The 51,564-nt window shown below is 58.2% G+C and carries 42 protein-coding genes and 5 pseudogenes; 19 read left to right on the top strand and 28 right to left on the bottom strand.

The window, feature by feature from the left end:
- Positions 1–120 precede the first annotated feature (120 nt).
- From D6B98_RS35980 to D6B98_RS35955, 5 genes are all read right to left on the bottom strand, one after another.
- Entirely contained in the window at positions 121–3,186 is a 3,066-nt protein-coding gene (locus D6B98_RS35980; protein WP_126261727.1) for a TrlF family AAA-like ATPase, read from the bottom strand.
- 808 nt (positions 3,187–3,994) lie between these two features.
- Entirely contained in the window at positions 3,995–5,338 is a 1,344-nt protein-coding gene (locus D6B98_RS35975; RefSeq protein WP_235884830.1) for an alpha/beta hydrolase, read from the bottom strand.
- An 11-nt stretch (positions 5,339–5,349) separates the two neighbouring features.
- On the bottom strand, positions 5,350–6,504 hold the full coding sequence (locus D6B98_RS41090; RefSeq protein WP_235885263.1) for a S1 family peptidase: 1,155 nt from the start codon (positions 6,502–6,504) through the stop codon (positions 5,350–5,352).
- Positions 6,505–6,524: 20 nt separating this feature from the next.
- Positions 6,525–7,100: a matrixin family metalloprotease gene (locus D6B98_RS35960; RefSeq protein ID WP_235884832.1), complete on the bottom strand. Its 576-nt coding sequence runs from the start codon at positions 7,098–7,100 to the stop codon at positions 6,525–6,527.
- 104 nt (positions 7,101–7,204) lie between these two features.
- Positions 7,205–8,287 carry a hypothetical protein gene (locus D6B98_RS35955; RefSeq protein WP_126261724.1) on the bottom strand — a complete coding sequence of 361 codons (1,083 nt, stop codon included), beginning with the start codon at positions 8,285–8,287 and terminating at the stop codon, positions 7,205–7,207.
- A gap of 265 nt (positions 8,288–8,552) precedes the next feature.
- On the opposite strand from D6B98_RS35955, the gene D6B98_RS35950 reads away from it, so the two are divergent.
- The gene (locus tag D6B98_RS35950) at positions 8,553–8,891 is read left to right on the top strand and encodes a hypothetical protein (RefSeq protein ID WP_126261723.1); all 339 of its coding nucleotides are present in this window, start codon (positions 8,553–8,555) and stop codon (positions 8,889–8,891) included.
- Between the two features lie 425 nt (positions 8,892–9,316).
- Here D6B98_RS35950 and D6B98_RS35945 read toward each other — a convergent pair whose 3' ends face one another.
- From D6B98_RS35945 to D6B98_RS35930, 4 genes are read right to left on the bottom strand one after another with little or no spacing between them, the layout of a single operon-like run.
- The gene (locus D6B98_RS35945; RefSeq protein ID WP_126261722.1) at positions 9,317–10,306 is read right to left on the bottom strand and encodes a phospholipase effector Tle1 domain-containing protein; all 990 of its coding nucleotides are present in this window, start codon (positions 10,304–10,306) and stop codon (positions 9,317–9,319) included.
- A gap of 6 nt (positions 10,307–10,312) precedes the next feature.
- On the bottom strand, positions 10,313–10,516 hold the full coding sequence (locus tag D6B98_RS41740; RefSeq protein ID WP_126261721.1) for a DUF2235 domain-containing protein: 204 nt from the start codon (positions 10,514–10,516) through the stop codon (positions 10,313–10,315).
- Between the two features lie 15 nt (positions 10,517–10,531).
- On the bottom strand, positions 10,532–10,894 hold the full coding sequence (locus D6B98_RS35935; protein WP_126261720.1) for a hypothetical protein: 363 nt from the start codon (positions 10,892–10,894) through the stop codon (positions 10,532–10,534).
- The gene (locus D6B98_RS35930) at positions 10,891–11,340 is read right to left on the bottom strand and encodes a hypothetical protein (RefSeq protein ID WP_126261719.1); all 450 of its coding nucleotides are present in this window, start codon (positions 11,338–11,340) and stop codon (positions 10,891–10,893) included. Before D6B98_RS35930 ends, D6B98_RS35935 begins: the two co-directional genes overlap by 4 nt.
- Before the next feature lie 327 nt (positions 11,341–11,667).
- Between D6B98_RS35930 and D6B98_RS35925 the strand changes: the two genes are divergently transcribed.
- The 6 genes from D6B98_RS35925 (at position 11,668) to D6B98_RS35900 (ending at position 16,868) form a co-directional block, all read left to right on the top strand.
- Positions 11,668–11,997 (top strand): helix-turn-helix domain-containing protein, encoded by a 330-nt coding sequence (locus tag D6B98_RS35925; RefSeq protein WP_126261718.1) that lies wholly within the window; start codon positions 11,668–11,670, stop codon positions 11,995–11,997.
- A gap of 75 nt (positions 11,998–12,072) precedes the next feature.
- Positions 12,073–12,705, top strand: coding sequence for an ImmA/IrrE family metallo-endopeptidase (locus D6B98_RS35920; RefSeq protein WP_126261717.1), 633 nt, complete (start codon positions 12,073–12,075; stop codon positions 12,703–12,705).
- Between the two features lie 96 nt (positions 12,706–12,801).
- Positions 12,802–13,653, top strand: a complete 852-nt coding sequence (locus tag D6B98_RS35915) for an E2/UBC family protein (RefSeq protein ID WP_126261716.1) — start codon at positions 12,802–12,804, stop codon at positions 13,651–13,653.
- 23 nt (positions 13,654–13,676) lie between these two features.
- Positions 13,677–15,143, top strand: coding sequence for a ThiF family adenylyltransferase (locus D6B98_RS35910; RefSeq protein ID WP_164719088.1), 1,467 nt, complete (start codon positions 13,677–13,679; stop codon positions 15,141–15,143).
- Between the two features lie 461 nt (positions 15,144–15,604).
- Positions 15,605–16,315: a lipase family protein gene (locus tag D6B98_RS35905; RefSeq protein ID WP_126261714.1), complete on the top strand. Its 711-nt coding sequence runs from the start codon at positions 15,605–15,607 to the stop codon at positions 16,313–16,315.
- A gap of 94 nt (positions 16,316–16,409) precedes the next feature.
- Entirely contained in the window at positions 16,410–16,868 is a 459-nt protein-coding gene (locus D6B98_RS35900; protein ID WP_126261713.1) for a hypothetical protein, read from the top strand.
- A gap of 464 nt (positions 16,869–17,332) precedes the next feature.
- Here D6B98_RS35900 and D6B98_RS35895 read toward each other — a convergent pair whose 3' ends face one another.
- A complete protein-coding gene (locus D6B98_RS35895; protein ID WP_126261712.1) occupies positions 17,333–17,944 on the bottom strand; it encodes a hypothetical protein in 612 nt (203 codons plus the stop codon).
- Between the two features lie 308 nt (positions 17,945–18,252).
- Here D6B98_RS35895 and D6B98_RS35890 point away from each other — a divergent pair, with 308 nt between their 5' ends.
- Positions 18,253–20,514: a T6SS phospholipase effector Tle1-like catalytic domain-containing protein gene (locus D6B98_RS35890; protein WP_126261711.1), complete on the top strand. Its 2,262-nt coding sequence runs from the start codon at positions 18,253–18,255 to the stop codon at positions 20,512–20,514.
- Positions 20,515–20,538: 24 nt separating this feature from the next.
- On the opposite strand, the gene D6B98_RS35885 is transcribed toward D6B98_RS35890, so the two are convergent.
- Positions 20,539–22,188 carry a phospholipase D-like domain-containing protein gene (locus D6B98_RS35885; protein WP_126261710.1) on the bottom strand — a complete coding sequence of 550 codons (1,650 nt, stop codon included), beginning with the start codon at positions 22,186–22,188 and terminating at the stop codon, positions 20,539–20,541.
- A gap of 229 nt (positions 22,189–22,417) precedes the next feature.
- Between D6B98_RS35885 and D6B98_RS35880 the strand changes: the two genes are divergently transcribed.
- Positions 22,418–23,227 carry a S1/P1 nuclease gene (locus D6B98_RS35880; protein ID WP_126261709.1) on the top strand — a complete coding sequence of 270 codons (810 nt, stop codon included), beginning with the start codon at positions 22,418–22,420 and terminating at the stop codon, positions 23,225–23,227.
- Between the two features lie 297 nt (positions 23,228–23,524).
- On the opposite strand, the gene D6B98_RS35875 is transcribed toward D6B98_RS35880, so the two are convergent.
- On the bottom strand, positions 23,525–24,280 hold the full coding sequence (locus tag D6B98_RS35875) for a hypothetical protein (protein ID WP_126261708.1): 756 nt from the start codon (positions 24,278–24,280) through the stop codon (positions 23,525–23,527).
- Between the two features lie 382 nt (positions 24,281–24,662).
- On the opposite strand from D6B98_RS35875, the pseudogene D6B98_RS35870 reads away from it, so the two are divergent.
- The 5 genes and pseudogenes from D6B98_RS35870 to D6B98_RS35850 form a co-directional block, all read left to right on the top strand.
- Positions 24,663–24,809 (top strand): annotated as a pseudogene (locus D6B98_RS35870) (IS5/IS1182 family transposase); the annotation flags it as partial.
- 400 nt (positions 24,810–25,209) lie between these two features.
- Complete coding sequence (locus tag D6B98_RS35865) at positions 25,210–25,410, top strand: hypothetical protein (protein ID WP_126261707.1); 201 nt, start codon at positions 25,210–25,212, stop codon at positions 25,408–25,410.
- Entirely contained in the window at positions 25,407–25,616 is a 210-nt protein-coding gene (locus tag D6B98_RS35860; protein WP_126261706.1) for a response regulator transcription factor KdpE, read from the top strand. The genes D6B98_RS35865 and D6B98_RS35860 overlap by 4 nt, the downstream gene beginning before the upstream one ends.
- Positions 25,616–26,299, top strand: a complete 684-nt coding sequence (locus D6B98_RS35855; protein ID WP_126261705.1) for a DNA methyltransferase — start codon at positions 25,616–25,618, stop codon at positions 26,297–26,299. The genes D6B98_RS35860 and D6B98_RS35855 overlap by 1 nt, the downstream gene beginning before the upstream one ends.
- 116 nt (positions 26,300–26,415) lie before the next feature.
- Entirely contained in the window at positions 26,416–27,762 is a 1,347-nt protein-coding gene (locus tag D6B98_RS35850) for a hypothetical protein (protein ID WP_126261704.1), read from the top strand.
- Here the strand turns inward: D6B98_RS35850 and D6B98_RS35845 are convergent.
- The 4 genes from D6B98_RS35845 to D6B98_RS35830 all read right to left on the bottom strand — a co-directional run bounded on the left by D6B98_RS35845 (position 27,759) and on the right by D6B98_RS35830 (position 30,407).
- The gene (locus D6B98_RS35845) at positions 27,759–28,469 is read right to left on the bottom strand and encodes a type IV secretory system conjugative DNA transfer family protein (protein ID WP_164719087.1); all 711 of its coding nucleotides are present in this window, start codon (positions 28,467–28,469) and stop codon (positions 27,759–27,761) included. The genes D6B98_RS35850 and D6B98_RS35845 overlap by 4 nt on opposite strands.
- Positions 28,435–29,016, bottom strand: a complete 582-nt coding sequence (locus tag D6B98_RS35840) for a type IV secretory system conjugative DNA transfer family protein (protein WP_126261702.1) — start codon at positions 29,014–29,016, stop codon at positions 28,435–28,437. The genes D6B98_RS35845 and D6B98_RS35840 overlap by 35 nt, the downstream gene beginning before the upstream one ends.
- 413 nt (positions 29,017–29,429) lie before the next feature.
- Positions 29,430–29,981, bottom strand: a complete 552-nt coding sequence (locus D6B98_RS35835) for a hypothetical protein (protein ID WP_126261701.1) — start codon at positions 29,979–29,981, stop codon at positions 29,430–29,432.
- 27 nt (positions 29,982–30,008) lie between these two features.
- Complete coding sequence (locus D6B98_RS35830) at positions 30,009–30,407, bottom strand: hypothetical protein (RefSeq protein WP_126261700.1); 399 nt, start codon at positions 30,405–30,407, stop codon at positions 30,009–30,011.
- 204 nt (positions 30,408–30,611) lie between these two features.
- Between D6B98_RS35830 and D6B98_RS41085 the strand changes: the two are divergent.
- A pseudogene (locus D6B98_RS41085) lies at positions 30,612–30,797 on the top strand (DUF3892 domain-containing protein); the annotation flags it as partial.
- Between the two features lie 302 nt (positions 30,798–31,099).
- Positions 31,100–31,492: an avidin/streptavidin family protein gene (locus tag D6B98_RS35820; protein WP_126261699.1), complete on the top strand. Its 393-nt coding sequence runs from the start codon at positions 31,100–31,102 to the stop codon at positions 31,490–31,492.
- A gap of 1,023 nt (positions 31,493–32,515) precedes the next feature.
- On the opposite strand, the gene D6B98_RS35810 is transcribed toward D6B98_RS35820, so the two are convergent.
- The 4 genes from D6B98_RS35810 to D6B98_RS35795 are packed head-to-tail and all read right to left on the bottom strand — an operon-like array spanning position 32,516 to position 36,227.
- Positions 32,516–33,388: an ABC transporter permease gene (locus D6B98_RS35810; protein WP_126261697.1), complete on the bottom strand. Its 873-nt coding sequence runs from the start codon at positions 33,386–33,388 to the stop codon at positions 32,516–32,518.
- Positions 33,381–34,235: an ABC transporter ATP-binding protein gene (locus tag D6B98_RS35805; protein ID WP_126261696.1), complete on the bottom strand. Its 855-nt coding sequence runs from the start codon at positions 34,233–34,235 to the stop codon at positions 33,381–33,383. The genes D6B98_RS35810 and D6B98_RS35805 overlap by 8 nt, the downstream gene beginning before the upstream one ends.
- On the bottom strand, positions 34,232–35,266 hold the full coding sequence (locus D6B98_RS35800; RefSeq protein ID WP_235884834.1) for an ABC transporter substrate-binding protein: 1,035 nt from the start codon (positions 35,264–35,266) through the stop codon (positions 34,232–34,234). The genes D6B98_RS35805 and D6B98_RS35800 overlap by 4 nt, the downstream gene beginning before the upstream one ends.
- Positions 35,267–35,297: 31 nt before the next feature.
- Positions 35,298–36,227: a TauD/TfdA dioxygenase family protein gene (locus D6B98_RS35795; protein WP_126261694.1), complete on the bottom strand. Its 930-nt coding sequence runs from the start codon at positions 36,225–36,227 to the stop codon at positions 35,298–35,300.
- A gap of 260 nt (positions 36,228–36,487) precedes the next feature.
- Between D6B98_RS35795 and D6B98_RS40285 the strand changes: the two genes are divergently transcribed.
- From D6B98_RS40285 to D6B98_RS35780, 3 genes and pseudogenes are all read left to right on the top strand, one after another.
- A complete protein-coding gene (locus D6B98_RS40285; protein WP_164719086.1) occupies positions 36,488–36,628 on the top strand; it encodes a hypothetical protein in 141 nt (46 codons plus the stop codon).
- Between the two features lie 254 nt (positions 36,629–36,882).
- Positions 36,883–37,915: pseudogene (locus D6B98_RS35790) on the top strand (NtaA/DmoA family FMN-dependent monooxygenase); the annotation flags it as partial.
- 989 nt (positions 37,916–38,904) lie between these two features.
- Positions 38,905–39,456, top strand: coding sequence for a hypothetical protein (locus tag D6B98_RS35780; RefSeq protein WP_235884835.1), 552 nt, complete (start codon positions 38,905–38,907; stop codon positions 39,454–39,456).
- A 4-nt stretch (positions 39,457–39,460) separates the two neighbouring features.
- On the opposite strand, the gene D6B98_RS35775 is transcribed toward D6B98_RS35780, so the two are convergent.
- From D6B98_RS35775 to D6B98_RS35740, 8 genes and pseudogenes are all read right to left on the bottom strand, one after another.
- The gene (locus D6B98_RS35775; protein WP_235884836.1) at positions 39,461–41,140 is read right to left on the bottom strand and encodes a phosphoenolpyruvate hydrolase family protein; all 1,680 of its coding nucleotides are present in this window, start codon (positions 41,138–41,140) and stop codon (positions 39,461–39,463) included.
- 132 nt (positions 41,141–41,272) lie between these two features.
- Positions 41,273–42,384 (bottom strand): annotated as a pseudogene (locus D6B98_RS35770) (ABC transporter ATP-binding protein).
- The gene (locus D6B98_RS35765; RefSeq protein ID WP_126261691.1) at positions 42,384–43,211 is read right to left on the bottom strand and encodes an HAD-IIA family hydrolase; all 828 of its coding nucleotides are present in this window, start codon (positions 43,209–43,211) and stop codon (positions 42,384–42,386) included. The pseudogene D6B98_RS35770 and the gene D6B98_RS35765 overlap by 1 nt, the downstream one beginning before the upstream one ends.
- The gene (locus D6B98_RS35760) at positions 43,204–43,974 is read right to left on the bottom strand and encodes an SDR family NAD(P)-dependent oxidoreductase (protein ID WP_126261690.1); all 771 of its coding nucleotides are present in this window, start codon (positions 43,972–43,974) and stop codon (positions 43,204–43,206) included. The genes D6B98_RS35765 and D6B98_RS35760 overlap by 8 nt, the downstream gene beginning before the upstream one ends.
- The gene (locus tag D6B98_RS35755) at positions 43,971–44,894 is read right to left on the bottom strand and encodes a ribokinase (protein ID WP_235884837.1); all 924 of its coding nucleotides are present in this window, start codon (positions 44,892–44,894) and stop codon (positions 43,971–43,973) included. The genes D6B98_RS35760 and D6B98_RS35755 overlap by 4 nt, the downstream gene beginning before the upstream one ends.
- A gap of 14 nt (positions 44,895–44,908) precedes the next feature.
- Entirely contained in the window at positions 44,909–45,769 is an 861-nt protein-coding gene (locus D6B98_RS35750; protein ID WP_126261688.1) for a carbohydrate ABC transporter permease, read from the bottom strand.
- Positions 45,770–45,780: 11 nt separating this feature from the next.
- Complete coding sequence (locus D6B98_RS35745; RefSeq protein WP_126261687.1) at positions 45,781–46,743, bottom strand: carbohydrate ABC transporter permease; 963 nt, start codon at positions 46,741–46,743, stop codon at positions 45,781–45,783.
- Positions 46,744–46,810: 67 nt separating this feature from the next.
- Positions 46,811–48,196, bottom strand: a pseudogene (locus D6B98_RS35740) (ABC transporter substrate-binding protein).
- Positions 48,197–51,564 lie beyond the last annotated feature (3,368 nt).

Raw genomic sequence — 51,564 nt, 5'->3', positions numbered from 1 at the left:
CGCACGGCAGCCTAACCCCGGCAGAGGCTCCACTTATCGACGCGGATATTCTGTTCAGACAACCGGGGCCAGCTCAGGCAGCGTCATCATAAGTCGCTATCGGCGACCTCACGCTAGAGCTCAGTGGTACTTCTGACCTCTATTGTCAAAGGCGATCTTCGTGCCTTCCAGCACATCAACGACAGCCCTGTTGATTATTCCATCCTCGATAGAACCTGATTGATACGAGATGCGGGCGCCATTCTTTCTGTCGAATGTTGCGTGTATGATCTGCTCGGCATCGCACACGACGGCCAAGTTTGGATTATGCGTTACCATGATAATCTGTCGCGATTTCTTTGCTTCGTTGAGAACCGGAACGAGCAAGCTCACAACCGTCTCGTTGTCCAGATTCTCCTCCGGCTGATCGAGGACGATCGGATTTCGTCCCTTGTCGACCAAGAGATAAAAGATCAATAGAAGAGCACCGCGCTGCCCGGGCGACAGCCGTTCGATGTGTGTGTCTTGGAACAGCAGCGTATACTTCGGTTCCAAATACTGAAGTCCGAATACATAGTTGTAGACCTCCGACGGGGCCTTGTCCTTCCTCATCAGTGCCCTGATCCCCGGGACATTGGGCGCCGCCTTATCGGCGCTCTCGGTCAGCAGGGAAGTGACCTCTTCGGCAAAGCCAACCGCATCGGCCGCATCTTCAAAGGCATACTTCTCAAATCTGCTACGGATCGCGACGAAGCTCTCGTCTTCGCCCCGCAGCTCTCCAATGTTTTGCTTGATGGCTCCAAAAAGATTCGTCGCTATGGCGTCAGGCGAGCCGAGCAGCTTGGCTTGAAACTGAAGCTTGTAGTCGTCTCGGATCAGCGAATTATTCTGAATCAACTGCTGCAATGGGGCGAACAATGCCTCCCGCGCTGCGCGCTGTTCTTCGAGTACTGCAAAAATCTGGCTGGTAATCTCCCGGCGCGCCGCCCGCCTTTGTGCCAGTACCGTCGGAAGTTCATTTAACTGAGCGAGCCGTCGTTGCAATCCCTTAAGGCTTTCCGGCTCCGTTTCGGATCCTTCAATTGCCTCCAGGGCGACCTGCCAACTCTTCAAGGCTTCCGTGTACGCTTGGTACTTTTGCTGCGGGTCGTTCAATGTCTGCGAGAGCTGCTTCTGCTCAGCGACCAGAGCCGCTTCCCTCTTAGCGGCGCTGTCGATCCTTTCTGCCATCTCTGCGTCGCTCGCAAGGATCGTTTGCTCAAGCTGAATCAGTACGTGGCGGTTGACTGTCAAGCTAATCATCTTCTCCGCTGTCAGGTCGACTGCGGCGAGGTCATCCGCGATCTCTGATACGAAGGACGCGAATTGCTTCTCAAACAGACTAATACGCTCGCCGATGTTGCGGAGCGATCTCTGCTTTTTGCCGATCAGTCGCTTAGCATCGGCAACCTTCTTGGCCTCAGTCTTGAGCTGCTCCAGCGCCGCGCCGATCTCCGCGAGCCTTGCACTTGCCGCTTGCTGATCGGCAGTAAGAGCCGCCGTAGGTTGTTCGACCTGTGCAGGTCTAACTGTCACGTGTTCCTCGATCTGCTTCGCCTTGAGCCTGACCTGCTCCTCGATATTTTTCTGGACGTTGGGATGGAGTTGATCCTCAGTTTCAACGATCTGCTCGTTGAGCGCCCTCAACGTTTTGCGAAGCTCGCTCGTTTGAGCTCGGAAGACATTCTCCTGTTTCTCAATAAGCTGATCGAAACTGAGAGCCTCCAGACGGACGCTGTTCGGAACGTGTGAAAAAATCACCTCGCGCAGTTCCTTCTCGAACTCGTTTGTCTTGCCTGACACGTGATCATTGCAAAGGGCTTCGAATCGTCCCTGAGGTATGTACCGAACAAGTTCAACCCGTTCGGGCGATGGATCATCGGCAAGGCTCATCACACATGGATCGCCAGCTAGCCAGTATAGCTTGCCGATGAACTGACGCGCCGGTTCACCCGCCTTCCCGCGAAATCGGTCGCGTTTGAGAAACGAGAAGTGAGCATTCTGCTGCGAGTTTCCTAGCAACGCCACGATGTCCGCAAGGGCGCTCTTGCCGCTTCCTTTGTTACCAATGATCGCGATGAGTTCTGGGTTCAGAAGGATTTCGGTTCCGTGCAACCAAGTGTCGGGAAGCGCACTGTCAGGTTTTTTGTAGACGCTAATCCGGTCTATGTAGAATGTTTTGTGGCCATTGATCCGCTCTAGCTTCGGCGGCAGCTCGCCTAAGAACGAGCGTTTCGCAGGTTCTTTCAGCACCTGTAACAGCCCCTTCCAGGTGGGATCGGCCTTGATCCACGTACGCTTGCCGGAGGGAAATTGACCGTATCCGCGCTTGTCGTTGGTCCCGCTACCTCGGAAGCTGTGGGCATCGCTGCCGGAGACCGCGAGTCGAGCAACGCCCTTCAATGCCGCCTGGAAATTATCGAGCCATTTTTTGTTTCCTTCTGTTTCAACACCGCAAAAGGCGGCCCAATAATCCGTGCTTCTCGTTTCAAAAATGGGAGAAGATTCGAACAGACCCAGCGCATACGCGTAGTGATCCGTCCAATTTATTGAATCAAGTCCGTCGTAGGTCGAGAACGGCATGAAGCCAACTGCGCGACCACTGGGAACCTCGCGTATCGCCTCCTTGTACGAGTCGACCTTCAACTCCGCGATCCTGCATCCAGCGGCGAAGGCCTCCTCGTCTTCTGAAACAACCCTGCTCTTGTCAATTCCATGTTTGGCCAGTTTGTCCGCGCCCACATAGCGGGCGTACTCCATCAACGCATCACGAGATAGCGGTTGATTGATGAGTTCAAGCTTGAGCCGCGAGAGAAAGTCTCTGAGGTGCTGATCGCTGATTTCATCGGAGAAGAGGACGTGGGCATTAAGCCGGCCCTGCATTGGCGCTGCCAACCGCAGTTCGATACCAGGAAAGACTGTTTTCAGAAGTGCCGGAGCGCCTTGTTCGCTCTGTCGCGCCTTTAGCGCGAACCGGCCATCGAACGTCCAGTAGTCCATGAGCCCGAACGCCACTGGAGCAGCGTCATTTAGGGCACCGATCATCTCGTCGACGAGGCGACGGTTTCGCACCTTGTCCGTACCGAAGCGCTCGCCGTCCCAATGAAATGAGGCTGGCGAGTGGACATGCAGATCCCACTCGCGCCATTCGGAGCCCCTCGCAAACATACCTGCAATCCTTCCAGTTAGTTTTTCTTGAACGAAACCCAATTAGTTTTAATTCCGATGCGGCGATCACACCTAAATGTCGATGCTCTCGATACGAAGCGCTGACGGCCGGGTCGTCTGCGCGAACAGATTTGTTCAAGCTTGCCGGATTCACGTGCTTCCGATCGGCCATCCGACAAGATTCCTGAGACGGTATGACGCATCCGCCCGCCAGCGTTCGAATACCGACTCGTCGATCGTCTCGTTCACATTCACGGGGCGCCGCCGTCTCGAACGTCCGACTCTTAGCCAATCGTCCGATAATTCGAATAGCTGACGGCCCTCTCTACAATTTTCACGAAACGCTTCATTTCCCCTCCCATACAGCCCGACGTTTATCGAAGCCGACATAGCTCCCAAGAGCCTCTTGGATACGACAACGCAAGCAATGCAGCAGCCGTCGTAGCCCCACCCGTTCCTTATGGCCCCAAGCCCTCAGATTGTTCGATTACAATCGGAGGCCGCAGTGAATCGACAACGCTTCGTTCTTATTCGGCTTCTGGTGTGCTGTACGTGCCGTTTAGAGCAATCAACGCAGCCTTTCGGCGCGATGAAGGCATGATTCGCGGCAAGCAGCCCGACACAGAAAGCCTGCATATCGTAAATTTCGGATGATGAGGGGAGCACAACTCCGGGCAGATGGCGTGACTGTCATATAATCAAACACTCTCGGTTCCGCGCGCTCAACATTTCGTGCTGAGCGCGCTCACACTTGCTGTCTCTTTTCGGCCGCCACAAACGCGTCTGCAAACAGCCGAATAGCCAGGCCTTAGTAGGGATACATCCAATAAGTCGTGTTGGAATCGTCGGGCATCGATCGCAAGGTCGGAGTCCGCTGCGGCGGTTTAAGATGCGCTGAAGAAGAGATAATCCGGCCAATGTCATCGAGAACTGCGCGGCTCGTAGAATACGTACTATGGTTGAGAGCAAACATTTCGCTTCCGACGGCCGAAACATCGATTGTTTCGATACCGGGCACGAGAGTTGGCCCGCTGTTCGTCACGAACCCCATTCGAGACTTGGACTGTGCTTTCTTCAACGAAGCTAGCAGTGCCAGATCCGTCGAAGAGGCATAGAGAGTCACGGCCCCTGCGGCTGCCTTAATTTGATTTGCACGTTGCAGATAAAGATCGCGGTCCACGTCCGGGGCAGCAAAAATCAACTCGGTAATACCAAGCGCCGTCTGGCTTAAGGCAGCTTGCTGCAAGGCGCCAAGGACGACTTCGCTACCGAGGCTATGTGCAATGACGATGATTCTGGAGACCTTGCCCTCCTGCTTGATCAGCTGGAGAAGGTCGAAGAGGCCATCCGGCGCGAACAGAGCACTCTCGCGGTCGTAGTCGTAGTCCTTCCATCCGCCCTTGGACGGCCAGGAATACATCATGACGCGGCCTTTGTAGTTGGCGTCAAAAGCGATTTGGGCTGCCTTGAAAGCCGCGTCATTAAACGCAACGTTATAGCCATGGACAAAGAGCATCAGGCTATCTGCCGGATTAGCTATAGCAGCCGCGAACTCCTCGCGTGAGAGCCGATTCAGCTTCTGAATACGGAAATGTTTACCGTCCTGCTCCGCCTCTTTGATTCCCAACCAGGTCGTTCCAGGTACTTCTACTTCGCCCATCTTGTGAATAACAGGAATGCTGACCGTCACATAGCCCAAGGTGTTGGAAGCGGCCCGGCCATACGAGATCTGGCTCAATTCTAGACCGGGCCCGCCCGTCACAACGCGATTGGTGGCAAAGTAGACCGGTACCAAGCCCTTGATCGCAGACTTGTTGACCACCACCTCGGCTCCGGTGGTGCTCTTGTTGGGAGGTGCCTCCTCGCTTGCCTCACCCGTCGCCGGCCGCCATGGCCGATAGCCATGATAGTGTCGAACATGGTGGTAGTATCCAGGGCCGTAGCGGTAGCCGTATCTCTTCAACGCGCTCCCATGTTTCTTGGGGGCCTTGTGGACATGTGGCTTGAGCGGCTGTGAGGCCGGCCCCTGATGGGCGCAACCGGTCGCGAGCGCGCAGAACAAAACAATGAGCACTGTCCGGAGACGTCGGCAAACCTCTCCGATCCGTTGCAGACGGTTCGAGGCCCGAATTTGCGATGCAAGCATGACCATTCTATAGACACCTACTTCGCAAGGACCTGAGACACATTGACCGTAGCCCCCAACCATCCGCGGTACCTGTCCACGGCGGGCCCGCTGGTGAGCTTATAGGTGAAGCGCGCCTGCGCTCCGCCGTCGTTGATCGCGCAAGCGATATTGCTTGCGCCATTTGCCGTCTCGACATGCCATTTGCATCCTGTGATGCGGTAGCCGGGCTCAGCCGGGAAGTTTTCGGTATAATCCGCCGAATGCTCGGCAAACACGACCGGGTGATCGTCCTTGGTTTTGTTGACCGTATACGAGCGATCGATCTGCTTCGGCTCGACGAGCTGCGATGCTGGCACGTTCACGATGAGGCGACGGTCTTCGGGCACGAGGGTGTGGATTGCTCCAGCTAGAATCTCGGGGATCTTCACGCCAGCGTTGGCCTGGGTCTGCACATGCGTGGAGTTTAGCTTGCTCCAGTTCTCGAATGAGATCGTTGTGTCCACCCATTTCGTCCAGCAAACGGACGGCTGGGGAATGGCGGCGATCATGTTGTAGAGTGGGCTTGCCGTGATCACAGTCGCGGGGATGATGAAGTTGACACCCGAAACCTGGGCCTCATTCCACTTGACGATACCGCCGACCGCGATCCCGAGCAGTGCGCCGAACTCGTTGAAAGCCGGCCCGCCGCTGTTGCCGACGTTCATCACCGTATCGGTCTGCCACCGGCCGTTGGGGCTGGTTTGGTTGCTGATCAGGCCGCTCGATATGCTGAGATCCAGATCGAGTGGGTAGCCGAGCAGATACAGCTGGGTGCCCATCGGGGCCTGCTGGTTATCGTCGATCACAGGCATCGGGCACCGCGAGGCTCCGCCGCTGCTTCCCGCTGGCTGCGCCAATTCGAGGAGTGCCAGGTCCCGGGTATCGTCGCGATGCACGGCAGTGACCTTGATCGGGTTCGCATTGCGCGATCCGAGCCGGGCATCAACCTCGAAGGTCTGGTAATTCTCCTCGCGTCCGATCACATGGCTGTTGGTCAGCACGAGGCTATCGCCGATCAGTAGCCCGGAACCACCACCGACTTCCTGCTTGCCGTTGAACATCACGCCAACGAACTGGACGTGAACCGTCCTGACGTTGTAGCGCGCGGCAATCTGCACCGCCGCGCGGTCCGCTCGCGCCGGCGCGCACATCAACGTAACGACGCCAAATGTCAGGACGGATAGAATGTCCTGACAGCGGCGATATCGAGTGGGCTTAATTGTCCGTTTCCGTTCCATGCTGAATTACAATAGTTCATTATTGAATCGGGATCGTATTTGGTGACTTTGTAATCGCCGACCGAGCCTGACGCTTTTTCTTTGCGGCACTGCTCTGGAGCATCATCACGATTCTGCTCATGCGTGAAGCCGAGCGCGTGTCCGAATTCATGGACCGCGACCGCGCGAATGCAAAATTCGCGTTTGTCTTGGCAGCCTTTGCTCCAATGATTGAAACTGAAATTGAGAGTCATGCCCGAGGATTTGCCGTCCAGGTATTTTCCGACAACGTCCGTGTGAGCACCCTCGTCGGCGATCCGCACATGAATGCCCGACGCGCCGTCGGTACAGGCGGGCCACGTCTTCGAAAACCGGACGCCCCCTTGCGCTGCCGTCTCCCAAGTCTCCGCAACCGCTTTCCGGACGAGGTCGGCATACTTGCTGTCCTGCGCTTTGAGGTTTTCCCAGCAGACCGGGATTTCCTTGATGTCCCATTTCGAACCGCGGATGACCGTGCCGTATAACTCCATTTCGGACACGCCGGAAGGAAGCGCAGGCTGAGCATTCGCGCTCCAAGACAGAGAGAGCGCGAGCAGCAGTACGAGTCTGGGCAACCAAAGGCGAAACACGCTTCTTACTGGGTCGGAGTTGGGCTCGGCGGGAAGACTGGCACCGGCGCCACAATGAAACCATTGGTCCGAGGTCCGCCCCCAGTGCGGCGACCGCCAGCTCCCGCTCCTCCCGGGAGTTCCTGCGATTTCTCTCCCCCTGGCAAAGGGGCTGTATAAATGGGGTTATCTTTTGATCCGAGCGGCGGCGTTTTTGCCGCATAGCCAGCCGAGCCGGACTTGGCTCCATTGGCAAGCACGGCATTCGGACCATTGATATAAATCCCGAGATTGCTGAACTGCTGCGCGGAGGCAGAAGCCTGGACTGCAGCGGGGGTCCAACGCACCGAAGTGAGCGAGTACTTTGCCTCGACGCCGCCGGTCACCTGAACCGAGAACGTGTAGGTCATTTGCGCTGGCTCCGCGCTCTCCGAAGGCATGGCCGGCGTCAGATTGTTGGCCGAGATGAGAACAGCGTTGTCCCGCAACCACGTCGCAAACGGCTTCGAAGCATCGACAATGATGCGCTTATAGGCGACCCGCTCCGGAAATTTATTCTCGGCGAGGGCCTCGAGCTCGGCCAGATCAGTCGGCGTTCCACGATAGCAACCACGTTCATAGGTCCCAGAACCGGCAGTGGCAGGAGTGGTATCGGACGCAAGCTGGGCGTTCTGCTTCATGAGGAATGACCAGATCAGGTCATAAGTGTCCTGGGCCGAAGCGGTGGGGCCTACATGAGTGATATCGCTGCTCGTCGCGCTTAGAATCCGCTTGTAGTCGAATGCTGTCCCTGACCCGAGTCCGCCGGTATCGGTCACTTTCAACTCCAGGAAGAAGGTGCCATACAGGAAGGGGTCGATGTCAAAATGGGCGTACCTGTCGAACGCTTCTTCTGGCCGGGTTTTGTAGATTTTAAGGTATTCCTTCCGCCTCTCGCGCTCGATTTGGTAGAAGGTCACGACCTCACACCTGATTGACTTGAGAAAATACGGCAGCTCGCCGGCCGTGATCACGCCGGTCTGCGGATCATGAATATGGTACAGGCTCGTGCACCCGCCCATGGCAAGGCAAATGCCAGCGCATGCCGCGGCGCGGCTGAATTTCCACATGATCGCCCCCGTCCGCGTCGCTGACCACGCGCGGATCTCCCGCTAGATTGAAAAACAGTCGCATCAGTTCGTCAATAGCATCGTGACCACATTGCAGCTTTTCGTTGCCCCCCGAGTTCTTGGCGCAGATTTTCCGCGAGCCGCGACGCGTCATCGAAAGCCGAGCCGAATCACCGGACAACATCGAGACCAAGAGGTGTGAGCAACGCGTCGAGCCGATTGCAAACAGGCTAACGCGCGCTTATCGAAGAGACATATTGCTTGCGTGATTTGGACCAAGATTTTGCCCGGACCCGTCGACAACCGAACCGAGAGAGAGGCCTTTGCTGCCTGGAAAAAGGCAGCCCAAGAGCTTGCTCACGGGAACGAGGCGATTGCGAATGCAAGTCGCGACGAGCTCAGGAAAGCTCTGGTTGATCTTGACGCGCTGTTTCGCAGTGCTCCCGGCAGCGCCCACAAGGCCTACCGAAATCTGACGGAAAGGCGGATCGAGAAGGCGCGGGAAGCGTTCATCGACTCGATAGGAGACGGCCATCTTTCGTGGTCGCTATCCGATGAAACGCCCGAATTGGCCGCGTTGAGGATGGGCGGCCTCGTACGGTAAATTGACCGGGTGCTTGCCGAGCGGCGCTCTCACTGGCCGATCGCGCCAAGTGAGTGGCACCTCGAGGAGTTCGGATGCTGGTTCATTCCGCGGCAGGGCGTCAGCGCATTGCGACCTGCCCGACGGGGGCAAGCCTATTCAAAGCGAGGAACACTCACCGAATCCTGCCCGCAGCGATACAGGGCTACTCTGTCCATGTGGTGGATACCCGCACATTGGCACATTGCATAGTTCCGCGCCGGCGATTGTTTGTGGGGCTGGACTATCGGACTCAGCTCCGCTGTGGCAGCAATTTTCCTTTATCCTTTGGTTGACCAGAGACGATCCATAAGGCGCCCGCATTCGATCGCCATCCGGAAATGCAGGTAGCAGCCGCGCTGGAATCAAGTGGGAAAAGTACCATTCACGGTAGCCTCCTGCTTCTTTTAGCTGCTGGTTGCGGCCGTGCCACCGCCTCCGCTGCTAGCGACCTCGTAATATGCCTTGGCCTTAAGATGGTTCTGCAAAGCGAGGGGCCTGTACGGTGCAAAGCTCGTAAAATTGCGCACCGCCTTCATTGACAGCCGCTCATAGACGGTTGGGTGAAGCTGCGCCGTGTCGGGCACCTGTCGCACTGCCTTTGACCATTTGAGCGCGGTGCCACCCATACCCACCATGCATTCATCGTGCATCATGCCGTCCGCCGACGGATATAATCTTAACCGGTCACTATCGACCAAGACGCGACCGGCCTCCGGAATCTTCTGGGTGATGAATTCCACCATCCAGGCCAGCGTGACATCTGACAGGCGAGATTCGTTCTCGGGATAGCTTCCACCGATGTCGGCGTGATTGCCGGCAAACCAGATCTGGTCGAACTGCTCGGGCTCACCCTCTCGGTCTGGCCACTTCACAGTACCGCTTCCTCCCCAGGGTACCCGCTTGAAGTCCCTCCGGCCCTCATCGATTGATTGCAGATGCCGTGCGTACTGGATATCCGATGGAAAATGTCGATCGTAAGCCCAGTCTGGAAAGAAGCGTTGCCAACCGATCGCGGCGACAGCGTCCCAAATTCCGATAAAATAGGCGGAAGCCCCTGCACGACGTCCGACCTGTGAGCTGTAGGCATTGCGAAACTGCGCCGCCCGCTTGTCGGCTTCCGCGGCTGCCCTTGGCATTCCAAGCCAGTAGATCGAGGAGACCGCCTCCTTGGTAACTTTCCTCAAGGAAGCCGGATCAAGACTGATCGGCTGACCGTCCCCCTCCTTCGTCGGAATACCGCAGAGCTCGAGCACGTGCGCGAGGCACCTTGCCGTATAGGCGCCGCGGCTGAAGCCGAACAGGTAGATACGATCTTCAGGCTCCCGACGCCGATAATCGCGACATAGCAATCGATGATCTTCTTCGTGATGCCGATCCGAACATCTGCTGGACAGTCTCTTTCAACCTGCCCCAAGCGTTGGTGTGTCCAGGCACAGGCGTCCCAATCCGGGAATGTAGAGTGCTAATTGCCTCTCTGGGTCGATGATCGAATCCGGCCCGGTACGCGTAGCGCGGTATAGCTTATAGACCGTGCGGCTCTCGTCAGGCAGGAGACCGCCTTCGTTGCCCGTGCCGTCCGCGAACACCAAGATGTTCTTAGCCATGTCAGTCTGCCTTTATCATGTGACGAGAGGTTCGAGGGATGCATCAGCGACGGTAATGCCGGTCGCATCGGTGAAGATGGCGGCTACATCCCTGGCTGTCTGACGGTATGCGTCGTAGGTGCTTTGGCCCACGAGCGGGATCGCCTCTGCCAGGCTTATCACCTGGCCCTGCTTAGCGGCGATCGCGGCGGCCTTGAGCTTCTGCTCTTCAGAGCGGAGACTGGCAATGGCCGCATTGAGGTCGGAAATGTTCGTGGGTGTCACCAGCTTGCCGCCGATGTAGACGAGCTGGCTAAGTCCGACGATGCCCAGGATCGTGTCCGGAACGACGAAGGTCGAAAGCTGGTTTACGCCCGCCGCGATCAGCCCACCGATCACGACCAGCCGAATATAAAGCTTTGGTAGCGGTACACATCGAAGGCACCGTCAGTGGAGAAGAAGTCACGCCAGCTCGCATTCGACGGATCGACTGACGTCTTTGCCATCGGAAGCCAATTGCGGCGCAGGAGCCATGCCCGATTGTCTGCCGACAACGTATTCCGTTGGCTGTCAGTGCCCTTTGCTATGGTTGCGCCAATGCCGCTAATGCCCAAGAGCGTCAGGATCGATCCGGACAGATCAACCAACGTTCCGGTCTGAAGGAGAAGCAGCGAAATCAGGGCAGCAACCGCCAGAGAGAAAGCCAGTGTCTGGAAGGTCGACAGACTTCCTTTGCCGTCCGGGCCCGCGGAGACCTGTGCGGGGTTCAACGCGCGCAAGAAAGATCCCAACGTGTGATCCTTCTTGCGGAGTGCAAAGGCTATCCAGAGGTAGAGAACCAGCACCTCGACAAGGACGGTCCCAATACTGAACCAGTAGGGACTGAGGCGGACGCTTACGGATGATACGCGCCAGGGCGACTGACCGACTGGGCTACGCTGGCGCGGCAAGGGAAACCATCCTCCAAGACTTGGAAATGGTCGAAGCCCGTTGAGAGCTGATGACCCGCAACGTGCAGAGCTACCTGGCCCGCGTCGGAAACGATGCGGGGCACTTTCTTCCCGTCTAAAATGTCACTCTGGCGATAGCATCTGCGGCACCGAATGGCATTTCACGAGTGACAATCAGCTAATTAGCTGATAAGCTTCCAGAAAATAGGAGAGGTCTACGGTATGGGTCTGGATATGTCGTCCTTTGGACGTGCAATTGCCTCCGCGCGCAAGGAGAAGGGCATGAGCCAAAAGGAACTCGCCACTAAGATCGTGAAGGAGGACGGCGAGGCAATAACTCCGCAGTACTTGAACGACATCGAGCACGATCGCAGAAGCCCGTCCTCAGACCATTTGGTGAGCGAGTTTGCGAAGGTCCTAAAGATAGACCCGCTGGCTTTGTACGGCGTGATCGGAATGCTGCCCGAGCAGGACAGAAAACTGATAAGAAAATCCACTCCTGACCAGGTCAACCAGGCATTCGTTGCGTTTCGGAGACACCTGAAAGGATAGCGCTTGAGGTACGTCCGCGACACGATGCATGGTTTTCGGGAGAGGCCTCACTACGAGCCTGCCGAACTTGATTCCATGTTCGAAAAGCTCGTGGCGGACCACCTGCGGAGCAAGCACGGCAAGGTCGAGTTTCCTATTTCGACTGACGATATCACGACCTTGATCGAGCGGGACGTTACGGATCTGGACCAGCATGCCGACCTGACCATGTATGGCGCCGGCGTTGAAGGCGTCACTGAGTTTGCCCGCGCCGGAAAGCCAAGGGTCTCGATCTCCAATGACGTCCACAGGTTCGAGAACCGGCTGCGCACCACCCTTACCCATGAATACGGGCATGTGATCCTGCACGCCTACCTTTTCGCGCTCGAGCAGCGCCAGCTAGCCGTGGACGGCAATCGGAAGCCCAATGCCATCTATTGCAAGCGGGATACGATGGTCTCCGCGAGCAAGACTGACTGGATGGAATGGCAGGCCGGCTATGTATCTGGCGCGGCCCTTATGCCAAGGACTTACCTCAAGAGAGTCGTGGGCGACATCCAGCAGCAGCGGAACATTTACGGGCCCTCGTCACCAACCAGCGAGAATGGCGTCGCACTGATCGATGCAGTCGTGAATGGCTTTGCCGTCTCACGCGAGGCGGCCACCGTGCGCCTGAAGATTCTGGGGATTCTCGGCCAGGAACTAGCCTCCGGTAATCTTTTCTCCTGAAATCAATAACTTGGCGCCCAGTTGACTCGGGCGTCGTTCGGCGTAAAATACGCTAATCAGCATATCCGCTGACTAATTGATAAAGGAGACGGCAAGATGAGCGAAGCGAACCAGGAAGGTCATAAGGAGCCCATTGAGGCGGGGCCCAAGGGCCACGAGGCCTGCGGGCACGATGAAGTCAAAGCCCTGCACGATATCGAGGAGGCCAAGGCTGACATCGACAAGGCCAAGGACGAGATCCAGCACGGCATGCAGGACCTGGACGCGGCCGAGCACAAGCTCGAAGCTGCCGAGGAGGAGCTTGAAGAGGCCCACCACCATCCGAAAATCATCCATTTCTCGGTGGACGGTGAGGATTACGAGACAGAGCAACGCAAGTGGACTCCGAACGAGATCATCAAGGAGTTCTCGGGTCTGGATGTCGCGACGCACTATCTCGTCGAGACCGATCCCCACCACCAGGCCAACTTTCAAGGCAAGGGCGACGTCCCGTTCAGATTGCACGATCACGCCAGCTTCCAGGTGATCTCGGTCGGTCCCGCTCCAGTTTCCGATGGGACTGCAAGAACCGGGGTGCCCTGCTTCATCGCGGGTCTGAAATCGCTCGGTTTCAATCCCGCGATTGCACCCGGCAAGACCGAACATGTTTACTTCGACTACGAAATTCCGACCGGCAAATTCGCCGGGCAGCAGATCAAGCTGGGTCTGGTGGTACCGGGGGACTTCCCGATGACATCGCCTAGGGGAGTCCACGTATCCCCCAGGTTTTATCCCAACCAGGGCGGAGGCGAACATCCGAGGGGCGGCATTCACGACAGCGCCGACTTTCAGAACGCGTTGGGTGGTGAATGGCAATACTGGTCTCGCCCTTACAAGAACTGGGGCGCCGCGAAGAAGGCGGTGGCTACCTACATGAGCCACGTCTGGAAACTATGGGACACGCAATGACAAGGGCCGTCCGGAGTGCGGCCATGTCCGAGGCGGTCGACGCGTTAGCGCGACGTCACCTGTTACGCGCCGACCGCCAGGAAGATCTCTGCTTCGCGCTCTGGCACCCGAGCACAGGGCAGACGCGGACGACCGCTCTGGTTGAACGGCTGATCTTACCGCGCGAAGGCGAACGGAACGTCCACGGCAACGCCAGCTTCGAATCCCACTATTTCACCCGAGCCCTTTCGGAAGCCGCGGAGGCTGGCGCAGGTCTCGCGCTCATGCACAGTCACCCGGGCGGCCTGGCATGGCAGGGCATGAGTCCGGATGACATCAACACCGAGCAGGGTCATGCAGCCGCCGTCTACGGCGCCACGAAGTTTCCCTTCGTGGGCTTCACGGTCGCAAGCGATGGAGCCTGGAGCGCCAGATTCTGGGAACGCACGGCACCGCGCCAGTACGCAAGGCAGGACTGCACCACCGTCCGCGTGGTTGGAGAAAAACTTCGCTCAACGTTCATGGAGGCTCTCGCGCCGGTCCCACGCGGGACAGATGCGCAGATACGAACGATCTCTGCGTGGGGCAGGAAGAAGCAGGCCGATCTCGCGCGGCTTCGGGTTGGCATCGTCGGAGCGGGCAGTGTGGGCGCCTTCATCGCCGAGGGCATGGCCCGTACCGGAATTGAAGACGTTACGGTGGTTGATTTCGACAGGATCGAGGCCAAGAATCTGGACCGCCTCCTCTACGCGAAGCGAAGCAATGTCGGGGTGCTGAAGGCGGAAGCATTGGCGGGACACTTAGGCGAATGCGCAACGGCAGCACGATTCAACGCCCTGCCGGTCGTGGCGGCTGTCTATGAGGACGCCGGCTTTCGCGCCGCGCTGGATTGCAATGTCCTGTTCTCCTGCGTCGACCGCCCTTGGGGAAGGCATGTCCTCAATTTGATTGCCTATGCTCACCTGATTCCTGTCATTGATGGCGGAATATCAGTGCGCACGAACCGACAGGAGGAATTGGCCGCCGCTGACTGGCGCGCACATACAGTCACCGTGGGACATCAATGTATGCAGTGCATCGGCCAGTACGATGCTGGGCTTGTTCAGCTGGAACGGGAGGGTTACCTGGACGACCCGACCTACATCCAGGGATTGGACAAGGGCCACCCGCTGAAAGCTCGCGAAAACGTTTTCGCCTTCTCGATGTCCTGCGCGAGTCTTCAGACGCTTCAGATGCTGGCGATGGTTCTCGATCCTCTTGGCCGATCGAACCCCGGTCAGCAGCTCTATCATTTCGTAGGCAGCTTCATGGAGCCGAGCCAACACGGGAAATGCAGCCCCGAATGTCTCTTTGCCGATATCGTCGCACTGGGGGATCACTGCGGGTTTGAGGTGACTGGCGCACCTCCTGCGAACAGAGACCATGTCCCAGAGAAGTTGCCTGAGCGGGTGCCAAGCCCGAGCCTGTTCCAGCGAATCTCTCGCGCAGCCAAACGCCTTTTCATCGGCTGATAAGTTAACCCCAGTCATGCGCTTCGGCCTTCCAGCAAATACAGACACGTTCGAGATACCGGACGATTGGTGGCAATTCGCCGAAATGGAACGCTTCCAGCCCGGTCCGGGAGGCTACTACCCGTACCAGGTGCGAGCCGGGAATGACGTGGACGTGGTACCTCTCGCCGACGTGGCGCCGCCTCAACGCAATCCCGGCGTACCCATGCTTAAGAAGTTCAAGCTGGTCCCGATACTCCTCGCATTCCAATCTCCCGAGTGCGCGCTCCCTCCGGTCGAGGTCTACCACGCCAGGTCGGGCCCATACCGCTTCACGGTCCACAATGGCTTCCATCGGTTCTACGGTTCAGTAGCAGCGGGATACGTGTACTTGCCGGTCCTCGTCCGCGAGCCGCTTGACCTTTGACGAGGCTCGCCGCCATCGTGCCAGCCTCTTGCCAATATCCAGGTGACCATACAAGATGACATTGGATGCCGCATTGGGGGGCACAATGGTTGCACCATCCGCCGATCCTGCTTGGATCATCACTCTCGTTCACGGCACCTGGGGACGCGGGTTCTTCAGTCTGGATAAGCCGACCAAGTCTCCACGTTGGTTTGAGGCGGGTTCGGAATTCCGGCATCACCTAAGCATTGAGTTGGAAACCCTGGGCATTCCTGCCCCGCATTTTGAAGTCTGCAAATGGTCCGGTTCGAACTCGATTGCTGCGAGAGAAAGCGCAGCGCGCCAGCTCGCGGACCAGCTCGAATCGCAACAGCGGTTGAATCCAGGCAGGAGGCAGCTTGTCATCGCACATAGCCACGGCGGTAACGTTGCGGTGCGTGCGACCACGCATCTCAAGAGTACCGATAAGCACATTCTGGTCGCGACGCTTGCGACACCGTTTATCGAGATTTTTCCGCGCTCAAGCATACTTTCGCCGAGTCCAGTTCTGACGTTTGTCTATCTTGCTGCCAATGTAATGCTTGGCGTCTTCCCGTTCCTTTTCCTGACAGGCATCATTAAGCCCCTGACGCAATTCTGGCTGGTGCTTTATGGTCCGCTGGCGCTCATCGCCATTGTCGCCCACTTCTTTTTTAACTCCACTCGCCAGAAGAAAAAGAGAGACAGGCTGGGTAAGCAGCTCGTACAGCACACATCTCACGAGGGACTAACCCCAACACAAGTCTGACCTTCTCATACTGCGAGGCATCGATGACGAGGCCACCCTATCAATCGCTGCTGGCGCATTGGGCCGGAGGCTCGCCTCATTCAATTCGAATCTGATGGAGGCTATCGGTGAAGGCGTACGGTGGATCTTTTTTCTTGTGTGTCTTCCGGTGCTAGGAATCTTCGCCTTTCCGAAGGCGTTGGTGGACAGCTTTATGCACAGCTTCTTCCTGCCCGCATCTTACATATTCTTTGGCGTCATAGCTGTTGTCTCACTAGCCATTCTCCTGTCAAACGCGATAGCGGCCATGTGCCTTGCCGTCTACGGAAAGGAACTGTTCATGAGTTCTGCCAATCCACAGGTAAGCACCAACTCTGCCCCCGATTGTCCAGGGCCGATTGCCATACACACCTTAACCCGCAATGAACTCAGGTCACCCGGTGGATTTCGTCACTTTATTTATAACGAACCCGGTTGCGCGGAATACGTCGTGAGATGGGCAGCCGCACGCATCGCCGGCAAGCACTACGTCGATATTCTCGTGTACGGCGAGGTTCAAGGCCGACACGACTGAAATATCCAGAGGATTCGGCGCTCATAGGTTGCTTGAATGAGTCCAACGAGCAACCGACGAGTTAAGCGGCAAACGACCGAAATTGTTGGTCGGCCGATTATCACTGCAGGCCTGCCTCGATGCACGGCAAGTTTGGGAAACTGGGCCTGAAGTGCGCCATGCGAAGCGTTGATTTCTGACCAAGTGAACCGTCCGCAACCCAAGGCGAACTCAAACACCAATCTTTCTGCAATAGTCGTTATTGGGTTGCTGTTTCCCAATAAGCTTGGCGGGTAGCCAAAACCTGTGCACCTTACCTTGGTGACACCAGAGATCGCCGACTTTGACGGCCTCATTTCTGTCTAGAAGACGATAGCCCGGCAGGAAATCATATCCGACCGTCGCGTACGTTTTGAACTGCTGCCAGAACGTTATTTCATACAGTGCAGACCGCTTGTCTCCGTCGAGCACGGCGCGGCGTATTTCTAGACCCTTCTCGCGTTTGATTCTTTGCCCGCCTTGTCAAGCAACTCCTTGACTACCTTCGCTGCCTCGTCCTCAGCGATGAAGGTTTCAATCTTGTAGGGAGCTTCAATGAACTGCCCATCCTCGCGATAAGCCAGCCCTCGCACTATCTTCTCGGTCATCGCGTCAAAGCTCGCGCGGGGAATATTGATAGCAAGCTGTTCGGTCTTCGGCCGCCCCCAACGTTCGCCGAGCCCTGGCATGATCTGGCCTTCCGGGATTGCCTCCCCCTTGAACATCTCTGCAAGCATCTTCTTGCCTCGGGCCGCTCGCGCGGCCGCGTCCTTCTCATCCCGACCGGCCTTGGGGTCCATTGCCCTCAAAGCGGCGTCGGCCAGGCCTTGCGATGCTTCGTGCTTGGTGTCGAGCGCAAGAGCGACGCGATTCAGCAGATCACCTTCGATCTTGCTGAAGCGCTGGTTGCAGCCGAAGCAGCTTGGAAATGTCCACCTCTCCAGGGTTTCTGGCGTTGCATAAGGATACCAGGCCTTCGGAAACATATGGTCCGACGTAAGTTCAACGCCTTCCTTCACGCAGTGGACGCACTTTCCGATCTCCCTCTTTTTCGCCATGTGCTCTGCCGCTCCTGAATGGGAGCGTCCGTATAGCACACCCGCTGACGTTGTGCTCTGCAATAGCCGCGGAGCGCCGAGGGCCAGCGCCTCCTATTCGTCCAGATCACCAAGTCCATCCGACCAAAGAAAAGCATTCTGGCGCCGTCCTATTTCGTCTCAGGCCCATCTCCAGTTGCGCGTCTGTCCCCAAAGCACTGCGAGAAGGCGGGCTCCGGAATTTGATAGAACGACTATCAGAGGTTGAAATCTTCCCGGCACCTGTTACGCTTACGCATTCACTTTATCTTTTCAGGGAGGGCGCTCGCATGGCCAGCCCCAAGATCATTATCCTGTCCGACGGCACCGGGAATGCCGCCTCAAGCGTCTGGCGCACGAACGTCTGGCGGATGTTCCAGGCGCTCGACCTGCAAGGCAACAGCCAGGCCGCGAAATACGACGATGGCGTGGGCACCTCGTCCTTCGTTCCGCTCGCTGTGCTGGGCGGCGCATTCGGATACGGCCTCAAGCGCAACATCCTCGACGCCTACAAGTTCATCTGCCGCAACTACGATCACCAGAACCACTCAAAGATCTATCTCTTCGGCTTCAGCCGTGGCGCGTTCACCGTGCGTGTCCTCGGCGCGATCATTCTTCAGCAGGGCCTGGTTGTGGCGGATACCGAAGCAGAGCTGCACAACGGCGCGGTCAAGGCTTACAGGGCCTACCGGGCAAAGGGCTACCACTCGATCTTGCGGATCGAGGTGCTCTTCCGCGCCTTGCGCGACTACGTCCTGGTGCCGGTGCTCGACCTTTTGCAAGGCAACAAGCCCTACGCCAAGATCGTCCGCAAGGACATCCCATCCATAGAGTTCGTCGGTGTGTGGGACACGGTCGCGGCCTACGGCCTGCCCATGGACGAGATGACGCGCGGCGTCAGCAACTGGATCTGGCCCCTTGAGCTTCCGAACCGGGTCTTGAGCCAACGCGTCAAATGCGCAAGGCACGCGCTTGCGCTCGACGATGAGCGGACGACCTTCCATCCCGTGCTCTGGACCGAGGAAGGCGAATCCAAGCCAGCGGTCCCCACCACCATTGACGACGAGCGCCTGGTCCAGGTCTGGTTCGTCGGCATGCACGCGAACGTGGGCGGAGGTTATCCCGACGATGCCGTATCGTTCGTACCGCTGTCCTGGCTTGTCGACGAGTCGATCAAGCGTGGTCTCGTTTTCAAGGAGGCCCCCTTCGCAGACCCCGACTCCATTAAGCTGATCAGTTCAGCGCAGGATAAGGACGGCCGCCTCTATGACTCGCGTTCCGGCCTCGGCTCCTACTATCGCTATGGCCCGCGGAAGGTCTCTGACCTGTGCAATGACCCGTATGTCGGCGTCAGCGTCAAGTTGCCGAAGATCCACGAAAGTGTGTTCGACCGTATCGACAGCGGCTGCAATGCCTATGCTCCGATCGGCTTGCCGCCGGAGTACCTCATGGTTTCCCGCAACGGCAAGCTCACGCCGCTCGGGCCGACGACATTCGAGACGCCAGCAGGTGCGACCGCCCGCTTTGCGGCACAGGAAAAGCTCTGGAATTTCGTCTGGATGCGTCGGCTGGCGTATTTCGCCACCCTGGCCGCCACGCTGCATCTTGCGGCGTTCTGGCTTTTCCACGACCGCATCAAGGAGCATGAGTTCGAGTCACCGATCCGGATGGTCTCCGAAGCCGTGCGGTTCATCGAGTCTTTCCTGCCGAAATCATTTCACTGGTGGACGGACTGGTACGCCGCGAACCCCGAATGGTTCGCCGGCGGCGTCGTCGCCGTGATCATCCTTATGGTTCTTGGCGGCAGCCTTAGCAGCAAAATCAAGGACCGGATGCGCCTGCTCTGGCGAGACCGGGCGGCGCCGGTGCCGCTCTCTGGCCTGATGCACGACGCCATCTACGCGTTCAGGACCCACCCGCTCTATCAGTTTGTCATCCGCGCCGCGAAGCGGCACGTCCTGCCCCTGTTTTTGGTGGTGGTGATGGTCTGGTTCGGCGCGACGGTCGCGAGCCATTTCCTGTTCAACGTCGCGGACTCGATGGGTGCATTCTGCATAGGCACGGCAGAGGCCAGGCTTATCCCGGTCAACAAGGGCATCGACCAGGACAGCGCGGACTTCGCGACGTCGGCGATCTGTGCGCCAACAGGCCTGAAGGTCTTTTCCGGCCGCTCGTATGAGATCAGGATCGCGGTCACAGAGCCTTGGACCGACGCCGAGCGGCCGACCACACCAGGTGGCTTCCGGACCTCCACCATAGAGCTTGCCAACCGGTGGAAGTTTCGCGGTGCGATATTCCTCCGTCGCATCCTGTTCAGACCCTGGTACCGCATCATCGCGCGGGTGGGCGAGACCGGCGTGGACGAGTATTTCCTTGACCCCATCCCGCTTCCGAACACGACTCCGCAAACGTACAAGGCAACGTTCAAGGCTGCACGCAGCGGTGAGCTCTTTCTGTACGTCAACGACGCGGTGATCGGCCTGCCATGGCTCAGCGACACGTTTTACCCGAACAACGGAGGCAAAGCCAAGGTGACCGTGAAATTGTTGTGAGGCAATCAGACCCCACAGTGTTGGCTAGTCCGACGTCCGGGCGAAGAACCTTCGACGGATGGAACGTTCGGTGTTGCCAAAGTAGTCGCGCCACCAGTCACCGGTCTCAAGCGGTTTCGGCGGCGTCTTGCGCCACTTGAGCGACTCCCGGAAGGTGTGGTGCGTGTACAGCCGCATGAACTCTCCGAGATAGATGTCGGCCACGCGCGTATTGCCCCGGATCACCAGCATGTTCTCGTCGTTGTCCGTCGTGGAGGCGTCGCTGAAGTTGGCAGAACCCGCGACCACGATGGGATCGTCGGTCAAAGGATCGACGAGCATGAACTTGTTGTGCACGTAGCGAACGTTGGTGTTGAGGCCGGTCAGCCGCTCCTTCACCCAGCCATCGTATTTGTTGGAACGGATGAAATCGCCGATGGCGAACGTGTTCTCCGGCATCGCCCTCAGCGCCTGGATGTCCTTCAGCTCCTTGGTTTTCTCGGGGCCATCCTTCATAGGCCGCGTGGCTTTCTCCAGCAACGCGAGCCTGAACTGAGCATTGTTCTCGCGGTAAACCTCCTTCCAGATCTTGTTCATGCCGAAGGCAAAGGTCATCATGAGCCCTTCCTTTGCCCCTTTTGCCAGTGTGGCATACCACTGAAGCGCCGCCAGGTCGTTTCGGGGACTGAACACAGGCGTCACGCCCTTGGGCAGTTTTCCCTTCGGAAGCGGGGTCATCAACTCGACCTCGTTCCGCTCGGCCGGCGTTTCCGGGTCTTTCGCCAGCAACTCCCAATACTCCAGGAATTTGGCCGCGACGTCCTTGTCCTCGACCAGGTGGCCTACGTTCGAATGGCCGAAGATGCCGCCGTCCGAGAAATTGGTGCCGCCGGTCCACACAGAGACCGGCTTCTTGTTGTGCATCCGCACCATGAACTTGTTGTGCGAGATGTATGACTTGCCCTCGGTGCGCGGGATGCAGAACGAACCTATCCCTGCCGTCTTGATCGCTTGCTGGTTCTTCCTGCCGGGCTTTGCTCCCCGCTTGTCGTAAACCACCTTGACGTCGACCCCGCGCTTCTTCGCGGCCTTAAGAAGCTTGAGGAAGTCGGGGTAGTGGAATTCGTATGCTGCGATGCGAAGTCCGTCGCCCTTCTTGCAGGAATTGACGAACGCCTCAATTGCCTCGTACAGCCCGCGGGACAGCCAAATCCAGGCCTGCCCATTGGGGACGTTCTTGGGACTTTTGTCGCCGAACCTCGCGACATAGGCCTGGGAGCCGGCAACGCCCCGGTTGAAGTAAACGTCCTCGTCGCCGCCCTCGGGGCTTTCGGTGGAGATGTCGACGCTGACCTCCCGGAAGACCTCAAGATCCTTCGGGTCTCCCTTCAGTGCCGACACAGTGTAGGTATAGTCGTGGCCTGGCTCCGCCGTGTAGTCAGCCCACTGGAAGCTCTGAATGGGATGCTGCCGCGTCGAGTAGTGCGCCGGGGCCGGGAAGCCGGGGTCGGTCTCTGCAAACGCCTTCATGCCGGTCATATATCCGGCCTCTTCGGATGTCTGATCTACGCGGTGTATCGCGAAGCCGCGCAGCCCGGTGCACGACTGCTTCGGCAGGTTGATACCCAGCATGACGACGTAGGTGCCCGAAACGGCGTTGACCTTCAGGCCGTTCCTCGTCCTGTTCTCTCTCATGGATGCCCCTGAAATCGCTGAATGAAAATGACCGGGCGGATGACGAGAGTCCGCCCGCAAAAGGGCAGCCTCCCCAGATCTCCTTCCCGATCCCTATTGATGCACACTCTGAGCCGGCGTTCAACTTTACGTTGCTCGGAAGCCTGTCATTTCTCAGCCGCGAGCTTCTTCTCTACCGCAACTTGGGGTGATAAGCTCCAGCCATATTGTCTTGGCGTGAGGTAGCCGCATGCGCCGTTTTTATTTAGCCGCTGTTCTCCTTCTCGCTTTCTGCACCAGCGCCTCGGCATGGGGCGACGAAGGCCACAAGATCGTCTGCGAGATTGCCTACCGGCTCGCTCAGCCGGATACGCGCGCAGCCATACGCAAGCTGATCCAGGCGGACCAAAGGTTCGACACGTTCGCCGACTCCTGCGTGTTTCCCGACCATCCGCGCATTCGCCGATCGGAGCACTTCATCAATCTGCCCCGCGACGCGCGGGGGGTAACAGGGGACACCTGCCCGAACGCTCCGGAATGTGTGCTCACGGCCATCCTCAACGACTCGAAGATTGTGAACTCGAAGCACGCCAAGCGGGCCGACAGGCTTATTGCGCTCAAGTCGCTTGGACACTGGGTTGGCGACATACATCAGCCTCTCCACGTGTCCTTTGAGGACGACCGGGGAGGAAACAATATCAGGGTGAAGGGCGAGTGCTCGGGCAATCTGCACGGCGCCTGGGACAGCTGTCTTGTGAATCATGCAGTCGGGCCCGATGTCGATGAAGCGGCTTCAGACCTCATCGATGCGATCACTCCTGCGATGAAGACCAAGTGGACTTCGTCGGACCCGAGCGATTGGGCCAACGAGTCTTTTGCTATCTCGGAAGCCGCGAAGACGGGCTATTGCGTGATGCACGGCTCCTACTGCGACCAGCCCGAGGGCAGCGTGACCGTCAACACCGAATATCTCGCCGCAAACGAACCTATCGTGAGGGAGCAGCTTCAGAAGGCGGGCGTTCGGCTCGCGAATTTGCTCGACAGTATCTTTGCCGAGTAGGCCCGCTCTTCAATACGGAAGCACCACCAGCGGTATCGCACAATTGCGTGGGCCGTATCGACCATACGCGGCCCGTCGGATGGCTTTTTTCTTTTTTATATAGAACTGGCGTAGATATCTGAGAAATGCATGGGTGCCGGCATTTTCAACCGGCACCCCGCAACACTTGTACTTTTTAGGCCGTGAACCCATAAATCTGCCAGCGCACGGCTTGCCAGAGTCCGCTATGCCTCGATAGCGACTAAATTCTCCAGCGCAGCTAAATGACGCGAAGGGCCAATAGCGGCCCTTTCCTTTTCAGTCCGGTAGAAGAACTGCAGCTTGATCGGTGAGTTCGGTGCTGGGAGCTGGCTTACTCGAGCGTGCGAAAATGATCCGAGACATAATCGGTATTTCGGCTTCGGCTCTACCGTCTTGGCCGATTAGGATCAATCCGGCACCGCCATTCGCCACATTTAGAATAACCGGCTCGCCGCTCCACGTCTTGATCGGATCCATTCCGATGATGAGAAACTCACCAATCGGCTGGTCGAAATATTGAATGCGCAATTGCGGCCCGACTTCGGCTGCTGCAAGTTCAAAGCCCAAGTTTCGAGCGCGCGTGTAAACGTCAGCCAAGGTCGCAGTATCGGACGTGAACCCAAGCTGCGCTGGTGATACGAGTGCAAGCTCGATGTTCGTCTTGCGAGTGGCAATGAGAAACGTCGGCCGAGCGAAAACTTCTGCGGCTTGCCCACCGACACTGCAGCCTATCCGGTCGAGCTCGTTGCGAAGCTTCAGTGAATCAGCAAAAGTGCCTATTGCAACCCTTCTCCACGTCACAACATCGCGCTCGGACTTAATGAGTTGTTGAGACGCTTCGGCAGGGCGCATCTTGAGCTTCAGCTGTCTTTCTAAAACGTCGCGAGCCGCGCACTGAGCTTGCGCCGCACAGGTCGCTAAGTGAGCGATGCCAGCTGCAACTATCAAGACAAGGAGGTAGTGGCTGGCCCGATTCGCGCTAAGATGACGATCAATCGCGTTTAATTGCGCACTGGTTGTCAAAAGAGACATGGGGAAATCCTTTTTCAATCAAGCTTGATAGAAAAAGGCCCGCCTCCGAGTCTGGGGAAGAACGGAGGGAAATGACGTCCAATAAACATTTCCCGGCCGACTTAAAAATGCGTCCGGAGGCGGGGCCTATGGCTGAAGTATTCCCATTTTCAAAACGCAGGCGGCAGTCCGTAAGCCTGATTACCCGCCCGCCATCAAAACCGAAAAAGGCATGATGCGGCTAAAGCATAGCAGCATGGTTGGGTCGGCTCAATAGTGAAGTCTGCTGCGGGTCATTCGCGACTGGGGCGAGCCGGGAACGAGTAAGGTCACCTCCGTTGCGCCGTCGAAAGCGGAAGTCAATTCAGAGCATTAGCGACATGGTGACGGGGGCATTGCCGCACGCAATTTGATCGAACGGTTCTTCAACAAGATCAAGCAATGTCGGCGTATCGCGACCCGATACGACAAACTCGCAGCGAACTATCTTGCGTTCGTCAAACTCGCATCAATCCGAATTTGGCTGAGTGCTAATGAGTCCGCGCCCTAGTCGGGGTTCTCTTCACCTAAAACTCTTCACCCTATTGGCCGATCATTCTGCCGCCAGGTGGGGTAACGCCAGGGCCATCGGAGCAATGCCTTTCGTCAAAGTGTTTTTCCACACTATCGCACTGGACCTCAGCGGCTCCTTCGTAAACGACCACTAATCTGTAATGTGGCGCGGTTCTCCTGCGTCACGCCCACTCTCCCGTTGCGCGTCTGTCCCCAATACACGGCCAGGAGGACGGGGAAACTGGAGCCGAGGCGCGTACGCGCAAGGCATCCAACCGTATCCCTGAAGGGTCCCTCGGCCGGACCCTCCGTTGCGCGCCCGCTATCTCCTCGTCTCCCGAAATTTCCCGTCCGGCCGCGATTGGCGCAGCCGGCAAAACCAAACGGGAGATAACCAAATGAAACGCAATGAAAAGACCCAGCGCCCCCACAGTGTCTTTGTGGTCGAGGGCGAAGGCGACAAGGCCTTCTGGACCAAAATCGGCGCAGCCTGGGCGCACGAAGACGGCAAGGGCTTCAACATCCAGCTCAGCTGCCTGCCCTTGAACGGCCGCCTGGTCATTCGCGAACCGAAAGCCGACGCGGAGGCGGGGCGATGAGCCCCGCCGCCACGCGGCGCTTCCTCGTCAAGTGCTTTGATTACGAGGAATGGGGCGTCATCGTCGAGGCCACGAGCCGCGAGGACGCCATCCGCAAGGGCGAGGCCATCTATCTCACCGACAGTCTCGGCTCGATAGACGGTTTTGAGCTCATCCGCAGTGAATCTCACTGGAGCGCGCAGCCGTTGATCCAGGAGGTGTGCTAATGAGCGTCCTCCCCACTCACCTGATACGCCACACCGTGCTTCACGGTGATTGCGTGGAGGTCATGCAACGCATGACCTCCGGGTCGGTGGATTTCATCCTCACCGACCCGCCGTACTTGTGCCGGTACAAGTCGCGCATAGGCCAGACCATTGCGAATGACGATCGCGATGGATGGGTGGGGCCAGCGTTTGCCGAGATGTACCGACTGCTCAAGCCCGACGCCTTCTGCGTCAGCTTCTACGGCTGGAACGCTGTCGACAAGTTCGTCGCCGCCTGGCGCACGACGGGATTTCATCTGGTTGGCCACATCGTCTTCAGGAAGCGCTACGCTTCGGCCACGGGTTACACCGAAAGCCGACACGAGCAGGCCTACCTGCTCGCCAAGGGGCGGCCGGAGCTGTCTGGCTCACCGGTGCCAGACGTCATGGACTGGGAGTACACCGGCAATCGCCTGCATCCAACTCAAAAGCCCATCAATGTCTTACGCCCGCTTATTGAAGCGTTCTGTCCGCCCGACGGGCAGGTGCTCGACCCGTTCTGCGGGTCGGGATCGACGCTGGTGGCGGCGCGGCTTGCCGGACGTTGTTGCGTCGGTATTGAGCTGGAGACCACGCACTGCCATACGGCTGAGCTGCGGTTGAATTCGCAGCTTCATGCGGGTGCCCGTAAGCTGGCTGGCTAATGCCGCGGGCGCCGGCCTACCGCCGCAGGCGGTAGGCCGAGTTTTTTGCCGAGGCCGGCGCTTGACCACACGCCATGTGCTCGTGGAAAGTGTGCGTGGGCTGATGGGGCTCTGCAATGAAGTTTATTGTCGAATTATCGCATTACGAAAAACAAGCTTTACAAGTGGCCCAACGCAGCGTGCTGGAAGGCTGGGCGACGAGAAAGCTACTTCCCGGAGAATGCGAGACGGGTCGGCTGCCTTCAGAACTGGCAGGACTTCCTCAAGGGCTAATAGGCGACCTGGAATCCTTCAACCCGGCAAGACACCGGGACGCGCTCCGTGACCGCGCACTTAAGGCCTATATCCTTACCGAAGGGCGAAGGAATGCCGCCCTTCGATCGATCTACTATTTTCGCACGAAGTTCGGTGCGGATGAGAAACTTACGTTCAGCAAGGTTGCCGCCGTGATTGACGCCGACTGGCAGCAATGGTGTAGGCCGCAATCGTTTTCCAATACGGAGCCAGGCAAGGTGCTCCGCCGCGAACTTCTGCCAGGCATCGGGGACGATACGACGCGTCTTTGGCTGGCCAGGTTCTGCTGGCTCTTCTTGATAGCACTGGGCCGCCAAATGGCGACATACGACCCGATCGATCTTAACGACAATAGATTGCGGGACACATTGCTGATGACGCTTATCGAATATTGTTCCGCACTTACAGATGACGACCTTGCGCGAACAGTCGACGACATCGGACGCATCGTAGATTGCAGGGAGCCGGCGTCAATTTGGCCATATACCGATATCCTCTACCGCCCGGGTTGGAAGGAAAGAGCGCTGGCCGCGCAGTGGAAGGTTAAAGAACATGCCGCTCGGCAAGCTGCCGTTGCTGCTGAACAGGCCACCCTTGCTGCCGAGAAGGAACGTGCCGCCGCCGCTGAAGCGGCGAAGCTAGTGGCGTACCAAAGGCGGCTGGCCGAGGAGTATTGTAAGTTTGAAATCGAAGAAGAATGTATCGACATACAACCTCGCGACTACCCGAAGTTAGAAAGAGGCGGAGGTGCGAGGTTGCTGACCAATATGCAGGTTGCGTTTAAACAGGCACGAAGGGTCCGAATTCGAATGATATGGAAGGACCGAGAGTTTTCTGCTGTTCGGTCTTTCGCATCCATGAGCGCGAAGCATCTCGCGTGCCTGAAGATTGCTCTCTGGGGTAACAGGGCAGGCATCTCGAGTCCAACCGCAGATTACCTCTTCTGGCTCCTCAATTGTGACGGTCGGGTGCAAGTCAGAGGTAGCGACTGGGCTTGCGATAACTACATGGAATATCAGGAGGGACGCGAAGTCGATTTGGAAAAAGAATGGTCGCACTACCTCGACTTACTGGATAAGTGGATTGATGATGAGGGGCCTAGGGGCGAACTCATCAGATGGTTTGTGGAAGATCGAGACAGCGATAACGGCTGGGCCACGTCTCGCTAATCATTTTCGATGGAAACGCTTTTGCGTTGGTCTGTTAGTCGCCCCTTGAGGCGATGATCTTCATAAGCCTTCATGGCCTGCAGCCGCGCCGGACGGCGTCCGCCCTCCAGGACAATTACTTTATCCACGTATTCAGGCCCCATCAGTTCCTGGGCCGTGGCCAACGGCTTCATTGTGCCCGTCAGCAGGTCGCGTCTCGCTCCTAGCTCCTTCGAAAGTTCGTGTGCTGTTGTAGCAGTCGGCTCCATGAAGCATCGCACAGCCATCAACTCCAGAATTCGCTCCGCGTCGCCGTAAGCTTTCTGCAATTGTGATCTACCCTGCGCGAAGAGCCAAAGTCGCAGGCCGGACTGGCGGCCGAGCGCGAGCATCTGCTCAATCTCCTGCATGTAGCCTAGTTGGGGGAACTCATCGAGGAAGAAGGTAACGGGCGCCAGGTCCCACTGATCGCGAGCCTCACGTATGGAGTAGAAAATGTGGCCAAGCAGGGTTCGAATGAGGGAGCGATACATCACCAGCTCTTCTGTAGTGACGCAGAGGTACAGTGTGCCGTTGTTCCGCCTGAAATTGTCAAAATTAATCGTCGTATCCGAAACCACCGGCTCAAGTTGAGGAGCCCCCCAAACGTCCACATGCCGGAGTACCGTCTCAAACAGGTTCGAGCGGGTCTCTTCATCGGCACCGGCGAGCTGGTTGCCGATGCGCATTAGACTTCTGACGCCGGAACGCTTCAGACTCAATCCGTAGCTTGAGCTGTTCTGGTGACGCCGAGAACCAGTCCACCACCGCTGACATGTCTCGTCTGCCATCAAACCCGCGGAGACAAATGTCATAGAGGGCACCTTGAAGGAGCTGGGCCGCCCGGCCCTCCCAGAAGCTTTTTGCCGATTGGGAATCTGTCGGTACCATGAGCAGTGGCAAAAGGCGCCCAATGGCGGTGTAAGCGGCTATTGGGTCATTGGGGACGGCATCCAGCGGGTTAAAGCTCTCTGATCTTGCCGCGTTGCCGGGCATGAACACCTGTACCGGGCCTACGTTCTGGCTCCGCCAATCGCTGGTCAGATCGGCTATCTCCGGCTTGACATCCAGGACGATGGCGGGCGCTTCCAACTGCAGGAGGTTCCTGACTACATGGGCCTGCGTTTTGCCGCGCCCCGGCCGGGCGATCGTGATCAGGCTTTCTGCGCCATCGAAGATGTATTCCTGACCGGTCTCCTTGAATACGCCGAGCGTCAAAGGCGCCTTGCCCACCATGTCCTCTGCCCCATGTCCCGCGCCGCCGGGCGCGTTCTTCGCGGCTCGCCACTAGCCTCTAGCGGTCGGTCCGCCAGCGTACCCTACCCGGCCGCGCCGCGTCGCGCCATTCCGTCGCGCCGGCGCTTCGGCTTGAGCGTGGCAGCGCCATTCGGCGGTTTGGAAATGTGCTGGGGGAGCCGGGACATCTGCGAAAGTGTCGCGGTCCGTGGGCCCCCGAGGCGCTTGCCAACCGAATAGCCGAGGTTAAACTTTCGGTAGTGCGCACTTATGGGTTTGCAGGCAAACCCGCGCCCATACCCGAGGTGTTGATGGCGATTTACAGCCTGCATCACAGCTCGATTGGCAAGTCCACCCAGGACGAGCCCTACACCGCCGCTGCGCACATCCGGTACATCACCCGCACCCGCGCCCTAGGCCGCATTGACGGGGAGCGCATGCCGACTCAGGCCTTTGCAGGTGTAGAGATAGAGATCGACCCTACTCCAAAACCAGGCCAGATCGTCGCCCATATTCAATGTGACGATGGTCTGATCGGGCTCGAGCAGATGCTTCTTGACTAAGGCGTCCGATTCCGTCGCGCGGTGGGTGACGACGTCTTGCCGCTTAAAAAGATAGGTCTCGTCTCCGTAGTCGATGCCCGCGAAATAGCGCACATCATCGACAAACGGCGCGCGCACGCCAACATCGACCCGCTGGTTGGTGGGCAAGAAGTTCGTGGCCAGGACGATTGGGGAGCCTACAGGATTGCGACCAAATCGAAGTTCTACAGCGAACTCTCCGGGCTTGACACATTGCTTCTGCGGATCGCTCGGCGCGATCTGAGGGGCGTTAGCGCCCGCTGACTGCGCAGGGCTCTGTCCGTCACCCTGTGCCGGCTGAGCCTGCTGCCCTCTCGCCGGCGCAGAGAGAAACAGAACCGTTAGCGCCGCGACGTAAACAGCAAGGATACGGGATTGAGCCATTTATTTTCACCGGCAAGCAAAACATCATCATTTACCGGTGATTGTAGAAGCCGCGCAAGCCAACTTACATGTTTCAGCTTCTTTCTCCCCGACTAAAGCCATCAATTGTCGCCGCTGAATGTCTAGAGCTCTAGCCGCAAGCTCAGGAATTCTGTCGATGGAGTCGAGTAAAGGCCTCACCATAGCTTCGACACTAGCGGGCACGACTGGCGCCGCACATTGCTGATCGCGGTAAGCAATAGCCTCCCGTGCTGCGTAATACCAGTTCGATAGTGATTCGCGGCGACCAGTAGAGATTTTTTGCCGAATATCTGCATCGCGTTGTGTTATCGATGCAAATCGGATCACGCAGTACTGAAAGCATTGCGTGGCACCCCAGCCGCCATCGTTCTCGGTATTGCCGCTGGCACCTGAATTGACGATCAAGGACGTGCGCGACGCATTCGCAGGAGCTCCGGTAAGCCCCTCACGTACCGACACAGGGCTTGATCGCGCCGAATATATTCTTGGTTGGAAGGAAACTAAGACTATGGCGACTTACCGTGTTGATTGTGTTCGCAAGCCGAACCGCATGAGCCAGCATGAACACATCACGGAGGTGGTGGACCCAAGCCCGAAGGAGGACGATGGCGGGACAAGGTGGAGAACGTCGTCCATTCTATCGAGAACAAGTACCATCGGTTCTATACGCAAACCGGCAATTCGACGGCCTGGGTTGCCGTGCGAAAAAGCCCCTCGGGACGTAAATTCATTCAGACTTATGCCGATAGGGTCTGGAACGACAATCTTCTCGCCCTCGACGACTGTTCGGCCTAACTCAGCCGCAGTATAGACACGCAATCGATGCCTTGACGAAAAGTCCGGGCCAAAGTCGCTCTCCAACTCGCGATCAAAACTCATTCGGCGCAAACGTCAACGAGCCGAGTAGCGGGGCAGTCATCGCCAGAAACCATGTGGCAAGTAAGAGTGTGGGACTCAACTGAGCCCTGCGCCGCGATCCAGCGTGAGTTGGGGCATGCGCGCCGCATTCTGTTGTCGAATGCACGATATGAGCCGCGAACGTGACCTCAGGTTGTACCAGACTGCACGGTGTTTCAAGTCTGTTTGGGAGCTTCAATATGAAGAAACTTCTAGGATTTTTGTTGCTCGTTCAATCCGTATTGCTCTCCGCCGAGGCCATGGCGCAAGGGCTTCCTGCCCCCTCTTACTGGAAAAATGAACGCGGCTCTGAACTGTTTGTTTGGTCTACCAATGGCGGGGTACTACAAGGGACCTTCACAAACCATGCCCAAGGTTTCGCCTGCCAGGGCATACCGTATCCTGCATCGGGATCGGTTAGTCCAACCGGCTTGTATTTTGTTGTCACTTTTGCCCAGTGCAATTCCTTCACTCGCTGGGTGGGTACAATCAAGGGATCGCAGATGCCAACGTCATGGACGCTGTTCTACGTTGACAACAAAGGCAAGCCGCGCAAGCTGAAGGGCGCGGATATATTCAGGCGCGTATGGTAGTTTTCCACCCTAAAGCAACGCAGGCGGACGAGAGCTGAACTGCTCTCAGAGGGTCCGCGCTCCGAAGCAGCGCGTCGGGCTCAGTCCGGCGCATGAGCGCCAGTGGCGCGCCGAACGCGGCAAACTTGGGTCTACTCTCATCTCGAAGCAGACGAGCTTGAGCATAAGGTCGATCCGCGCCGACCTATCAGAGCTCAGCGATCGTATTCGGCGGTCCGGCTGCCTTCCGTGAACGCTGGTCTGCTGCAGACCATACATCAGATCACCTGCACAACATTCTTGCTTCCAGCTCTGACATTTCTAGTCGTTCCTGACAGAGCCTCACGAGCGATGTGCTTCAGACGCTCGCGTGCTTTCTCACCTGTATTGGCCGCCTCTAAGATCTTTGCGGCAACGTGAGCGCGAGCGCCGGTCTCATCGCGGGGAAGGCTCGCACAGACCTCATCGAGGACGGATCGTAGAAGCGCAGTTATGGCGGCATCAAGCATTTTCGAGATCTCCCAATGGTGACACAACGATGGACCAGGAGGCTGACGAAAACGCTACAGTCAGATGTCTATTCGAAACTTTGGCACCTTTTCGTTAAACTGAATGAATCAGGTGGACCAGGACAAGGATTGATAAGCCTGTTTGGAGCGAGTTTATTTTCAAAGCCCCCTGGGCAACGCTGCTCGACGTGTGAGATAGGTCCTGCACTTTCTCGGGACATCGTCTTAAGCTCGGAGATTGTCCAACGGCAGGAGGGACAGCCACGATCAGGTAGCCGACTGTACCGCCGATACACAACACCGATCACACGTATATCAGGCACCCCGAACCGCCGGACTGGCGCTCCGCGAAATCCCTGTGGCAAGCATGAATGACATCGGCTGCACGCACCGCTTTTCAGATGCCTGCGGGTCTGCCGTCGAACACCAGCACGACGCGACGGCATCAAGTTCAAATATTCCGGCCGGCGCAGATCTGCCCTCCGCGCTGGCTTGGGGCGATCATGATCGGCCCGAAATCGCGATTGGTGGTGCTTCAGGCTGCTGCCTGTGGCTTCCATCGCATGAGGTGCCGCTCCAGACCTTGAAGCATGGCATTCAACGCGAGGCCGATCACGGTGATGCCCAAGATACCGAAATACATCTGAGGGATCAGGAAGCTGTACTGACTGTTGATGATGAGGTAGCCAAGGCCAGCCTTCGCCCCGACCATCTCGGACGCCACCAAGACCAGCATCGCGGACGCGCTCGCAAGGCGGATGCCGACAAAGATGGTCGGAAGCGCGGCGGGAAGAATAACTTTGCGGAAGAGTTGCTGCGGCGTCGCCCCCATGGTTCGCGCCGATTTGATGAGGAGCGGATCCACCTGCTTTACAGCCGCGACGGTGTTGAGGAGAAGCGGCCAAGCGCAGCTATAGATCACCATGGTGATCTTCGACATCTCGCCGATGCCGAGCAGCAAGATGAACACCGGCAACAGCGCGAGCGGGGCCGTGTTCCGGCAGATCTCGATGAACTGGTTCAGGAGATTGCCGAGGCGCGAATACCAACCGACAGCGAGACCAAGTGGCACGATCAGCACGACTGATATCAGGAAGCCGCTTAAGGCCCGTAGCAGGCTCGCGGAGACATCATCATAGAGCTCTCCAGTTTGCGCTAGCTGCCAACCTGCGGCAATGACCTCCGAGAACGGCGGCAAAAATACTGCGTCGATCAGGCCTAATCTCGGAGCCTCCTCCCATAGCATCAAAAGGCCGATCAACAAGATCGACCGCTGTCCGTAGCCGACTAATGATCGGCTAACCGCAGCAACCCGGCGCAGGAGTAGCGGCGGTGGCGCCCCTGCCCCGGCGCGCTGGCTTTGACGTCCCTGCGTCAGCTCGAGCAACCCCAGCACTTCGCTAGACATAGGCAACCTCCTTCACTTCGCGCATGACACGGTCAGCGCCAGCGCCCGCCTGCTGTGCCTTCTGGACCTCCTCGCGCAGCGAGCTCCACAGTTCATGCCGGATGCGCCCGAACTCCGGCAGAGAACGCACATCCTCGTGCTCACTGCGCAGCCCCTCTGAAACGTCGATAATCCTTTTGATACGCCCCGGACGCGACGTCATCACAGCCACGCGCTGTCCGAGCACAATCGCTTCATCGATCCCATGCGTGATGAACACGATGGTCTTGCCGGTCGCCCGCCAGATCCGTAACAGCTCGCCCTGCAGCGTCTCGCGCGTCTGCGCATCCAATGCAGCAAAGGGCTCATCCATCAGCAGGACCTCGGGATCGTAGGCGAGACTTCGCGCGATGGCGACGCGCTGCTTCATGCCACCGGAGAGCTCGTGGGGGTACCGGTCGGCGAAGCCGGATAGCCCGACCAGGTCGAGGTAATGCAGCGCGCGTTCGCGCCGCTCCTTCGTCTTTAAACCAGCGATGTCGAGCCCAAACTCGACATTCTGTGCGGCCGTACGCCACGGAAACAACGCGTATTGCTGAAACACGATGCCCCGATCGCGCGCAGGCCCCTCGATCACTTTGCCGTCGAGCAGGATCCGTCCGCTGCTCGGCCGGGTGAGGCCGCCGAGCAGGTCCAGCAGGGTCGACTTGCCGCAGCCGCTCGGTCCCACCAGCGCCAGGAATTCGGCGGCACGGACGTCCAGCGTGATGTCATCCAGAGCTGCCAAGCCCTGCGCCGGCCTGCCATCCTTGCCGCGGACAAGGAATTCCTTGCGCACATGCTCGAAGCGGATCTTGGACGTGGTCATCTGGCCTCCGCGGTCTTCCCAGGACGGAAATAGTTGAACGCGTTGGTATAGGTATCTGACGCCTTGATCTGACCCGGCTTGAACAAGCCATCCTCCACAAGCCAGTCGATCCACACCTGGATCTCGGCATCCGAGATCACGCCGCCTTTGGCCGCAACGCCCGTGCTCTTCCAGTATTTGATCGAGGAGCCGTCTTCATTGCGCTTGCGATCTGCGATGATCCGCTCGAACCGCGCCCTCACCTCCTCAGCCGGTGCTGTCTGTGCCCATCCGATGGCGCGGGAGACGCCCTCCACGAGCTTGCGGGATGCTTCGGGATTGTCCTTGATGAACTTCTCCCGCAGCACGTAGGAACCGCCGGTGAATTGGCCGAATAGATCAGTGTCGTTGAAGAGCGCGTGGATTCCGCCGCGCTCCAGAGCTTTGTCGCGCAAGATGCCGCTCAGCGTGCTCACCTCGACCTGTCCCTGACGCAGCGCCTGCTCGCCCGTGACGGGCGGCACCGCGACCAGGGTGACCTGCTTGGCCTCGCTTGCGCTAAGGCCGTTCCGCGCGAGATATTCGCGAAGGACGAACTCCAAGTGGGCGCCCAGCGTATTGACGGCCACCTTCTTGCCAATCAGGTCTCGCGCCGTCTTGATCGGGCTGTCGTCCTTGACGTAGTAGCCTTGGTAAGTGTTGGCGTCCGAGCCGTAGTAGCCGACGACGGCCTTGATCGGTGCCCGCGCCGAGATCAGCTTGAGGATCGCGCCATAGAAGGCGCCCCCGATGTCGATATCGCCGGTCACGACAGCCTGGATATCCTGCGGCCCGCTGATGGTGTTGCCGACCCATTTGAGCTTCAGCGGCGCGAGATAGCCGAGGTCCTCGGCGAGCTCGATGAACGTCACCTGCCCGGCCCAACCCTGGTAGCGGATCTCGGTCTTCTCAAGCGGTGGCTCAGCGAAAGCCGGGGCCATCAGGCCAAGGCTCAATGCACCTGCGAGCAGAAGCCGCGCGGCGTCGTGCCCCGCACGAAGGAATTTGATCATTGCATGCATCCTGGTGGTTGCTCGGATCGGATCAGGCGGCCTTCGCCGCCTGCGGCTTCGATGTCTTGATGCGGGTCACGCTGCGGCGGCCATCGACGCTGAGCGGAACGTCGCCATCGATCGTGGCGCGGCGGACCACCCGGTGCTGATCACCGTAGTCGTTGACCGCATAGTGCTGGGTCGCGCGATTGTCCCAGATCGCGACGTCACCGGCTTTCCAGCTCCATCGCACGGTGTTTTCCGGCGCCGTGATGTGGGACTGGAACAGGTTGAACAACTTCTGCCCGTCATATTTCGGCAGGCCGACGAAACGCTGGACGAAGTTGCCGAGCACCAGCGTCCGCTCGCCGGTCTCCGGATGAACCCGCACCACCGGATGCTCGGTCTCATAGATCGTGCCGGTGAAGACTTCCTCGAAATGCTTCCTGTCCGCCTCACTCGCGCGGGTCCTCACCGCGTAATCATAGGCATTGCTGTGAACCGCCCAAAGCTCCTCAGCGAGCTTGCGCAAGGGGGCCGGTAGATCGAGATACGCCGCCGCGGTGTTCGACCACACTGTGTCGCCGCCGAAGGCCGGAATCACAACGCCTCGCAGCACGGAGATCTTCGGATAAGCATCGACGAACGTCACGTCCGTGTGCCATTGGTCCGCGCGACCGCCGCCGCGCTCCGAATCCAGCTCCAGAATCGATGACGTTCCCTTGGTTGCGCCCACGGTCGGATGCGGCACCAGCTTGCCGAGCCTGACGGCGAAGCGCTCCTGCTCCGCATCATCCAGATGTGCCTGATCGCGGAAGAAGATGACCTTGTGCTCGAGCAGCACCTGATTGATGGCACGAACAACGTCGTCGGGGAGATCCCCTGACAACCTGACGTTCTTGATTTCGGCTCCGAGCCGGGCCGCGCGCTTGACGATGTCCGCACGGGGAATGACGTTGTCGATGATGGTAATATTGCTCATGATTGTGCTCTCGATTGGGATGTCTGAACAAAGCTCCGCCGCGCGCTGGTCGCCCGAGCAACAGCGGAGTTAGGGATGGAGTTATTTTCTGGCTTCGATCCTAGTGGACCGCGATGCGCTCCGGCGGTCGGCGAACAGGCCGCTGTAGCCGATGCGCGGTGATACAGCTCTCCGTCGTCGCGTCTGCACAGCGCAGCGCGTTCAGAGCCGAAGCCGGCTGCAACGCTTTGCGAAGGACGCAGATTTGATCGGATTGCCGCATGATGAACGACCTCGTTTGGACACCGCAGATCGTAAAAGCGATCGCAATCCAGTCAATGAAACGAAATCAGCTTTGTTTTTGCTGCAAGGCAATGATCGCTTCGCCCGTGACCCAACCGCTGAAAGATTTGCAATCGTGACCGCCCGGCCCGCAATTTCGATTGCTTCGCGGACCACAAAATCGGACCGAATGACGCGCGGAAGCACCTCAATCTATGCTGTGTCTCGTGCGCGCGCACGCAGTCGTCTGCGATGGATGGCCATCTCACGCGGTTCGTGCTGGCCCGCCACACAACAAAGCAAATTCATTTCATCGACAGGTTTGTAATCGCCGACGTAGAGTTTTGTTCGGGCGCACGAGACAACGCGGCATCGGATCATTGGCGAGGCAGGCATGAGCAAGCGGCAGCTATCTCTCAATTTTTTCATCTATCCCGACGGCCATCACGAAGCCGCGTGGCGCCATAAGGCTTCGACGACGGATCGCATTCTCGATGTCACCTACTATCAGGAGCTGGCGCAGCGAGCCGAGGCGCACAAATTCGGTGCGGTGTTCTTCGCCGATGCCCCGGCCCTTGCGGACAATGTTCGCTATGCACAATGGTTCCGGCTCGAGCCGATCACGCTTCTGGCGGCAATCGCGTCCGCTACGAAACGAATTGGACTGATCGCGACGGCATCGACGACTTACTCCGAGCCATACAATCTGGCACGTCTGTTTGCCTCACTGGATCACATCAGCGGAGGCCGAGCCGGCTGGAACATCGTCACGACGAGCTCGCCGCAAGCGGCACAGAACTTCGGGCTTCCCGAGCATCCGCCTCATCATGAGCGCTATGAGCGCGCACGCGAGTATCTGGATGTCATCACCAGGCTTTGGGACAGCTGGGAAGACGACGCACTGGTCAACGATCCGGCTTCGGGGATCTTCGCCGATACGGCCAAAATCCACAGCATCGATCACATCGGCAAGCATTTTCGTGTGCGCGGGCCGCTCAACGTCTCCCGGCCCCCACAGGGGCGCCCCGTCTATGTCCAAGCCGGCTCCTCCGAGGATGGACGCGCTTTCGCGGCGCGCTTCGCCGAGGCCATCTTCACGGCACATCAGACGCTGGCGAGCGCGCAACAGTTCTATGCCGACATCAAGCGTCAGGCACGCGCGTTTGATCGCAATCCCGATCAGATCAAGATCCTGCCCGGCATCTCGCCGTTCATCGCCAGTACGCAGCTCGAGGCTGACCGGTTGCCAGGAGGAGTTCAATGCGCTGATCCAGCCCGAATTCTCGCTGACTCAGCTGCGCCAGATGACCGGCCTGGACCTCACCGGCTTCGACCTTGACGGTCCCTTCCCACGCCACCTGATTGACACCAACGGCGCACATGGCGTTGCCAGCCGCTTCAAGCTCGTGATCGGCATCGTCGATCGCATGGCGTCTTAAGGCTCCCTTAAAAGGCTTATTGGCGCCTTATGGCACCGAGAAATATAGCACCCCCTCCCTGCAGTCAACTGCTTGGCGCCTTAAGCTACCGCAAAGCCACATATTGGCGCCTTAAAACGCCAAGCGCTCCCTAGAAAGGCTAAGAGTTTACCGTGTGCACCTTGCGCCTCAACATGGGCCCGCTGATCCGATCCCCGACATGCATCAGATGGGAAACCAATTGACGGCGGCCGCGAGTACATAACAGGAACATCGAAGACTGCCCTTTCAACCGCTCAATGTGGCAAAGCCAGTTCTTTGCTAAAGAGCGGGCGATTTCTGCCCGGCTCAAAAGTGCGGATTGCGTGGATATCCTTATGGACCGGGAACGATATCGGCAATGTCCCCAGGGTTCTCCCCGAGACAGTAAGTCGCCACTCCTCCGCTGACTCGAATACTGCAAAGAAGTTGCGCGATTGAACGATTGCCTCTCCTTGCTCAGCTAGCTGGCGGATCTTTGATGAATTTAGGCTCCGGCATGGTCGCGAGCCGTCCAATTCCGCGACACCAGTTCTCTCGCGCGGCGAAGCGCGGTGCGAGTCAAAAAGAGCCGCTGCCGGAGTTTCCAGCAGCGGCGCCAGTCGGGGAGGAAGCAGACGAGCCGGTCTGCTAGCGGATCCGTAGGGCGCAGATAGCTCGCCCGAATTTTTTACCCGAGACGCTTCATGGCCCTCTTTCACCGCGAGCCGAGCTCGCTCAGTAGCCTGCAGCAAATCGCATCCGGCACTCAGGACCGCGCGAGAGCCCAGTTAAGCAGCCAGGAGGAACGGCGCCAACGACCATTCCTTCCGATAACGATTGACGTCGTGGTCTAGACCTGGATGAAGCGGCGTGTAAGATCGGCGGAAGCATCAATTGGGTAGGGTTGGGTAGAAACCGTGAGAGCCAATGTCTTAGGTCGCCTTGCCGTAAGTCTCTCTTCGTCTCGCGGTGATCAGATGACGATCTATGCGCCGTCACTGCGGACCCTTCCACAAAACGCCATGCTGGTCATGGCCACGCTTCCCGTCATCGACTGGAACGACCGTCTCCTGCGGGACTTGCAAGGGGGGCCCAAAGTGCCCCCTTCCTGCTATGCAGCGATCGTCATGATTGACCCGTTTGCATGCTGGGAAGATCTTGTTGATTTGTTGGAAGGCGCAAGGATGACCGGAGTGACGAACTTTCCGCCTGCCTCCATGATTGAACGGACACCGGCAGGAGTGCCGCTCGATCGCGGTCAGGAACTCGAGCTTCGCCGTATGGAGTGGTTTGCAAGCCGAGGGTTCAAAGTCCTGTTTGTTGCGGCGGACGAGGCAAAGATGACAGTAGCGGAGCAACGCCTAGGCTCGCAGCTGGATGGGTCCGTCTATCTGCGACCCGAGGCGCTTGCGCTGCCGATTGGATCTGACATCGGGCTCGTGAGCCTTGGCTCTCATGGATCGTCGTCGGTACCGAAGTTCTCCCTGGAGCAGGCTGCCACGGCCAAGCAGCCGCTCCGACGGGCATGAGGCCTTATTCGAGGATCCGCAGTTTCTTGATTTTGTTGTAGAGGGTTTTGCGCGAAAGCCCGAGAGAGCGAGCAGTCTTGCCGCGGTGAAGCCGGTTTCTCTTCAGGGCCTCGATAATCCAGTCTCTCTCGGACAGGGAGGCGGCGGGCCGTGCGCCTGAAGTCGGCTCCAACAGCGGCTTTAGCATCTCACCGGTGATGTGAGTTGATGGCAGGGTCACGAGCTGGTTCACGACCTGCCGCAGCTCGCGCAAATTGCCTGGCCAGTCGTGCCCGGCTAGCGCAAGGAAAGCAGAGTTTTCGATTGTGAGCGTCTGGGCGCTGGAATCTCCTTTGGCTTCGACGGTGAAGTGTTGAACGAGTTGCGGCAGATCTTCAAGCCTGTCGGTTAGCGAAGGTAACTGGACATCCAACCCGGTAAAAAGGTCGAGAAGCCGCGCGCACAGAACCGTTTCAAGGCCAGCGCCTCGGGCCACCGTCGCGGTCGCAATGATCCGGGCGTGGGAACGCATGACAGTTACCCCGTTCAGAGGGGTAAACCCGCCTGTCTCCAGGTAATCGGCAAGGCGCTCCTGGCCTTCGCGCGAAAGCTGGTCAACATGCAGCAGCAAGACGGCGCCCTCGTTCGACGCCTCCAGGAGCGACAATTGGCGTCTGCCACTCTCAAGGCGCTCGGCGCCGAACAACGGGCCGAGTGTATCTATCGCCGGACCGGGTCGGCAATGAAACAGCGTCGCCTTGGCGTGCCTGCGGTCGCTGAACGCGTGAACCAGGCTAGCTATTCTACGCTTGCCGGAGCCGGCCTCTCCCCAGATGAGGACTGGGCTTGGGGTTGCGGCAACGCGTTTGGTGATCTCTAGGACGCGCTTCATTGCCGAGGACTGCGCGATCACGCCGTGCCTGAAGCCACTCAACTGCAGCTTCCTTTCGAGCAGATCCACCTTCTCGCGCAACAGGTGGATGGTCTTGAAGCCCGACGTCACCTCGAGGACCGACATCTCCAGAGGCACGCGGTCCAGCGAAGAGCCTCCGATGAACCCCTGGATTCCGGTTTCGCGGCAGATGTCCAGGAGCTCGTCCGGCTTTGTGATCGGGCCGCCCCCAAGCAAGCAGATGGTGCTCTTGTTGACGGATTGAGCAACGCGCGCAACGGCATTCGTACGCGCTGCAAGTTCAGACAGGCTGATCGACGGATCGGACCCGCTTTCAACCGCGCGGTTTAGATTGAAGTTGATGCAAATGGCCTCGGCGCCGGCTTCGACCATTCGACGCGCTTCAGATTGAGTGCGAGTATAGGCAATCGTCATCAGGCCGCGTTTTGCAGCCTTCACAAGGAGCTCGATCTCCCGGGAATAGCCAAGGCCGGACTTCTCGAGCAACGACCTGCGATCATCATCGATGTGTATGACCGAAGGGAAGTTGGTCACGCCAGCAAATCCCCATTTGATGATCCGGTCGAGCCATCGATCCAGATCAAGCTCGGGGTCGAATGTACAGGTGCCGAAGAAGACCGGCAGTTTCGTATTTGGCAGGATCTCGGTCCGTCCGAACCCCGCTACGAACTCGTTACTATTGCGGATTGGAAGAATCGAGGCGGGCGAGGCCCCGCCCATGGCACGAAAACGGCCAGCATTGAGTGCGAGCACGAAATCGGCGCCCGCCCGCTCCGCGGCCCTGGCCGTCATGCCCGATCCGATCCCCGCACCAAGTACAAACGAACGGGAATTCCGGAAGAACTGCCTGATGCCGGCTCCCTTCACCTCAGTGGTCCGCGTGTCGATCCGGAGCCGGCATCATCGCACGGCTCAACGTCAAGACTAGCTCCAAGTCGCAGGCGCTTGCAACCGCCGAACCGCCTTTCCATTGCTCATGAACAAGTGGCAATCGGCTGGAGCGGCGGTGAGGGTAAGCTTTCCGGCGCCTTTGGGCGAGCCGGATTTTGGCGCCCTGGCGACGACCGTTTCGTCTCCAACGTTGCCATAGATGTACGTGACGCTACCGAGATGCTCAACGAAATCGATCTCAAGTCCAATGGAGATCTCCTGCTGCTCGGGTGCCGGCGAGGAGAAGTCATCCGGGCGGATTCCGACAGTGACCGGCTTGCCAACTAGCATTTGGTCCGGCTCGACCGGAACGGAGATTGTAGAACCAGCCTCCAGTCGGACGTCCAGGCCTTGCTCATGAGCTGCCTCGACCTTGCCGCCCAGGAAGTTCATCTTCGGCGAGCCGATGAATCCTGCCACAAAACGCGAGGCCGGATTGTGATAGAGATCGTGGGGGCTGCCAACCTGTTCGATGTTGCCGTCCTTGAGGACGACGATCTTGTCGGCCATGGTCATCGCCTCGACCTGGTCATGCGTCACATAGATCATGGTATTTCCGAGCTGCCTGTGGAGCTTGGCGATCTGAACCCGCATTTGCACGCGCAACTCGGTGTCGAGGTTGGACAGGGGCTCATCGAACAGGAACACTTTTGGTTCTCGCATGATGGCGCGCCCGATTGCGACGCGCTGGCGTTGCCCGCCTGAAAGCTGTCGAGGCTTGCGATCCAATAGATGGTCGATCTGCAATAGCGACGCTATTTGGCTATCTTGGCGGCGATCTCGGCTTTTGAGGCTTTGGCCATGCGCAGGGGAAAGGCCAGGTTCTCTCTCACCGTCATATGCGGATAGAGAGCGTAACTCTGAAAGACCATGCCGAGGTTACGATCGGCCGCATCGATGTCGTTGACGAGCTCATTGTCGATGAAGAGCCGCCCGCCGCTGATGGGCTCGAGCCCGCCAATCATGCGCAGAAGCGTGGATTTGCCAGACCCGGACGGACCAACGAAGACGACAAATTCGCCGTGATCGATGGTCAAATCGATATTACGCAGGATCTCGATGGTCCCATAGGCCTTCTTCATGCTCTCCAGGCGAACGTTGGCCATTATGCCCTCCTCTGTCGCACCTCGGCCGCGCGAGCAGCACTTACCTCAATTTCGCGCAAGCTCGATACGATGAAGTCCGGGGCCATCAAGGAGGGATCCTGACGCATCGGCACGCCGGTTGTGACAAGCACCGTGGCAAGCCCCGCCCTCTTTCCCGCTTGAATATCCGTAGGAACTTGGTCTCCGATCATAATGGTCGAAGCGCGGTTCGTGCCGAGGCGTGAGAGCGCTGTCTCGATCATCGGCACTTGCGGCTTCCCGGCGATCGATGGCTGCACTTGCGTGGCGGCAGCCACAGCTGCAATCGTCGCGCCAGCCCCAGGCTCAAACCCGCTGGCCGTCGGCAGCAGAAGATCGGGATTGGTTCCGATGAAGACGGCGCCATTGAGGATCGCCTCAACGGCAATTCGCATCTTCTCGTGCGTGATATCCCGGTCAAGCCCCATTACAACGGCTTCGGGCGTTCGGTCAGTGACCTCCAGCCCAACATTGCGCATGGCCGTGACAAGTGAGGGAGCGCCGATGACATAGATTCGCGTCAAGTGCGGATAATTCGCTCGAATGAGGTCTGCGACGGTGATGGCGCTTGTAACCACTTTTGACGGTGCGATGGAAAGACCAAATCCTCTCAGCTTGCGAACGACGTCCTCCGGGGCATGCGTGGAATTGTTCGTTACAAAACAGAACGGCACGCCGGCTTCCTGCCATCGCTTAAATGCTTCTATCGCATCCACGATTGGGGTGCTGCCACGATAGACGACGCCATCCAGGTCAGAGATGATCCCTTCTATTGGCGGCCAGTTCACGTTTGAGCCCGTGCTAACCATGCATCAGCATCCCGCCATTCACATGGACGACCTGCCCGGTCATGTAGGAGGCCGCGGGGCTGGCCAGGAACACCGCTAGGCCTGCGATATCCTCCGGCAATCCGACCCGGCCCAGCGGAATTCGGCCACTGTGGCGCGCTTCGGTCTCCTCCCGCGGACGCCCGTGCATGGGTGTATCGATGATTCCGGGTGCAATCGCGTTGACGTTGATCTTGAGCGGAGCACATTCATAAGCGAGCAGCTTTGTCACGTCGTGTACGATCGCCTTTGACAAGCAATAATCAGCGCCGCCAGCCTGGTAGTTGAAAACCGCGCCTTGAGATGACAACGAGGACCCGACATTGACGATGCGGCCGCCCTTGCTCTTCATGAAGCGCTCGATCGCTTGCTTGGCACAGCGAAGCACCGCGACGGAGTTGATCTGTATGGTCTTTTCGATTCTGTCGGCATTGCCGGTTAGAAGCGGCTGAGCCGATTTTATTCCAGCGTTATTGATCAGGACATCGAGCCTGCCGAAGCGCTTGGCGATCTCATCAAGCACCCTGCCCACATCATCTTCTCGAGACACGTCCATGCTCATGGGCAGGATGCCATTGCCGTGCGGCAAGCGCGTCAGAATGTTCCGGACATTTTCCACATTTACGTCGGTTGCCAGGACGTTCGCACCGCCTTGACGGAAAGCATTGGCAATGGCTGAGCCAATGCCCCCGCCCGCACCGGTCACGAGCACGGTCCTGTCTGCAACTGAGAACTGTTCAGTCATTCCAACTCCAAGATCGTTTGAGAATTCAGAAATTCGTCGACGGCCCCACTGCTGGGCATCGAGCTCTGGGCCCCGCGTCGCGTCACGCATAAGGCAGCAACCGCGAGCGCCTTTTTAATCGCTTCTCGAATCGGCAACCGGTGGGCAAGAGAGGCTGCGAAGGCTCCGTTAAAGGCATCGCCCGCGGCGGTCGTATCAACGACCTTCACAGGAAATGCCCTGAGCGCAAAAGACGCGCTGGCATCGGCGTAGTAGGCCCCCTGCGCACCAAGCGTGATCAGGGCAGCTCTCGGCCCGAGATCGAGAAGCTTTCCGGCCGCTTGAGCTGCGCCGTCGAAGTCGTGCACCTCGACGCCGGTGAGCTCGAAAGCTTCCGTCTGGTTTGGAGTGAGGAAATCGACACTCCTCCACGCCGCCGCGGACAGGCCTGCCCTCACGGGGGCTGGATTGAAAATGAGATCGAATCCTTTGCTGCTCTTCATTGCAAACAGGTGATTGAGCGCGGGGACCGGCATGCCCATCTCGGCAACGACGATTGCGTCTCGCTCAATGAATTCGGCCGCCTTTTCGACCATGCTTGGTGTGACATTTGCATTGGCTCCCGGGTCTATGACAATGATGTTGGAGCCGTCGTCACCGACAAGGACGAGAGCAGAACCCGATATCTCCCCTGGGCACACCGCTATGGCATCGAGACGGACACCTGCCTCACGCAGCGCTTGCAGCAAGGATCGACCGGCCTCGTCGCCGCCAAGCCGGGTGTAGAAGCTCGGCCGAAGGCCCAATCGAGCGGCGGCGACCGCCTGATTGGCCCCCTTGCCTCCCGCATTCCGTTTCAAGCTTCCCATCAAGCTTTCACCCGGCATTGGAATCCGCTCGACGTTGAAGCAGAGGTCGAGATTTGTCGTGCCGAAGAACATCAATGGTCTGGGGCTCATTTCACGGCCCCGAAGGTAAGACCACGTTCGAGATGACGCTGGCCAAGGATGATCAGGACGACCGGCACAATCATGGTCACCACCAGACCCGCAGCCATCACCGGATAGAACTGAACGCCCGGATTGAGCAGCTTGAGCAGGGCGACGGTGACTGGTGCTTTCGTCGAACTGAGGATCAGGCCGAGCGCGAAGTTGTGCCACGCGAGCAGGAAGATAAGCAAAGAAGCGCCTATCAAGCCGGGCTTTAGAAGCGGAAGAACGATGTGCCAGACAACCCGGATTGGCTTTGCGCCATCCATGGCGGCCGCCTCCTCAACGTCCTTTGGGATGTCCTCGATATATGAACGGCTCAGCCAAATGATCATTGGCAGCGTGACGACTTGATAGACCCAGATCATACCGAAATAGGTGTCATAAAGGCCAATTGTCTGAAACACGCTGAACAGCGGTATGACGACAAGGAGTGCCGGCGCGAAGCGGAAGCCCAGAATGAAGAATGCGATGTCCTCCTTCATAGGGATATCACGCCTCGCCAGGACGTAGCCTGCCGGTACCCCGACAACGAGCGATACGAGCACCGCACCAAGCGAGATCACGACGCTATTGGTGACCGGGGTCAAGAAATCAACCTTGATAGTGCCGTAGCTTGTTGCCCCGGCGTGGGCGGCATCGAACAAAACGCGGAAGTTTTCAAATGTTGGAGTGAAGATAAAGCGCGGCGGCCAGGTCATGACCTCGGCCTGCTGCTTCACCGACATCATCACGATCCAGACCAGCGGAAATGTCAGGATCAGCGTACAAGCAACAATCAGGAGATTAAGGAACAAGCTTGCAGGCGTTGAGCGATTGAAACGCATGTCAGCCTCCTCTAGCTTACGCGCTGACGGACCAACCGCCACAATCTCACCACGGCAAAGGCCCCGAGAAGCACGATCATCCAATTGACAACCATGAGCGCGGCACCACGCCCGAAGGCGAGATTTTGAAAGGCCGTGATGTAGGCGCGAACCGAGAGCACGGAAGTACTGTCACCCGGCCCCCCCTGGGTTGTTCCGAAGATGATATCAAACTGGTTGAGCGATTCGATCAGCCGAAATACCGCGGCGATCAGAATGTACGGCGCGATGAGCGGAAGCTCGATATGGAGGAACGTTGCCCAACCCCGCGCGCCATTGACCCGCGCGGCTTCTCTGACCTCATCGTTGATGCCCTGCAACCCGGCGAAGATGATGAGCGCAAAAAATGGTGTGTAAGTCCATATGTCGATGAGTACCAGTGAGACCATCGCCGTGCTGGCATCCGAAATCCATGCGAACCGTCCGATCCCAACGAGCGAAAGCAAATAGTTCAAGATCCCAATCTGCGGATCCATCATTGTGGTCCACATCAAGGCGACGCTCATTGGCGGCAGAACCAGGGGAAGGAGAATGACGGGCCGCATCAGCCTGGCAAGGAACACCCCACTTGCGAACAATTTGGCGATCGCAAGCCCAAAGAACGCTTCGGCGAGCACGGCGGAGCAGGCATACGCCATAGTCGCCCGCACGCTATTCCAGAAATCTTGGGTCTTGATTGCCACTTCATAGTTGGTGAATCCAATGAAGCGAACCACGGGACGGCCAAACTTGAGATCGGTGAGTGATTGAAAGACCCCATAGAAAAACAGAAAAAGAAATCCAAGGAGGATGATGATTGCGGGGGCAATCGCAGCAAGGCTCCACCAGTCAAGAGCATTCTGCTCGGCCTTTTGCGCCCGCTCGTTTTTGGACGAGGCCAGCTGGTCGACCGATGATTGTAGCGTCACGATTGCGTCGATGCCTTGAAGGTCCATCGCTCACTTCTCAAAAGTTACTCGGGCGCGGTGGGGCGGCAAACCCTTATGCCGCCCTCCGACCGCCTTACATGGAGGAGCGGATCTCGGAGGCGAGGTCGGTCAACGTCGCCTTCACGTCCGCGCCGTTGACCATTTTCTGCATGGCGACTGCCCAGGCGTTCATTGCCTCGGCAAATCCTGCGCGCGGCGTAAAGGCCAATGCAGCCCTGTCCTGCACGATTTTGAAGGTATCCACGAAGTTTGTGAATTCCGGTTTAGCCGCGTAGTCGAGCCAAACCTTGTCGCTCCAGGTGGAGGCGCGCGGAGAGTTGACGAGCTTCCCGGCGACGGCACCGTTGAGCTCGACCTGCTTTGACGTCGCCCACTGGATGAACAGCCAGGCTGCTCCCTTTTTCTGAGAGGCCGCATTCATGGCGAGGGACCAGATCCAGATGTTCGATTCAAAATTCTTGCCGTTTGGAGCGCGCAGAGGGGGAGCGAATGCAATCTTGCCCGAAGCGGGCTTGCCGGCGACATTGTTCCAGAACCCGAACATGTTGGAATCGATCGCCATCGCTGTCCGACCCGAATTGATGCCATCGACCACCTGATACCAGTTGTCGTTGGCAAAGGATGGAGCCGCGCACTTCTTGATCATCTCCACATAATCCTTGTGGAAGGCGACCGACTCGGGCGAATCGAGACCAGTTTCTAATTTGCCGTCCTTAACCACGAAGTCGTGCACACCGTAAGACTTGGCAATCGAGATGGCGGCCGTGTGGATGCTGCTTCAAAAGCGGACTCCCCGCACGCCCAGGGGTGTGATCGCCGGATCCGCAGATTTCAGCTTCTCGCAAGCCGCGGACATTTCCGGCGGGGTTGTCGGAACCTTGATACCGTGCTTGTCCAGAATGTCCTTACGGTAGAATAATTGGATGTTTTCGAACCCGTGCGGGATAGCCCACACCTGACCCCGGCCCGCTTCGATTTGCCCGCCATCGACTTGCCACGTCAGCGCGTCACGCAATGCGGGGAAGAAGTCCTCGTAGTCATAGCTTGCCGAGGTGAGCTTTGGGTTGTTCAGATAGCGGTCGAGCGGCTCGAGTAGTTGACCGGGCGCGAGATCCCAAGCCGGCTGAATCCCCGTGCCGACGACGTCCCACGAGGCCGACTTCGTGCTCAGCTGGATTGTCAGCTTATTCCAGTAGGCGTCGTCCGGATAAAGCTCGGGCGTCACTTTGATGCCTGTCAACTTCTCGAACTCAGGCAGCTGTGCTGCAACGGCGTCAGCATATGGATGGATGTCGTAAGCCCACACGATCGAAGAGCCCTCGAACTGGCGCCAGTTGATATCCTCCGCTTTGGCCTGGACGAAAGATGCGGCCGCACCGGCCAAGAGCGTTGAGCAAATCAGAGCGGTTTTGACATAATGAGCCGAATGGCCGCGCAAAGCGGCTGGCGTCCTTGGCATTAGTCCCTCCTCTGGGCTCATTGGCCCGCAATTCACATGCCCCTCCTCTTCCAGGGCCGCGAGTGTTGGGAACGCTAACCGCCATTTTCCGCCCATATGCACCCCTTCAGATCGAAGTTGGGTAACATTGGGTAAGTCAAGAAAGCAGCATCACAGGACGCCATAGTGGAGATGATCAATGCAGGCGCATGTTCAGGCCCCGCGAAGCCAGCTCCGAAGGGGCGATCCTGGCCAACTGCTCGCGCTTTTGCATCAGTAGCTGGTTCAAATGCTCTATTGATCCCGCCGCTCGTCACAGGCGCGTCTTGAGTGGCTGCCTCAATAGAGACGACAACTCGCTGCAGAATAACGACACATTGTCGCAACCTTTCGCAATCTCCCATCGCACCGACGATCTGGTCTCTCGACTGGCCGAACGGCGGTGCGATAAGCGCTGCGCCCGCAGCGTGGGGAAGTGTCTGATCTGCTTTCCTCGAAGCAACAGCTGGTGCAGGACGGTGAGGTTTTCTGCCCAATCAGCGACAGAACCTTCTTCGAATTTCTAACGGGACGCGCTCACGCCCTGCACATTCATGCTACGCTGCATGCGGCGTTCCGATGGGACAAGGCGCGGCGCTTCACCAGCGATGTTATGGCAACAGACACAGGATCAAGAGGTTTCTCACCGCTATCTAGCCAGTTTTCCGTTCGCATCCTTGCGTGCTGCCAAGCAGCTCAATGACCATGCCGCACGCGCGAACATGACACCGTTTACCGCCCAGGAAATCAAGGCCATGATCGCACGGTGCGATGCGCTCGAAGGGCGTTCCGGAAAAGAAATGCACACGAATATGGCTGGGCCTAGGTAGCTCTCAAAACTCCCAAGCCCAACTTCGCGCAGATTGGAAAAGCCGCATCCTTTGACCATTGGCGGCCACGGTAGCATAGCAAAAGACAACTACGCGCCTGGGGCGGCGCGGCGCCGCGCAACACGAGCATGGCTGGCGCGCGAGACCATCTGGATAGCGATAAGGATGGCCGCGTTCTCCATGCTCGAGATTGGATGAGCGTTGTTTTCACTATAAACGGCCAAGTCCACCTCGACGCCAAACCCAGGGACAGCAACGGTCTGACGCAACTTTCTGATGCCAGTCACAGTTCGAGAGCAGATGAAGCACTCGCCGTCATATAAAATTCGGAATGGGATTCGTTGCTCGCGCATCATCACCGGCCTTGATAACTCATCGGAACTTTGGACGCCCGCGCTGCGTTCGCGCCTCGATATCATCGCTACACGTCGCGCGAAAACATCATCGCTCTCACGATATTAGCGCGATTCGCGCGCTATGATCGTTTGGTCAGCAGCCTCACATTGCAGGATTTCAGCAGATTAGCCTGTAGTTTTGTCCAATTCAGCCCCGTCCGGAGGCTTTGTCATTGACGAAGCTTCTCTCATACCATTCGGCTCTCCTAACATGTCGTCGGAGCAACCGGTCCTTCCACGAGTCTTACCAAGCCACGCCCAACGTCGCAGCCGGAGGCCACTGCGCCAACAGCAATTGCAGTAAATTGCTCTGAGCTGCAGATGCTGCTTCGGCGCGATATAGCCCTGGTGCCGGTGATCACATCCCGTGTCGGCCACCAGTTCTTTCCAAGTCGTTCGTCTGGCCTGCGGCTACATGGGACCATCGTGCAGTTAAAGCCGGGGAAGGACCTCCTCTCGCGAACTGGCGCACCGCTGAGTGCCGTCTAGTCGCGCGCGAGATCGCGCGCAACTACAAGCTGATCTAGCAGAAATACGACCGATCATGCCCCTCAAACGCCGCAGAACGTCCTGGTTGCAATGTTAGCATCCCTCGCCCATCGGCTGGGGGAACAAGCATGGTTAAAGCATTTCGAAATACTGTCATGGCACTCACTTTTGTCGTGGTCGCCGGCAGTAACATAATTTGGAGTTTGCTGGATGACTACGTCGCCTGCGGCCTAGCGGTAGCCGCTTCAGTCACCGCCGGCTTTTGCGCCGAGCGCGCCTTCGTCAAACGGTCCCATCGCGAAATGATCCGTCAACACGGCGCAGACTGGCAGCCTGGTAGCGACCGCATAGAGTCTGGCGGACCAACTAGGACGGCGAAGGCAGAGAAATGACAATCGACCGGAACATCGAGAGCGGCACGAAGCGTGAGGCGCCCAAGCTGGAGGTGCTCGATTGCCAAATCCCGTCAGTTGCTAGCCGATGCATCGGCTATCGAGGCATTGCGCACCTGGTAAGCCATGCAGTCAACCGTCAATACGGTCGCGCTCTACGACGCCGCAGCAGCGCTGTTCGGCTCGGATTTCGACCGGGCCGAATACCACGAGGTCGAGTGAATATATCTGATCTCGACGCGCTTGCAGTTCGGAAAGCGCGGGCCGAAGTCCAGATTATCTTACGCCGACGGAACGGGTGAAAGCTTCTAATTCGATTCCTGCCGTTACGTCGCGAGGCGGCCACTATAAGTCCCTGCCTCACAATAGAAGAGGCAGGCGATCAGCCTGAGATATTTAATGGCGCCCTTAAGGGGAGGTCGCTCGATCGAGACAACATTCTGTCTGCTCGACCGGCGGTTAGACAAAGATTCAGGACCTCGTAGAGATCGCGCGGGCGCGTTCGCTCGGCCAAAGCGCTGAGGTTTACGCGAACGCCTCAAGTAGTCGTAGGCCAGGACCTCGATGCCGTCTTCAAGCATGTCGGAATAAGGGTGAAAGATATCGACGGGCACCGGCGGCAAGAGGATGCGTTCGTCAGCCGTCGAACCAAGTTTATTTCGCGGAAGTGGACGGGGCGTGAAACGGGCCCCTTGTAGCTGATCTTGCTTTGACATGAGAGCTTGCCGCGCGGATTTTGGAAGAGTTCGAATTCTTGCTGATCCACCGGGACCACGATGCCGCTTTCGTCATAGACCCAGGCGCCACCTCCGCGAACACCCGCTTTATAAGCATGTTTTCAGACAGGTACCGCCCTTGAAGACCTAGCCTTCGGCGAGTTCCTCATGCGCGCGGACGCCGGCGATAAATCAGCCGAGAACGCAGTCCTTTTCGACAACATGCGGAACGAGCGAGCTCTGTCCTGCGACAGCAAGAATTGGGCGCTTGCCGATTAATGTCTGCCTCCGCGAACCCAGGTCGACGGAATGAAGAGCCGCCATCTTGAGACGAGGCGCGAATAATCCAGCGCGGGATGAAGCTTCGCATTTCCTGCCGTGCGCCGTGCGGCACAGTTCGGCAAGTGATACGCCGTCCGAACGTCGCTACGCAAGAAAGCCAAGTTGCTGAACACTGAGCTGGTCCCGCAAATCTGAACAGCGCGATAAGTGGAGTTTCTGCCTGACGGCGGGCAAGATTGACCCGCG

Source organism: Bradyrhizobium sp. LVM 105, from assembly GCF_003957705.1.
GTDB classification, from domain to species: Bacteria; Pseudomonadota; Alphaproteobacteria; order Rhizobiales; family Xanthobacteraceae; genus Bradyrhizobium; species Bradyrhizobium frederickii.
The sequence above is the reverse complement of the archived record's forward strand: the minus strand, read 5'-3'. Positions and strand labels throughout refer to the sequence as shown.

What these genes read in the sequence shown, in the direction of transcription:
- D6B98_RS35835 (WP_126261701.1), bottom strand. Translation starts at nt 29,981, where the DNA reads ATGGCTCAATCCCGTATCCTTGCTGTTTACGTCGCGGCGCTAACGGTT.
- D6B98_RS35810 (WP_126261697.1), bottom strand. Translation starts at nt 33,388, where the DNA reads ATGTCTAGCGAAGTGCTGGGGTTGCTCGAGCTGACGCAGGGACGTCAA.
- D6B98_RS35915 (WP_126261716.1), top strand. Translation starts at nt 12,802, where the DNA reads ATGAGCGAAGCGAACCAGGAAGGTCATAAGGAGCCCATTGAGGCGGGG.
- D6B98_RS35845 (WP_164719087.1), bottom strand. Translation starts at nt 28,469, where the DNA reads ATGCGCATCGGCAACCAGCTCGCCGGTGCCGATGAAGAGACCCGCTCG.
- D6B98_RS35795 (WP_126261694.1), bottom strand. Translation starts at nt 36,227, where the DNA reads ATGAGCAATATTACCATCATCGACAACGTCATTCCCCGTGCGGACATC.
- D6B98_RS35880 (WP_126261709.1), top strand. Translation starts at nt 22,418, where the DNA reads ATGCGCCGTTTTTATTTAGCCGCTGTTCTCCTTCTCGCTTTCTGCACC.
- D6B98_RS35760 (WP_126261690.1), bottom strand. Translation starts at nt 43,974, where the DNA reads ATGACTGAACAGTTCTCAGTTGCAGACAGGACCGTGCTCGTGACCGGT.
- D6B98_RS35745 (WP_126261687.1), bottom strand. Translation starts at nt 46,743, where the DNA reads ATGGACCTTCAAGGCATCGACGCAATCGTGACGCTACAATCATCGGTC.
- D6B98_RS35960 (WP_235884832.1), bottom strand. Translation starts at nt 7,100, where the DNA reads ATGGAGTTATACGGCACGGTCATCCGCGGTTCGAAATGGGACATCAAG.
- D6B98_RS35890 (WP_126261711.1), top strand. Translation starts at nt 18,253, where the DNA reads ATGGCCAGCCCCAAGATCATTATCCTGTCCGACGGCACCGGGAATGCC.
- D6B98_RS35955 (WP_126261724.1), bottom strand. Translation starts at nt 8,287, where the DNA reads ATGTGGAAATTCAGCCGCGCCGCGGCATGCGCTGGCATTTGCCTTGCC.
- D6B98_RS35860 (WP_126261706.1), top strand. Translation starts at nt 25,407, where the DNA reads ATGAGCCCCGCCGCCACGCGGCGCTTCCTCGTCAAGTGCTTTGATTAC.
- D6B98_RS35910 (WP_164719088.1), top strand. Translation starts at nt 13,677, where the DNA reads ATGTCCGAGGCGGTCGACGCGTTAGCGCGACGTCACCTGTTACGCGCC.
- D6B98_RS40285 (WP_164719086.1), top strand. Translation starts at nt 36,488, where the DNA reads ATGATGAACGACCTCGTTTGGACACCGCAGATCGTAAAAGCGATCGCA.
- D6B98_RS35750 (WP_126261688.1), bottom strand. Translation starts at nt 45,769, where the DNA reads ATGCGTTTCAATCGCTCAACGCCTGCAAGCTTGTTCCTTAATCTCCTG.
- D6B98_RS35920 (WP_126261717.1), top strand. Translation starts at nt 12,073, where the DNA reads ATGTTCGAAAAGCTCGTGGCGGACCACCTGCGGAGCAAGCACGGCAAG.
- D6B98_RS35805 (WP_126261696.1), bottom strand. Translation starts at nt 34,235, where the DNA reads ATGACCACGTCCAAGATCCGCTTCGAGCATGTGCGCAAGGAATTCCTT.
- D6B98_RS35905 (WP_126261714.1), top strand. Translation starts at nt 15,605, where the DNA reads ATGACATTGGATGCCGCATTGGGGGGCACAATGGTTGCACCATCCGCC.
- D6B98_RS35895 (WP_126261712.1), bottom strand. Translation starts at nt 17,944, where the DNA reads ATGGCGAAAAAGAGGGAGATCGGAAAGTGCGTCCACTGCGTGAAGGAA.
- D6B98_RS35775 (WP_235884836.1), bottom strand. Translation starts at nt 41,140, where the DNA reads ATGACGGCCAGGGCCGCGGAGCGGGCGGGCGCCGATTTCGTGCTCGCA.
- D6B98_RS35820 (WP_126261699.1), top strand. Translation starts at nt 31,100, where the DNA reads ATGAAGAAACTTCTAGGATTTTTGTTGCTCGTTCAATCCGTATTGCTC.
- D6B98_RS35885 (WP_126261710.1), bottom strand. Translation starts at nt 22,188, where the DNA reads ATGAGAGAGAACAGGACGAGGAACGGCCTGAAGGTCAACGCCGTTTCG.
- D6B98_RS35875 (WP_126261708.1), bottom strand. Translation starts at nt 24,280, where the DNA reads ATGTCTCTTTTGACAACCAGTGCGCAATTAAACGCGATTGATCGTCAT.
- D6B98_RS35780 (WP_235884835.1), top strand. Translation starts at nt 38,905, where the DNA reads ATGACGATCTATGCGCCGTCACTGCGGACCCTTCCACAAAACGCCATG.
- D6B98_RS35925 (WP_126261718.1), top strand. Translation starts at nt 11,668, where the DNA reads ATGGGTCTGGATATGTCGTCCTTTGGACGTGCAATTGCCTCCGCGCGC.
- D6B98_RS35855 (WP_126261705.1), top strand. Translation starts at nt 25,616, where the DNA reads ATGAGCGTCCTCCCCACTCACCTGATACGCCACACCGTGCTTCACGGT.
- D6B98_RS35850 (WP_126261704.1), top strand. Translation starts at nt 26,416, where the DNA reads ATGAAGTTTATTGTCGAATTATCGCATTACGAAAAACAAGCTTTACAA.
- D6B98_RS35900 (WP_126261713.1), top strand. Translation starts at nt 16,410, where the DNA reads ATGGAGGCTATCGGTGAAGGCGTACGGTGGATCTTTTTTCTTGTGTGT.
- D6B98_RS41090 (WP_235885263.1), bottom strand. Translation starts at nt 6,504, where the DNA reads ATGTGCGCGCCGGCGCGAGCGGACCGCGCGGCGGTGCAGATTGCCGCG.
- D6B98_RS35840 (WP_126261702.1), bottom strand. Translation starts at nt 29,016, where the DNA reads ATGGTGGGCAAGGCGCCTTTGACGCTCGGCGTATTCAAGGAGACCGGT.
- D6B98_RS35755 (WP_235884837.1), bottom strand. Translation starts at nt 44,894, where the DNA reads ATGTTCTTCGGCACGACAAATCTCGACCTCTGCTTCAACGTCGAGCGG.
- D6B98_RS41740 (WP_126261721.1), bottom strand. Translation starts at nt 10,516, where the DNA reads ATGGCTAAGAACATCTTGGTGTTCGCGGACGGCACGGGCAACGAAGGC.
- D6B98_RS35865 (WP_126261707.1), top strand. Translation starts at nt 25,210, where the DNA reads ATGAAACGCAATGAAAAGACCCAGCGCCCCCACAGTGTCTTTGTGGTC.
- D6B98_RS35975 (WP_235884830.1), bottom strand. Translation starts at nt 5,338, where the DNA reads ATGGTCATGCTTGCATCGCAAATTCGGGCCTCGAACCGTCTGCAACGG.
- D6B98_RS35765 (WP_126261691.1), bottom strand. Translation starts at nt 43,211, where the DNA reads ATGGTTAGCACGGGCTCAAACGTGAACTGGCCGCCAATAGAAGGGATC.
- D6B98_RS35980 (WP_126261727.1), bottom strand. Translation starts at nt 3,186, where the DNA reads ATGTTTGCGAGGGGCTCCGAATGGCGCGAGTGGGATCTGCATGTCCAC.
- D6B98_RS35800 (WP_235884834.1), bottom strand. Translation starts at nt 35,266, where the DNA reads ATGATCAAATTCCTTCGTGCGGGGCACGACGCCGCGCGGCTTCTGCTC.